Source organism: Serratia sp. YWN4, from assembly GCF_055790845.1.
In genome coordinates this window covers 2,932,895-2,989,687 of sequence record NZ_CM147696.1, presented here as the reverse complement: position 1 = coordinate 2,989,687, position 56,793 = coordinate 2,932,895, and the positions used below count along the sequence as shown (strand labels likewise).

The window sequence follows — 56,793 nt, the reverse complement described above, 5'->3', positions numbered from 1 at the left end:
GGATGATTATCTGCACGTGGTGGATACGGCGCTGTGGCTGAGCGGAGGTACAGGGAATCTGCTGAGCGGCAGCCTGCGCGCCAATGAAGCCGGTGCCATGCTTTATGCCGAGCATCATTTTGCCTGCGGGGAAACGCTGGTCACTACCAGTATGCACCGCCGTGCCGGTAGCCAACGCGAGAGCGTGCAGGCGGTGAGTGACGGGGCGGTTTATCAAGTGAATGATATGCGCCAGTGGCTGCGGGAGGATCTACAGGGCGTGGTTGAGCAACCGGCGGCGGGTTGGCAGACCACGTTGGCTCAGCGCGGTTTTACCGGCGCCGTGCAGCATTTTATTCAGTCGGTCAGCAATCAGACTACCCCGGAAACCGCGGGTGAGCAGGCGATCTACGCGCAGCGCCTGATCGAGCAGATGCTGCGTGATGTCGGATAACCCCATGTAACTTATGGCGGTAGCTATTATTTCTGTGGATCCGTAGACTATCTCTATTCAACTGACGCCTGCTGTTGCAGGCGTTGATATTTACACGTCGAACTCATCAGAAAAACCACATGAATCTACTAAAATCACTGGCAGCCGTTAGCTCGATGACCATGTTCTCGCGGGTGCTGGGCTTTGTGCGTGATGCCATCGTGGCACGCGTTTTTGGCGCCGGAATGGCTACGGACGCCTTCTTTGTGGCGTTCAAATTACCCAACCTGCTGCGGCGCATTTTCGCCGAAGGGGCTTTCTCTCAGGCGTTTGTGCCTATTTTGGCCGAGTACAAAAGCCAGCAGGGTGAAGAAGCGACGCGCACCTTTGTGGCTTATGTGTCCGGCTTGCTGACGCTGGTGTTGGCGGTGGTGACGGTGCTGGGGATGCTGGCCGCGCCGTGGGTGATTTATATTACCGCACCGGGTTTTACCGATACGCCGGATAAGTTCGCCCTGACTTCAGCGCTGCTGCGTATTACGTTCCCCTATATTCTGCTGATCTCGCTGGCATCGCTGGTGGGGGCGATCCTCAACACCTGGAACCGTTTCTCCATTCCGGCTTTTGCACCTACGCTGCTGAACGTCAGCATGATCGGTTTTGCGCTGTTTGCCGCACCCTATTTCCATCCGCCGGTGCTGGCGTTGGCCTGGGCGGTGGTGGTCGGCGGCGTGCTGCAACTGGGTTATCAGTTACCGCACCTCAAAAAGATTGGCATGCTGGTGCTGCCGCGCCTGAAGCTAGGTGATGCGGGCGTCTGGCGGGTGCTGCGCCAGATGGGCCCGGCGATCCTCGGGGTGTCGGTCAGCCAGATCTCGCTGATTATCAACACCATCTTTGCGTCATTCCTGGTGTCTGGCTCAGTGTCTTGGATGTATTACGCCGATCGGTTGATGGAGTTTCCTTCCGGCGTGCTGGGGGTGGCGTTGGGGACCATTCTGCTGCCTTCACTGGCGAAAAGTTTCTCCAGCGGTAATCAGGATGAATACAACCGCCTGATGGATTGGGGTCTGCGCCTTTGCTTTGTTTTGGCGCTGCCGAGCGCGATTGCGCTCGGGATCTTGGCCAAGCCATTGACCGTTTCTCTGTTCCAGTACGGTAAATTCACCGCCTTCGATGCGGCAATGACGCAGCGGGCGTTGGTGGCTTATTCTGTTGGTCTGATGGGGTTGATCGTGGTGAAAGTGTTGGCACCGGGCTTCTATTCCCGCCAAGACATCAAAACGCCGGTCAAGATTGCCATTATTACTCTGATCATGACGCAGGTCATGAACCTGATGTTTATTGGGCCGCTAAAGCACGCCGGGCTTTCACTGTCGATCGGCCTGGGTGCCTGCCTGAACGCCTCGCTGCTGTATTGGCAACTGCGCAAGCAGAAAATCTTCCAGCCGCAGCCGGGATGGGCGATGTTCCTGATCAAGCTGGTGGTGGCGGTGCTGGTGATGTCAGTGGTATTGCTGGGGATTATGTGGCTGATGCCCGCCTGGGATCAGGGCAATATGCTGGCTCGGTTGCTGCGGTTGGCGGTGGTGGTAGTGGCAGGTGTAGTAACCTATTTTGCGGTGCTGGGGATATTGGGTTTCCGGCCGCGAGATTTTGCCCGCCGGGTAGTGTAACTCCCTCACTCGGGTTGTAAATAAAAAAGGTCGCTAACGAAAAGCGACCTTTTTTGCATTCGCATCTGGCTTACATGCGTTCGACGGTTTCGATCCCCAAAGTTTCCAGGCCGGTTTTCAGCGTTTTAGCGGTCAGCAGCGCCAACTTCAGGCGGCTTTGACGGGCTTCTTCGCTCTCGGCGTTCAGGATCTGGCAATGCTCGTAGAAACCGGAGAACAACCCGGCCAGATCGTACAGGTAGGTACACATCACATGCGGTGTGCCTTCACGAGCCACCACGGTGAGGGTTTCTTCAAATTGCAGCAGGCGAGTCGCCAGCGCAATTTCACGCTCTTCGGTCATTACCAGCGGCAGAGTCAGGTCATTTTCATCGACGCCAGCGCGTTTGAACACCGAAGCCACGCGGGTATAGGCATACTGCATATAAGGGGCGGTGTTGCCTTCGAACGCCAGCATGCTGTCCCAATCGAAGATGTAATCGGTGGTGCGGCTTTTCGACAGGTCGGCATATTTCACCGCGCCGATGCCGACGATATTTGCCACGTTTTGCATTTCGTCTGCCGACATATCCGGGTTCTTGTCAGCAATCAGCTTACTGGCGCGCTCAATGGCTTCATCCAGCAGATCCGACAGCTTGATGGTGCCGCCAGCGCGGGTTTTGAACGGTTTACCGTCTTTACCCAGCATCATGCCGAACATGTGATGTTCCAGCGTTACCGCATCCGGCACGTAACCGGCTTTACGCACGATGGTCCAGGCTTGCATCAGGTGCTGATGCTGGCGCGAATCGATGTAATACAGCACGCGATCGGCACCCAGCGTTTCATAGCGGTATTTGGCACAGGCGATATCGGTGGTGGTATACAGGTAGCCGCCGTCTTTTTTCTGGATGATGACGCCCATCGGGTCGCCGTCTTTATTTTTGTATTCGTCGAGGAAGACCACGGTAGCGCCTTCGCTCTCTACCGCCAGCCCTTTAGCCTTGAGATCGGCGACGATGCCCGGCAGCATGGCGTTGTACAGGCTTTCTCCCATCACATCATCTTCGGTCAGAGTGACGTTCAGACGATCATAGGTGATCTGGTTTTGCGCCATGGTGATGTCCACCAGTTTGCGCCACATCTTCAGGCAGTAGTCATCCCCCCCTTGCAGTTTCACCACGTAGCTGCGGGCGCGCAGGGCGAAATCTTCATCTTCGTCGTAATTTTTCTTCGCTTCACGATAGAACTGTTCAAGGTCTGACAGGCCCATCTCGCTGGCGTGCTCGTTCTGCATTTTTTCCAGATAGGCGATCAGCATGCCGAACTGGGTGCCCCAATCGCCGACGTGGTTGGCGCGGATCACGTTATGGCCGAGGAATGCCTGGGTGCGGGCTGCGGCATCACCGATGATGGTGGAGCGCAAGTGGCCAACGTGCATCTCTTTCGCCACGTTTGGTGCAGAGTAATCGATAACAATGGTTTGCTGCTCAACCGGGGCAACGCCGAGTTTGGGCGCGCTCAGAACCCAATCGGTCTGACGAGCAACCCACGCACTGTTCAGGAAGATATTGATAAAACCGGGGCCAGCGATCTCGACTTTGTTGGCAATATCACCCAGTTCCAGCAGTTGCACCACTTTCTCTGCCAACTGTCGTGGTGGCATACCGAGTTTTTTCGCTACGGACATGACACCGTTAGCCTGATAATCACCAAACTGCGCTTTCGCTGACTGACGAACCTGAGCTTCGCAATCGGCAGGTGCGCCTGCGGCAATCAGCGCCTGGCTGACTTTATCTGATAGAAGAGCCTGAATATTCACCGGGTTACCTTAATACAAACGAGGGCCGTGCAACACGTCCCTGCGGATTCAAAGGTGGTTCTTAAGCCAACCGGCGAGCGGATGGCTAACCACAAAACAGCCTGTAATTGTATCTGATTAGAGGCGCCGCGTCAGTAGTTGACGCGGGCAGGGGGAACGAAAAGCGATGAAAAACGAAGCTGTGAATACTCTAAAAGTGGTTAATGTCTTTTATTGTGACGACCCGGGCGCAGCATGCCGCTTCGACGTGTTTTGTAATGACGATAGATGGCATAACCTGCAATAATTATCAGAACAATAGAGATGCCTAGAAGAATCATATTTACTTACCCGCAGTTAAATACGAGTTCACGTTATCGCAATAAATTAGTACAGGCAATTAAACCTATAATGATTAAGATAAACCCTACAATAACTTCAGTTTTTTCATGATGAAATCATCGCGATAATTTTATGTTATCAAAATCAGAGGGATAATATTCAATCATCTTGTTATGTAAGATAAGCCTGTTTTCTATTAAATAAACTTAACAATTTGGTTATTTATACCCGATTAACTTGAAGACGCTTGCTTTAGCACCTGAAAATTGTCATTCAGCCGGGACGATAATGAACCCGCCATCTCAGGGAGCGTTGTCGTAAAAAAGTTAAATATAGCCGTTCGGAAATCAGGCTTACTGGCAAAGTAACGGTTGTTCCTTGCACATTCGTGCATCAGCTTCCATAACCGTTCTATGGGATTCAAGTTGGGGCTGTAAGGTGGCAGGGAATGCAATTTTATATTGCAGACAAATGCCCAATCTTTGACCAGGTTTGTTTTGTTATACCCCGCGCCATCCAGAATAATATGAATTGGCTGCTTATAGTCGGGATAACATGTTCTTATCTCATTGAAAAATTGACAGATAGTGTATTCATTAATCGTTTCGTAATCATGAATGACTGGATGGGCAGCATCATTCAGATCCAGCGCGCCCAGAATGTTCATCCGAGTACGGCTTCCTGTTGTTTCAACAGTCTTTTTTTCCCCTTTTTTTATCCAGCCGAAGCTCAGTTTTGTCGCCTGAGTCGGATGCACTGCATCCAGAAAAAGGATCGGTTCACCTCTCGTGGCAACTTTTAATTCTTCATAATATTCAATGAACTGTTGCTGTTTCTCTTCACTGAATTTATGGGGTACGCCTGAGGGTTTCTTATAGCTGAAGCCATGCCGGTGCAGCCATTTGTTCATTCCTGGGACGCTGTATATGACACCCCATTTTTGTGCCACGTAGGCCACAATCTGGACAGTATGATGGAATAAATGTTGAGTTAAGTGGCTGATAAGCTGTTCGGTTTTTTCTGTGCTGAGCATGCCATCAGAGCCACCATTTTCGGGTTTCAACTTCCCTTTATTCAGATATTCGCTGATATGGTGGTCAACAGTGGTCTGATGCAGGCGCAGAGCCTGAGCAATCATGACCGAACTCCAACCTTCGGAGGCGAGAAGTACGGCTTTAATACGATCGCAAACGTGTTTGTCCCGGCTGGAATCATGCCGGCGTTCGAGTTCGATTTTTTGCTCAGCGGTGATAAATATCTTCATGGGATGAAAGCATGATCCTCTTCATCAACAAAATCAAGCATCTTCAATGATCACGGGTATATAAACGAAAGTTAAACAAGAAAAGCCGATTTTTTATTACCGGGGAATAATGCGTGTTTTTAATAAAATAAAACTCTGTGTCAAAAAAGATCATAGATCATCGATTTCCGCGGATTTTTTACTGCGCAAGCCATAGCCTGCATTGCATCCTAGGTGTAAATTATCGCCCCAGTTACCCGTATTTGGAGAAGTTGAGCAACCTATGGTCCCTTTGTCATCGATTACCGAACTTAACGATCTGGCGCAGGATTTACCGCGCTTTGAGCAGGCGCTGAACCAGTTGGCGGAAAAGCTGCATCTCGATCTGTCACAATTTAGCGCCGACCATATTTCGGTGCGTTGCCATCAGAACAGTACGGCCGATCGCTGGCGCCTGGGATTATTGCAATGCGGTGCTTTACTGTCGGAGTCGGTGATCAACGGTCGGCCTATTTGCCTGTTCGATCTGGCAGTGCCATTAAAGGTCGGCCCGTGGCTCATCGACTGTGTTGAACTGCCTTATCCAGGCGACAAGCGTTATCCGCATGAAGGCTGGGAGCATGTTGAACTGGTGCTGGATGGCGATCCGGCCACTCTGTATGCGCGGGCGTTAAGCTGCTTGGCGGATGAGGCACTGCTGCTGCCGGGGATCAAACTGAAGCAGAGTGCGCCAAAAGGCGAGGGCGAACGCCTGCCGAACCCGACGCTGGCCCTGACGGATGGCAATATCACCATCAAGTTCCACCCTTATCATATCCGCGATATTGTAGCCAGCGAGCGGGGTTAACCCGCCCTGACCGCCTGCGCCATACGATCCAGCGCCTCAGTCAGCAGTTCGCGTCGGCAGCCAAAGTTAAGGCGCACAAAACGGCGGTCGCCAAAGTCTAATCCAGGGCTCAGGCCAACGCCGGCCTGCTCGAAGAAAGCGTGCGGATTTTCTACCGCCAAACCGCTGCAATCGATCCAGGCCAGGTAGCTGGCTTCCACCGGATGCAACTGTAAGCCGGGCATCTGGTTAATACGCCCGATCACCAAATCACGATTGGCGCGTAAATAGTCCAGTTGTTCATCCAACCACTGTTGCCCGCCGCTGTAGGCCGCTTGCGCGGCAACCAGCGCCAATATATCCACTTCTGGCACAATGCCACTGCGCGCCCGGCATAGCTGCAAGCGTAATACGTTGTCAGGGATGATGGCCAGTGAAGCCCCTAATCCGGCGATGTTGAAGGTCTTGGAAGGTGACATCAGAGTGATGCTGCGCTGCGCAGCATCGTCATTCAGGCTGGCAAACGGAATATGCTGCAAGCCGGGCTCCAACAGCAGATCGCAATGGATCTCGTCCGAACAGACGATCAGATCGTGACGGCGGGCGAACTCGTGCTGCGCCAGCAGTTCCTCACGCCGATACACGGTGCCGCCTGGATTCTGCGGATTGCACAGCATCAGTAATCGCTCATTGCCTTCCAGCAACGGCTCTGCGCTATTAAGATCCAGCACCCAACGCTGATTATCGAGCCGTAGCGGGATTTGCCGTTGCGCACGGCCAGCGAATTTCGCGGCTTTACGAAAAGGGGGATAAATCGGTGAAGGAGCGAGGGTGCCTTGGCCTTCGGCGGTAAAAGCACGCACGCATAAGTTCAGCCCGCAGATCAAACCCGGCAGGAAAACCAGCCATTCTGGCCGAATGTGCCAGCCATAGCGTTCTGCCATGCGCTGGGTAAAAATCTTGCCAAACTCAGGGGACGGATGGCCGTAGCCGAAAACGCCATGGGCAACGCGCTGCTGTAGCGCGTCGATCACCGAGGGCGGAGAAAGAAAGTCGGTATCGGCCACCCAGAGTGGAATAACGTCGCGATCGCGATATTTGCCCCACTTAACGCTGTCACTGTGACTGCGGTCTATCCATTGATCAAAATTGAATGCCATAGTTAGCCCCTTGAGCCTACTCGATAAATCCTGTAACTATAGCGACTTGTATAACAACTGCTGTAGCATTTTTAGCCGTTCTCTGGGGGTAACAATGATAAAACTGGAAGTTTGTTGCTATAGCGTCGATTGTGCAATGACGGCTGAACAGGCAGGTGCCGATCGTATCGAACTGTGCGCCAGCCAGAGTGAAGGGGGATTGACCCCCAGTTCTGGCTCACTGCTGCTGGCGCGGGAGCGGGTGAATATTCCCGTTCACCCGATCGTTCGCCCGCGCGGTGGGGATTTCTGTTACAGCGCGGTCGATTTCGAGATCATGAAAAACGACATTGCTCATATTCGCGATCTGGGATTTGCTGGCGTGGTGGTGGGGATGTTGGATGACGAGGGGCATATTGATCTGCCGCGCATGCGCGAAGTGATGCAATTGAGCGGTGAGATGGCGGTGACTTTCCACCGTGCGTTCGATATGTGTCAAAACCCGCTGGTGGCACTGGATCAATTGACGCAATTAGGGGTGGCGCGCATTTTGACTTCTGGGCAACAGCAAAACGCTGAATTGGGGTTACCGCTGCTGCGTAATCTGCTGCAAGCCAGCCAAGGGCCGGTGATCATGGCCGGGGCCGGGGTGCGGTTAAGCAATCTGCACAAGTTTGTTGATATCGGTATTCAGGAATTGCATAGCTCTTCGGGGCATACGGTGCCGTCGACCATGCGTTACCGCAAGGCGGGGGTAACTATGTGTGCCGATAGTGAGTTTGATGAATTCAGCCATTACTGTGTGGATGGCGAAATGGTAGAGGCAATGAAGAATGCGCTGGCGTTGGTGGATCCCATGACCAAGAGTGCCTGAGCACGCTGCGCGATATCTCGGTTTTCCATTGTCAGGCCCCGATTAGTCGGGGCTTTTTAATTTCAACCACCGAAAAATAACAGCCTATAACGAACAGACAAAAAAAAGCCCTGTTCAGGGATGATCGTACAGGGCGAGGCGTATTAAAGTAGTCAATTATTATTTTGTTGGGCGTTACCAACACACAGAGCTTAGTTTAGAAACGTGCATCTTGTTGGCGCTGTGGGATGGGAATTATCTGAAAATAAATACGCAGGCTAATGGTAACATCTGGCCGTTTGCTACAGGTTATAGTCTGCTGCTGATGTGCAGCAGGTTGGCGGTAAGCGAACGGTGACTTTTATTTCATAACAATGGCTTGGCGAGTTTGCTAACAGATCAAAAAAAGCCCTGAGCAGGGTAGAGGTGCTCAGGGCGAAGTTATCAAGTATTCACTGGTGTTGGCGCGATACCAACACTTTTATTTTAGTTAATAATCCGCGAATGCTTATGTTTTTTAATGCTGCATTAATGTAAAAATTGGTTGCATGCCGATAGTTTAAAGTGACCGCGTCACTGATTAAGCCCCCTAAACTCTGCTCTTGATAACGTCATCAGTAAGACACTCCGCGTTGATTCGTTAGCCACTAAGCCTAATCATTAATAAAATGTTAATTGAGTCACATAAGCTCAATGCCTATTTTCACATCTTAAATTCATAATTAAATGATTTTAAATAAAATAGTCAATTCCCTAACATACTTCCGTTCGGTGTTCGCACAGTAATTTATTTAACAATATTGAAACTTTTCAGTGCCGGTGTTTTTCTTGAAAGGCGATTGACGCACTTTTGTCCGATTATCGCACATCAAAGAAGGGATTCTCAGGTTTTTGCCTCGCGTTCCCTTATGGTCACAGTAGCTCAGCCAACCAAGGAAGCGCTCTATGCCACATGAAAACACGATTGATGTTCAAGCAGTGATTAATAACAGCCGATTCTCACCTTATCAGTGGTGGATACTGGCGATGTGCTTTTTAACGGTTGCTCTGGACGGTTTTGACACGGCGATCGTCGGTTATATTGCGGCTTCGCTGGTGCAGGAATGGGGGATTGAAAAAACCTCGCTGGGCCCGGTGATGAGCGCGGCGCTAGTTGGCCTGGCCGTCGGGGCATTAACTGCCGGGCCATTGGCGGATCGGATTGGCCGCCGAAAAGTATTGATCCTCTCGCTGCTGGTCTTTGGCGGGTTCAGCCTGCTGACCGCTTTTGCCACCAATTTATCGATGCTGACCTTACTCCGTTTCCTCACCGGATTGGGGTTGGGTGCTGCCATGCCTAATGCCGCAACGCTGATGTCGGAATATGCTCCCGAACGCCGCCGTGCCCTGCTGGTAAATCTGATGTTCTGCGGCTTCCCGCTGGGTTCTTCGCTAGGCGGCTTCGTTTCTGCCTGGTTGATCCCGCATTTTGGCTGGCAAAGCGTGTTTATTCTGGGCGGTGTGGCCCCATTGCTGTTGGCGCTGGTGCTAATGGCCGCATTGCCCGAGTCGGTGCGCTTTATGGTGCTGCACGGTTATGCTGCTGAACGCATTACGGCCGTGCTGCGCCGCATCTCACCGCAACAGTGGGTGGCACCGCTGCGTTTTACGCTGAATGAACAGGGCGAAAAAACGGAGAAATCCGCGCTGCGAGTGATCTTTTCCCCGCATTACCTGCGCGGCACTCTGATGCTGTGCCTGACCTACTTTATGGGGCTGATGATTTTCTATCTGTTGACCAGTTGGTTGCCGCTGCTGATCCGTGAAACGGGCGCTTCTCTGCGTCAGGCTTCGGTGATTACGGCGTTATTCCCCTTGGGTGGCGGTATTGGGGTGTTGGCCATGGGCTGGTTGATGGACCGGATCAATCCGCACAAGGTGGTGGCCGTTGGTTATCTGTTCACCGCGCTGTTCGTCTTTGCCATTGGCTTTGTGAATACCAATCCGTTGCTGATGGCGTTAGTGGTGTTTATTGCTGGCGTCTGCATGAACGGTGCACAGTCATCGATGCCCGCACTGGCCGCTGGTTTTTATCCGACCCATGGCCGTGCCACCGGGGTGGCCTGGATGCTGGGCATTGGGCGCTTTGGCGGCATTCTTGGCGCGATGAGCGGGGGCTTGCTGATGCAACTGCAACTGTCGTTCAGCGTGATTTTTACCCTGCTGGCGATCCCGGCGTTGGTCGCTGCGCTGGCGTTGATGATTAAACATTTTTCCCTTAGAGAACCTGCATTACTGGGCTCTCTGAACAAGGCTCAATAAGGAGAACGCTGTGCATAGACAAACACAAGTGGGGATTGTGGGTGCCGGGCCTGCTGGCCTGATGCTTTCTCATCTGCTGCACCTGCAAGGGATCGAATCTGTAGTGATAGAAACACGCAGCCAGCAAGCGGTTGAATCCACCATTCGCGCCGGTGTGTTGGAACAGGGAACGGTCGACTTGCTCAACCAGACGGGTTTAGGCGCACGTTTGGCGCGTGAAGGGGCCAAACATCAAGGGATTCGGCTGGCGTTTGACGGGGAACAACACCGTATTGATTTAACCGAACTGACCGACAGAGAAATTACCGTTTACGCTCAGCATGAAGTGTTGAAAGACCTGATCGCTGCGCGTCAGGCGGCACAGGGGCAACTGTTGTTTGAGGTGGAACAGGTATCACTGCAACAACTGGAGAGTGCGCGGCCACAGATCCACTATCGCCATCTTGACGAAGACCACGTCATCAGCTGCGATTTTGTCATCGGCTGTGACGGTTTTCACGGCATCTGCCGGGCCGCAATGCCAGGAGGATTACGTAAGGATTACACCCGCGTCTATCCCTTTGGCTGGTTTGGCATTTTGGTGGAAGCGCCACCCTCCTGTGAAGAACTGATCTATGCCCGCCATGCGCGCGGTTTTGCTCTGATCAGCACGCGTTCTGCGCAGGTGCAACGCATGTATTTTCAGTGTGATCCGCAGGAGAAGGTAGAAGATTGGTCTGATGACCGGATCTGGAGCGAACTGGAAGCCCGGTTGGAAAATCGTGATGGCTGGTCGTTACAGCAGGGCAAGATCTTCCAGAAGAACGTGGTAGGCATGCGCAGTTTTGTGACCGAACCGATGCGCTATAAGCGCCTGTTGCTGGCCGGGGATGCCGCGCACATTGTACCGCCTACCGGAGCGAAAGGGTTAAACCTGGCCATGGCCGATGTACGCCTGCTGGCTCAGGCGCTAGAAAGCCTGTATCGCCAGCGCAACTGGTCGCGGCTGGATGCGTACAGCGAGCAGGCATTGCAACGGGTATGGCGCGCTGAGCATTTTTCCTGGTGGATGACCAATATGCTGCATACCCAAGGGGAAAGCAGCTCGTTCCAGCAGCGTCTGCAACTGTCTGAACTGCAATATATGGTTAAATCACGCAGCGCCATGACCATGCTGGCAGAAAACTATGTTGGCTTGCCCTTTTAATCAACCACCGCAGCCTGCAAGGGCTGCGATATTTGAAGCTAGGATAGCAGCAGCGACAGCTCCTGTGCGCCGTCGCGCAACGCTGGCAGAATGCGCGCGGTCAATTCGCTGACCGGCACCAACCCAGCCTGCACCCCGACGTTCAATGCGGCACCTACGCTGCCGTCTGCTGCCAGGATCGGTACGGCAATCGAACGCAGGCCAATCTCCAACTCCTGATCGTTGATGGCGTAACCTTGCGCCCGTACTTTTTTCAGCTCTTCTTTCAGGCTGCTGATGTTGGCAACGGTGTACTGCGTGTAACGCACCAGGCTGACGCGTTTGAGATAATTATTCAGCGCCTCCGGCGGCAAATGGGCGATCAGCACGCGCCCCATCGAGGTGGCAAAGGCGGGTAACCGGCTGCCGATATCCAGATCGATGCTCATAATGCGTGAGCTGGAGGCGCGGGCAATATACAGAATGTCGTCGCCGTCCAGCGTGGCGATTGAGCAAGACTCATTGAGCATCTGGCTGATATGTTTCAGCACCGGCTGAGTGGCCTTGGCCAGCGGAGTCGAGGCCAGATAAGGGTGGCCGAGCGTCAGAATGCGCGGGCGCAGTTCGAAGTTCTTGCCGTCCTGCGCGTAGACAAACCCCAATTTAGTCAGCGTATACAGGCAACGGCGCACCGCGGCGCGCGGGATGCCGGTTTTCTGGCTGATTTGCGAGATCGACATCAACCGCCGCTGCGGCGTAAACGCCTGGATCACCTCCAGGCCGCGCGCCAGCGAAGTCATAAAATTTGGGTCGCCCTTGAACGGATCGTTGCTGCTGCCAGCGACAAAACTGTGCTCTTCGGTGGAGGTGTCGGGGGAGGCGTTGCGCGTCATGGTCAGTTCCCTGTTGGCATCTGCAAATTTCGCACAGTGTATCCGATAATCGCCCATTACGCGCAGCAGGCAGCAAGTTAACGCGTGAAAACCGTGTTTTGATCACAAAATCTGATGGCAAATCAAGTGAGTGCCCATTTTGTGCGATATACGCACACTATAACGATTATCGCCCTTGACGCTGTTTGGTTAGCAAGGCTAACGTTGGCTGGTTGCCTGGAGTGAATAGAGGACAGGAGAGATGATGGAATTATTGACACCGTTGCTACGGCCTTCCGCGATCAATAGCTGCTTTAGCGATGCGGCGGTTTTACAAGGGATGCTGGATTTCGAGGCGGCATTGGCGCAGGCGCAGGGCGAAGCCGGTGTGATCCCGCCTTCAGCAGCAGCAGCCATCGCTCGCTGTTGCCATAGCGAACTGTTGGATGCTGGCTCACTGGCGGTTGCGGCGGCACTGGCGGGCAATCTGGCAATCCCTTTGGTGCGCCAACTGACCGCGCGGGTGGCTGAACAGGATCCGCAGGCGGCGCGCTTTGTGCATTGGGGGGCAACCAGTCAGGATGCGATTGATACCGGGCTGGTGCTGCAACTGCGTAGCGCGTTAGCGCAGACCGACAGCCAGTTAATGCAGTTGATTACAGTTCTGGTGCGCCAGATTGAAATTCACCACGAAACGCTAATGGTGGGGCGAACCTGGATGCAGCAGGCACTGCCGACCACTCTGGGGTTAAAGCTGGCAGGCACGTTGGATGCATTGCTGCGTTATCGCCAGCGGCTGGCACAGATGCTGCCACGCGTGCTGGTGCTGCAATTTGGCGGCGCTGCCGGTACGCTCAACTCGCTGGGGGCAAAGGGTAAAGCGGTGTCGGTTCTGCTGGCGCAGCGTTTGCAGTTGACGGAGGCCGACACCCCTTGGCACAGCCAGCGCGATCGCTTATTAGAAGTGGCAGGCTGGTATGCCGGGTTGGCCGGTACGTTGGGCAAGTTGGCGCGTGATATCTCACTGCTGTGCCAGACAGAAATTGCTGAGGTTGCCGAACCGCAGGCCGAAGGGCGCGGGGGTTCTTCAACCATGCCGCATAAACGCAATCCGGTGTCCTGTGCGGTGATTTTGGCGGCGGCCATGCGCGCGCCCGCGCTGGTGAGCGGCCTGTATCAGGCGATGCTGCAAGAGCACGAACGCGGCCTGGGTGGCTGGCACGCCGAATGGGAAAGCCTGCCGGAACTGATGATGCTCAGCGCCGGAGCGCTGGCGGCCAGCGTGCCGCTGATTGATGGGTTGCAGGTTTTCCCGGCCCGCATGGCGGATAATCTGGCGCTGACCGGCGGGCTGATTCTGGCTGAAGCGGTCACCATGGCGCTGGGCGAACCCATGGGCCGTCTGAATGCTCACCGGCATATTGAGCAAGCCTGCCAACGCGCGCAGGCAGAGAATCTGTCGCTGCTGGCGGTGCTGGAACAGGATGAGCAAGTGCTGAAGTGGCTCGATCGCTCACAGCTGGCCGAACTGCTCGATCCGGCCAACGCGCTGGGCAGCGCATCGGTGTTTATCCAACAGGTTTTGGATCGCGCCAAAGCCACAACATCAATAACCGCTTATAACTGAGGAGCAAACATGGATGATAAACAACGTTACCAGCAAGGGATCGCGGTGCGCCGCGAAGTGCTAGGGGATGCCCACGTTGATCGCACGCTGAGCAATCTGACGCCGCTCAACCAGGAGTTTCAGGATTTCATCAGCCGTTACGCCTGGGGGGAGATCTGGACTCGCCCCGGTTTAGCGCGCCATACCCGCAGCTTGATCACCATCGCGATGCTGATCGCCCTCAACCGTGAAGCGGAATTGCGCATGCACCTGAAGGCCGCGTTCAACAACGGCGTCACCCGCGAAGAACTTAAAGAGGTGTTGATGCAAAGTGCGCTGTATTGCGGTTTACCCGCCGCCAACGCGGCGTTTCATTTGGCCGAAGCGGTGTTCGCCGAAATGGATGCGGCAGCAGGCTGAACGGCTAGGGGCGTATTGCCAATGCTTCGCGGCGCACCGCAGCGATAAAGTCTTGCAACGCGCCGCCGGAGTGCTCCTGATTACGCACGATGATCCCCACCGGTTCTGAGGTTCCTGGCCCACTGAACGGCAGCGGTAGCAATCTGCCAGCGGTGAGATCGTCCTGCACCGCGCCGGAAGGCACGAACCACAGATAGTCGTATTGCAGCGTCAGCCGCCGAGCCAGCGAAGGTGACAGCGTTTCCACCCGTTGGGCGGGCAGGGAAAGGCCGCTGGCGGCCAGCAGCGCTTCGGCGTTCTGGCGCGGCACGGTGCCTTTGGGTGCGACAACCAACGGGTAGCGCAAGGCATTTTCCAGCGTCAGGGTTTCACGCAGCAACGGGTGGGCGGGTTGCGCCACCACCTGCAACTCTTCTAGAAACAGCAGTTCAAACAGCAGGCCGCTCATCATTTGTGGATCGGCCATGCGGCCAATCGCCAGATCCAGTTCGCCATTTTGTAACTGTGCCAGCAGCGCCGTATTGTGCGTGGTGGTGACCTGGATGCGCAAATGGGGGTGAAGCTGCTGAAAATGGGCAATTACCGGCGGCAATACGCCCAGCGCGGCAGTGGGTAGAGCACCCACGCGCAGCGGCGGTGGCAGAGCCTGGGCCTGCTGCGCCAGCACATCTCCGGCGTCGGCCAGCGCCGCCATAATGCGCTGCGCATGGGCCAGAAACACCTCGCCCTGCGCGGTCAGCCGTGCGCCGTGGCGGCCGCGATCGAACAGGGTGACGCCGGTCAGGGCTTCCAACTCGCTGAGGGTTTTCGACAGTGCCGGTTGGCTCAGATTCAGGCGTTCCGCCGCCCGGTGCAGGAAACCTTCTCGGGCGACGGCGACAAAGCAGTGGATATGACGCAGACGAATACGTTGGGTAAAAACGCTGTTGTTATCTATCACGCGGCCACTCCGTCATCAAGGTTACGGCAGAGTAACCGATCTCTCTGCCGTTATGAACGGGATTGGCCGATCTCTGGATTACAAATCGAAGAATACCGTTTCATTCTCCCCTTGCAGCACAATATCAAACTGGTAGAGGGTGCCGTCAGCGGTGGTTTTTTTGTGACCAATCAGCGTATTGCGCCGTACTTCCTGTTCGACCAGATTGAGCACCGGATCGGCCTGGTTAGCACTTTCCTCATCGGAAAAATACATGCGGGTATGCAGACCCAGGTTGATGCCACGCGCCACGATCCACAGGTTGACATGCGGTGCCATCAGCCTGCCATCGCGCCCAATAACCGCACCGGGTTTGATGGTGTCAAAGGCATAAACACCGCTGGTGAAATCGGAGCAGGCTCGCCCCCAACCGCGAAAGTGGTCGTCCCGGCTCTTGTCATGCTGGTGATCCTGCGGGTGTTGATAACGCCCAGCCGCATTGGCCTGCCAAATTTCCAGCAGCACGTCACGCAGCGGCGTACCGCTGCCGTCGAACACCCGGCCTTCAATGCGGATACGTTCACCGCGGGTTTCGGCGTTGGTCAGCACCGGGCCGAAATTGTTTTCGAAAATGTCAAAACCGGCGGCATGGGGAGCCAGGCCGATATGCACGTAGGGGCCAGCGGTTTGTGAAGCCGTTTCCAGCAGATAGGTATCTTTCAACATTAGGCTTTCCCCTGTAAGCGGTTTTCAAACAGCGTGGCGCGATGCCCGCGCAGCACCAGATCAAAGCGATAAGCCAGGCTGTCGAGCTGCACGGAGGCGGATTTATCGAGGACCGAGATCAGTGAACGTACTGCATCATCGTTATTGATTGAACGCACGATCGGGCACTGGGCAATCAGCGGATCCCCTTCGAAATACATCTGGGTGATCAAACGTTGTGCAAAGGCATCGCCGGAGAGGGAAAAGTGGATATGCGCCGGGCGCCAGTCGTTGACACGGTTGCGCCAAGGGTAGGGGCCGGGCTTGATGGTGCGGAAAACGTAATAGCCTTTATCGTCGGTGAGCATGCGCCCGCAGCCGCCAAAGTTGGGGTCGATCGGCGCCAGATACTGATCTTTCTTGTGACGATAACGCCCACCGGCGTTGGCTTGCCACACTTCAACCAGCGTATTGCGCATCGGTTGGCCGTTTTCGTCGCGCACGTAGCCATGCACGATAATCCGCTCGCCAATCGGCATACCTTGCTTGGCGTAATTCAGGATCAGATCGTTATCTAACGCTCCGAGTTCACTGCTGGAAAATACCGGGCCGGTGATCTCGGAAAGCGAATTCTGTAATGAGATCGGCGCATTACGCGGCGAGCGCAACACACTGCTTTTGTATTCCGGTGAGTAGGCCGGTGGATGGCGATCGCGATTACGTTGATACAGCTCGCTGCTGCTCATAATGCACTCCTTATCGATAAGGTGAGGTGAATAAGCAGTGTATGAGCGGCGAGTTGTTACAATAAAGTGAAATTTACATCTGGCTTACATAATAAAAAGTAATGTAACTCTGAAGTGATAGGGTAAGCAATCGTGCTGCTTACCTTGCCAGATAGCGGGTTGTGGCGACGACCGCCATTTTCCGGTGATGGACAATCTGCTCTTCCGGCGATTGATTACTTTCAAAAAGCGTATTGAAAGTGTACTGGTTGGAGACGTGGTGGAAACACAGGCTGCTGATCAGACGGTGAACATCATGGGCGCTCACTTCGTCATTAAACAGTTGCTTGGCTTTGCCGCGCGCCAGGATATCTTCCAGCAACGTCAGGGCACTCTGGTTGAGCGCTCGGATATGCGGAGACTGGCTGATGTATTTGCCACGCATCATGTTTTCCATGCAGATCAGCCGGATAAAGTCAGGGTGCGTGACGTGGTAATTAAAGCTCTCTTCCACCAGCCTGACGATGGCTTCCGCAGGCGGCAGAGTATCCAAGGCCAACCCGGATTCATGATCGCGAATGTGCTGGTAGACATGTTCCAGCACCGCCAGATACAGCGTTTCCTTGTTCTTGAAGTGGTAGACCACCATGCGTTTGGTGGTTTCCGCCTGTTGGGCAATATTTTCCAGGCGCGCGCCTTTGAGGCCGTATTCGGCAAACTCCAGCAGTGCACTGGTAAAAATGCGCAGTTTCAAACCCTGAGGATCGTTTTTACGTTTACCGCTTGGGGGATCGATTGGATTTAACATCAAGAGGTTGGCAGTTGAGGGAACACCCGACAAGAGTAACTGCCGTGCTTCCCCAATACAACCTTCGCTTGCCGGTTGTTTTGTGATCGCTGTTAAAGAGTTGTTACTGCCGCTTTGAACCTGTTTGACAATATGAACCTTTTGGTACAAAAAAGAGCGGTGCCGTGTTTTGCCCGGTGCAGGAGAGTGTCTGGGTTATCAATAGGGGAGTCTCATGCTGCGTTCAATTGCGACGGTATCCATTGCGGGTACCTTACCGGAAAAGCTGGCAGCTATTGCTGCCGCTGGCTTTGATGGTGTAGAAATTTTCGAAAATGATCTGCTCTACTTTCCGGGTAAACCGGCAGAAATACGCCAGCGAGCACAGGATTTGGGCTTAGCCATTACTTTGTACCAGCCGTTTCGCGATTTTGAAGGCGCACCACGTTCACTGATGGCGGGCAATCTGGAACGCGCGCGGCGCAAATTTGCGCTGATGCAGGAGTTAGGGTGCGATCGCATGCTGTTGTGCAGCAATGTCTCGCCAGACAGCTGTGGCCAATTCGAGCAGCAGGTCGAGGATCTGGCGCAGTTGGCTGCTTTGGCGCAGCAACAGCAGATTGTGGTGGCCTATGAAGCACTAGCCTGGGGCCAGCATGTTAATCGTTATCGGCAGGCTTGGGAGCGAGTGCGGGCGGTCGACAGCCCGGCGCTGGGGCTGGCATTGGACAGTTTTCATATTCTGGCGTTGGGCGACAGTCTTGATCGGTTAGATGATATTCCACTGGAAAAGATCGCCTTTCTGCAACTGGCAGATGCTCCGTGGTTGAACATGGAGGTGATTGAATGGAGCCGCCATTTCCGCTGCTTCCCTGGCCAGGGGGCGTTACCGCTGGTGGAGTTTGCCGCCGCGCTGTTACGTAAAGGATATTGTGGCCCGTGGTCGCTGGAAGTGTTCAACGATGGTTTCCGTGCGGCACCCAGTGCCGCAACGGCACAGGATGGCCTGCGTTCGCTATTGTTGCTGGAAGAGCAGGCGCAGGCCGCGCTGGGGCAAGTCGAGCGCGGATTGTTCAGCAGTGCCCTGTTGCCACAGCATCAGGCGATCGAATTCTTGGAATTTGCCGTTAATGCCGCAGAAGCTGATGAACTGGCGCGCTGGCTTGGGCAATTGGGGTTCAGCCACTGCGGCGATCATCGTTCCAAGCGCGTGGCGCTTTACCAGAATGGTGGGGTCAGAGTCGTGCTTAACCAGCAGCCAGACTCTTTTGCCGCTGGTTACCGTGAGCAACACGGCGCTTCGTTGTGCGCTCTGGCCTGCCGCAGCGATCGCCCGCAGGCATTGTTACAGCGTGCCAAAGATTTTGCCTATCCGTCTTATCAGGGGCAGGTTGGCCCTAATGAACATGAGATCCCGGCGCTTTGCGCGCCTGATGGCAGCCTGATTTACCTGTTTGGCGAGCAGACCAGCGACGTGTATCAGGATGATTTTCACCTGCAACCACCGCTTGATATTTCAGGGCCGCAGTTGCAGGGGATTGATCATCTGGCCTTGGCGATGCCTGCCGGTGCGCTGGAGAACTGGGTGATGTTCCTGCGCAGCGTTTTGGGGATGCAGGCGGATGGCGAGCAGTTGCTGCCCGATCCTTACGGGCTGGTACGCAGCAAGGCGCTGCATTCCCATTGCAACGGCATTCGCTTACCGCTGAACGTTTCGCAAAGCCTGGGAACGCTCAGTGCGCGTACCGTGGAGGCTTATCACGGCAGTGGGTTGCAGCACGTGGCCTTTTCTACGCGCGATATCTTTCAGGCGGTGGCTGCCGCCAGGCAAAATGGCGTGGCGCTGTTGTCCATCTCCGATAACTACTACGACGATCTGGCAACCCGGTTTAGCTTGGATGCGGAATTTGTTGCTCGCCTGCGGCAGCACCATATTCTTTACGATCGCGATCCGGCGGGGGGAGAATTGCTGCATGTTTACACCCAACCGTTTACCGGCGGGTGTTTCTTCTTTGAACTGTTGGAAAGGCGCGGTGGCTATAGCCAGTACGGTGCGGCTAACGGTGCGGCACGCTTGGCGGCGATGCGCCAGGGTTAGCCCTGGCTCACGCAGACCTGCTGAAAAATCTCTAGCATATGTTCGCGGTCTGGTTGCAGGCCGGTGTAAATCTCAAACGCCTGGGCGGCCTGGAATACCACCATGCCGTCGCCGCCAATCGCCTGGCAGCCTTTGGCGCGCGCGCGCAGGACCAGCTCGGTTTCTCGTGGAACGTAAATCACATCAGCCACCCAGTGGCGCGGTGTTAACCAGTCAATGTCGATTGGCATGCCGGGGTGGCCGCTCATGCCGATCGGCGTTGCCTGCACCAGGCCGTTACTGCTGGCCAATGCCTGCTGCGGGTTGTCGGTGATGCTGACGCGATCGGAACCGAAATGCAGCAGCAACTGTTGGTAGAGCGCTTCACTGCGTGCCGTATCACGATCGTACAAAGCCAGATGTTTGACGCCATATTCCAGCAGGCCATAGGCGCTGGCGCTGCCTGCACCGCCAGCGCCGACCTGTAGCACGCGCTCAATATTCACGTCCGGCAGATTACGGCGAAAATGGCTAATAAAGCCGGGGCAGTCGGTATTGTGGCCGATGCGCTGGCCGTGGCGAAACAGGACGGTATTGACCGCGCCAATTGCGCTAGCCTGCGGTGAGAGCTGGTCCAGATATGGGATAACTTGTTGTTTGAACGGGTGAGTGACGTTACAGCCGGTAAAACCGAGGGTTTCCAGGCTGCGTAACACATCCGGAAGTGCTTCTGCGCCCCAACCGCGCTGGGCAAAGTCCAGTAGCTGATAGCTGCAACGCAAACCCTGGCGACGGGCTTCGTGCTCGTACAGTTGGGGGGAAAGAGAACCCTGGATGTCTTTACCTAATAGGGCCAGCAGATAAAGCGGTGGGCGCGAGGCTGCAAAAGCGGTGTTCGCATTCATGGTGAGCTCCGATTGTCTCAAGGTGTGGTTAGGTTGCCAGTGCCATCATAAAATGAACCATATGGTTCTTTGTGTAAACGTTTGGTATGAGATTTGTGACGGTTGTCAAAGGTAGTACAGAGATGCAGGCTGATCTGTAAGCCACTGGGTATGATGAACTTCACATATTTGCAACAATATTTTTACTCTTTGTGTTTATGATAAATAGAGCAATCATGATATTATATTCCATTTAATTTCAATGTATTAGATAGAATTTTAGTTGTTAAATACACTGAGTTAGCCGGAAATAAACGTACCAAACAGTTCGATAACCGCCCAGATTATCGCATTACCCCATTGCTGGCACCCGTACGAATTCTTACATTCTAGGTACGATATACGAATTATCGGGCGATAATCGCCCATTTTATCGTGGTTGTTGCCATCGTTCGCAGGTGTATGACTCGATGAAGCGGAGGCAGACTTTACCGTGTTTATGGTCAGCAACATTTGCGGCATAGCCGAATGTACGGAGGGAAATATTGTGGCTGCAAACGAGATAGATGTGAGGGAATTGATTAACCAGCGTCCCTTGGGGAGTTTTCAAAAACTGATTATCTGCCTGGGGTTTATTGTGATTGCCCTGGATGGCTTCGATATTACCCTGATGGGGTTTATTGCGCCGGAACTGAAAACACAATGGGGCGTGGCTAACCACCAATTGGGTTGGGTAATCAGCGCCGCGCTGGTCGGGTTAACGCTCGGGGCGCTGCTTTCTGGCCCGCTGGCGGATCGCTTAGGCCGCCGGGTAATTATCATCAACAGCGTATTCTTCTTCGGGTTTTGGACCATCGTCACTGCCTTCTCGCAGAATATCGACCAGATGATATTCTTCCGCTTTATGACCGGGCTGGGCATGGGCGCGGCGATGCCCAATGTCGGCACGCTGATCTCCGAATACGCACCGGAGAAAAAACGTTCGTTCCTGATTACCGTAGTGTTCTGCGGTTTTACCTTTGGTGCTGCGATTGGTGGGTTTGCCGCTTCCTGGCTGATCCCGCGCTTCGGTTGGCATTCTCTGCTGCTGTTAGGAGGGGTTTTGCCGCTGTTGAGCGTGCCATTGTTGCTGCTGAAATTGCCGGAGTCGGTGCGCTTTCTGGTCACCAAACGTGCCAGCGCACAGCGCATTCGCAAGATTGTCGAAAAACTGGCACCGGGCAGTACCCATTCGGAAACCCGCTTTACGCTACCGCCGCTGGTGGGTGAGGGCAAAGGGGCGGTGCGGATTGTTATCTCGCGTGATTACCGCTTCGGCAGCGTCATGCTGTGGATCGGTTATTTTATGGCGCTGTTTCTGGTCTATCTGTTGGGCAGTTGGTTGCCGACGCTGGTGAAAGAGGTCGGCCTTAGCGTTGCACAGGCTGCGGTGATCACAGCGCTGTATCAGGCGGGTGGCACTTTTGGTTCCCTGTTTGCCGGTTGGATGATGGATCGGGTTAACCCGCATCGGGCGCTGGGGTGCATTTATCTGGTGGGGGCGGCCTTTACTTTGTCGATTGGCCTGGCGGCACACAGCGAGATTTTGCTGGGGCTGCTGGCTCTTGGTTGCGGTTTTTGCCTCAACGGTGCCAATACCGGCATGAACGCACTTTCCGCCGGGTATTACCCCACCGAAGCACGTGCCACCGGTTCCAGTTGGATGCACGGCATTGGCCGTACCGGTGCCATTCTGAGCGCCTTTGCCGGTGCCCAAATGTTGGCACTGGAGTGGGACTTTTCCCAGGTGTTTGCCATCATTGCGATCCCGGCGTTGATCACCGCCTGCGCCATTTTCGCCAAAGGGATATGGGGCTATAACCGACAGCCGGTTATGCCCCAAGAAGAGAGGGTGCAGCAGTCAACGGTAGCCTAAGGCAGGCAGCACAGGCGTTGCGTCTGTGCTGCCTTTGGTTTGAGTCAACTATAAACAGCATTTAAAGCATTAGTTAAAGACTTTCTTTAACAATAATTTTTTCATCGTATAGACATCTGTAGACATGCCAGGTGAACCTGGTGCCACGTACAGTAATATTTCGTCTTTTGGGTTTAGAGAAACACTCTGGGTTATTGTTACAATATTCGGATTAGTATGGGTTAGGGTTAAATAATACTTTTTACCTTGGTAAAACTCTCCTAGGTACTGCCCATTTTTAGTAAACATTACTCGGCGATCGCTATAAAACAGGTCGGACGGTAGCGAAACTGTAAAGCCAGTGGCAGTCCAATCGAAAGAGATGTCATCCAAAGGAATATCGTCAAACTTTTCTGGCGTAGCCGGTGCTGTTAGCTCTTGCGAAGCCAACAGTACTCCCTCTGATATATTAGTTCGCTCTCCAGGCTGCCCTGGTACTTTATACACCTCTATTTTATCGCCATAAGATAATGGATTGCGATTAGCAATGATGATCTTTTGGTTAGTCTTGCTATTGGAAAGATAGTAACTAACCCCATTGTATGTTTCACCCAAGTACTTGTCGTTATAAAGGAAGAGAACTCTTGTTTTGCTATTGAATAAACCAATATCCATCATGCTTTCAAACCCAGTGTCATTGACACTTAAGCTTATATCACCGGTGAAAACTTTGGTTATTAAATGAGTGCCTGTAGATACATCAATAGAAGAACCCGGTGTTCCGGGAACCAGGTAGACATCTATTTTGTCACCGTAAGAAGGTTTGTTTTTTACATATACGACAGTTGTTACATAAGGGTTGGTCGTCTCTTTCTGAGAGTAATACTGTTTGCCCGCATATGTCTCAAAAGCATATTGGCCGTTATGGTAAACAACAAATCGTTGGTTACTGGAGAAAACTTCATTACTCATGGTTAAACTGATTTTATCAGCTTGTATGCGTAACAAAGGGACAACGACAGGATCAGAGTCTGTACTTTTCCAAATTTCTTGTGTCAATCGATCCAGATTCAGTTTTTTAATTTCAGTTTTCGTATCACTAGAGGGTAACAGCCCCCACATTTCAAAGAAGGGAGTCAAGTCGTAGCCCGATACTTTTGATGCCATATAGATAAAGATTTGTTCTTTGCCATAGATGTTGATATCAGAACGGGTTTTTTCTCGATATTCACGCTGCAAACGTGGATAAAACTGATCCCCGAAGCTTAATGTCAATTGATGTAACATCCCTAATTTTACAAATAAGTCTTTACTCTGGATATAGTCTTTATCTTGCTGAGGGCGGTCTAAATATTCGAATATTTTAGAGTAAATATCTTCGCTTTCTAATCTTGATGTCTGACCAAGTGCTTTTTCTGCGGCTAAGCTATAAATATTGACTGTAACTTCCGTCATTTGGTCAAAATTCATAGCAAAACTTTGCTGCTGATGCCCATTTTCATGCATTGGGCCCCAGGCTTTTGAGATAAATCCATCCAAAACGGCATTTATACTATCATTTACGTAGGCTGTACGGTATGTCGTTGCGTACATATATAAACTACTTTTTGTATCTTGAATCAGATGCCGGTAATGGTGATCTTGTTTGTTTGGGCCATTCAGCTCATCATAGCCAGCGGTATGATCTTGGGCAGCTAAAACAATATCAAGATTTTCCAGTAAAGTTACCGGGTCGGTTGCATTTTTTTGTATATAGTATTGGGCTACAGTAGCGTAGGTTGCGGTAATTAATCCGCGTTCGCTAATGAATTCGACATAAGGAGCATTTTTGTATTTATCTAACATCGCCATCAGGTCATTCATTGAATGGTGATATTTCTCGAAGACGGGAATATGAGAACCACCCTGTACAGAGATAGAAACACCTCCTGTACTCTCTTCGTTAGAGAGATATAAAACTCCACCTTTTGGTGATGATATTATGTTCTTGCCGGGTTGTAGTTTAAATATTTTTTCATCCCATGATTTCGCCGTGCCATATAATGCATAGGATTGAATATAAGCAAATACATTGGCTTTTGATGAAACATTAATGGTTAATTTTTCGTTTTCCTTGGCATAGATACCCGTTGGTTCATATCGGCTCCACGTGGCCCACCATTCACGCAGTTGAGAGCTTGCGAGTTCAGAGGCTATCCCTTTGCCTTTGATTGTAAAGTCTCTTTGCTCATAGATATGTGGAACAGGCCAAATCGCCTCATTGGGATCTAAAGTATTTGCATTTGCATTCAGAGGTAATAAGATATTTAAAATTATTCCTAATGCTAAAAAAACGAGCTGCCTTAAACTTTCCATAACACGCATTATTTCAATTCCTTTTTATTGCTTTTGATAAAAGTATCACTTACACATGTCACGCTGTAGAGGTATGTATTCTTTATTTGTATGTTTGTGATCTCCTTATATCATTTGCTTGTGGTCTAATTCAGTCATTGAGAGTGTGTTGCATTTCCTGACACTAAAAGATAAGACTTTGCTATAGCTTGAATAAGCCTCTGAGGATTAGCTATGTCAGCGCCTTTCTACAACTCGATTTATTCAGGGTATGAATGGCTTTTAATTTCAGCATGAAAATCATTACATTTACATACAGCATGAAGCATATTTAGTATAAATAATTTGATAAGAACAATCCAAGTAAAAATAACCACTATGTGAGAAATACATCAATAAATGTTCTGTATGTAAAGTGCTACTTCTATATCTTAGATAATTTGAATTGCAGAAAGGTGCGGCATCGTGCAGCGATTTGAACAGCCTACAGAGCGAACCTCAATAATGAGGCTCGCAGTCGACAGGAGTTTACGGGGGTATATTGAAGTATGACGAGTCGAGTCTTAACTGGCCGGAATTATGCCCTTATTCAGGGCTTTCTCGCGGTTAATACCGCACGCAGTGGTGCTGGGTAACCTTCGATGGTCTTGCTGCGATCGTTCGGATCAAGGAATTCAGCCAAGGATTCGCTGGTCATCCAACCGGTACGGCGCTGTTCTTCGGTGCTGGTGATACACATATCAGCAATCTTGACGTCGACAAAGCCGCATTTTTCCAGCCAACATTTCAGCGCTTCTGCTGAAGGGATAAAGTAAACGTTACGCATCTGCGCATAGCGATCGCCCGGCACCAGTACCTGATGGCGATCGCCTTCTAGCACCAGCGTTTCCAGCACCAGTTCCCCTTCGGCGACCAGTTGGTTTTTCAACTGATACAGATGATCCAGCGGCGAGCGACGATGGTACAGCACGCCCATAGAGAACACGGTGTCAAAGGCCGCCAGTTCCGGCAGTTGTTCAATACCCAGCGGCAGCACATGAGCGCGTTGATCGCCCCCCAACAGTTTGCGCACGGCCTCAAACTGGCAGAGGAATAACTGCATCGGGTCGATACCCACCGCCAGTTGGGCACCTTCGCCGATCATCCGCCACAGGTGATAACCACTGCCGCAGCCGACATCGAGAATGGTGCGACCGGCCAGCGGCGAAATGTGCGGCAGGACGCGATCCCATTTCCAGTCGGAATGCCATTCGGTATCGATATCAATACCGTACAGAGAAAACGGCCCCTTGCGCCACGGCATCAGGGTACGCAGCATCTTCTCGATGCCTTCGAGCTGGCCAGGTGACAGCGGTTGATCCATGTCGGCGCGCACGCCGTGCAGCAAGTCGAGGTGCGTCGGAGTCAATTCCGGCAAGTGTTCGACCGAGTTGAACCACTGTTTGAACTTGCCATGCAGCGATTCACGCTGCCAGGCGCTGATTTGCGCGGGCAGGGTATCCAGCCAATGGCTGAGTGGCCCTTTGGCAATGCGCTGATAAAAATCGCCAAACTCAATCATGCGGTTTCTCCCGATTTCAGGGCGATCAGCGAGCCAAAGTTAAAGCATTGGAACCAGACTTCGGCGTGTTCAAAACCGGCCTGTTGCAGCCGTGCTTTGTGGGCTTCTACCGAATCTGTCAGCATCACGTTTTCCAACATGCTGCGCTTTTGGCTGATTTCCAGCTCGCTGTAGCCGTTAGCGCGCTTGAAATCATGATGCATATTGAACAGCAGTTCGCCCACGTCGCTATCTTCAAAACTGAATTTCTCCGACAGCACCAGCGCGCCACCGGGCCGCAGGCCACGGTACACTTGCTGTAGCAGGCGCAGGCGATCGGCTGGCTCAAGGAATTGCAGGGTAAAGTTCAGTACCACCATCGAAGCATTTTCGATGCTGATATCCAGAATATCCGCTTCGACCACCTCGACGGGGGTATCGGCGCGGAAAGCGTCGATGTGTCGGCGGCAACGTTCGACCATCGCGGGGGAATTATCGACGGCGATAATCTTGCAGCCAGCCACGTTGATGTTCCGCCGCATCGACAGCGTTGCTGCACCGAGTGAACAGCCAAGGTCATACACCTGGCTACCTGGTTGGACGAAGCGCTCGGCCAGCATGCCAATCATCGAGATGATATTGGAATAGCCGGGAACGGAGCGCTGGATCATGTCAGGAAAGACTTCGGCGACGCGTTCGTCGAAGGTCCAGTCGCCCAGTTTGGCGATCGGTGCGGAGAAAAGAGTATCGCGGTTTGGCATAGCGGCAAATCAGGTCAGAATTCGAAGGCGCGTATACTACCAGAAAAAGACGGGAAATAATGCATACCCGTCGTCTTTCAAGCTGTAGCGGTACAGCGGGGGAATCAATGCAGGCTGAAAACCAGATCCCAGGGCAGATAGACGATATTGGCGATGACCATCAGGATTAACGAGATATAAGTGGCCGCCATTCCTGAACGGCGCCAACTGACCTCGCGGTTACGCAAGCCATAATAGTGCACCAGCCTACCGGCCATCAGCAGCAGACCACAAAGATGAATCATCCAGACTTCAGCACCGTTCATCTCCATAATCACCAGCAGGACGGTGGCGATGGGGATGTATTCCACGGCATTGCCATGTACACGGATCGCGGTTTGCAGCTCGTAGAAGCCCCCGTCGCCGTAGGCGACACGATACTGCATTCTTAATCTAACGACGTCATAAGAGAGTTTGATCAACAACAATGCGCCGAGCACCACATAGAGCGCGCTTACCATTTTTAACTCCGTTCCCTAACTAAATCAGGCCACAAGCATGATAGCCGCCATTGTGGTTACTGTCGCGAGGAAAAAACTGATGCTATTGGCTAAAACAAGGCATTCTGTTCTGGCCAGTCAGGTGGTGCTGGTAAATTCGGAATAGTCTGGTGCAACTGTTGCCAGATTTTTTGGGCTTGCTGCGGTGAATCACCGTTATCTGGCGTATGAATGAACAGATAAGGTTGATGCTGTTGCTGCCAGAGCGGGAGTTTCTGCTGCCAGGGTGCAAACCAGCGCAAATTGTCATCCAGCACATCCCCACCGATAAAGCGCACCAGCGGATGGTTGGCGGTGACGATCGCATGTACCGGCAATTTGGGCTTCTTTTGCTGTGCATCACGTACGGCAGCCGTGTTTGGCTTGGCATTATGCACCGGGCGGCTATCAAGGATCACTCGGTTGATACTGCGCTGATGCAACCCTTGGTTAAGCGCTAACTCGTCCTCGCCTTTGGCGAAAAATGCCGGATGGCGCACTTCCACGCCGTAGGTAAAGGCTTGCGGCAGAGCGTCGAAAAACTGCCACAGGATGGGCAAGTGCTCAGGGCTGAAAGCGGCGGGTAGTTGCAGCCAAAGCTGCCCAATACGTGAATGGATCGGGCTCAGGCAATCATAAAACGCCTGGATTTCGGCGGCGCAGTTGCGCAGCGCGGCTTTATGACTGATATCAGAAGGGAATTTAAAACAAAAGCGGAAATCATCGCTGGTCATATCGCGCCAGCGATGGACTATTTCCAGCTTCGGCAATGCGTAGAAGGTGGTATTGCCTTCCACGCAGTTAAAATAACGGCTGTAATCTGCCAGATCGCGCAGCCCGATGCGATTCCAGGCTGGGTGTTGCCACTGTGGTAATCCGATATACATCAATCTGTTGTCTTCCTGGTATATCTGTCGTTTTCCAAGCCACAACCTAGCAGGTTTTCAGATTGCGTTACAGTGCTGCCAGGATCTCGCTGGTGCTGCGCACGCGGGCAATGCGTGGGAAGATATGGTCGAAGGCAAACTGGTGCATCTCGGTGCTATAGGTGCTGCACATGTCTTCGGCGATCATCAGTTCATAGCCGTGTCGATCAATAAGTGCCAAGGTGGTGGAGTGGGTAGCACACTGTTTCAACAAGTGTAAATCATCAATCTTTTGCTTTTTTTATAGTAGTGTTTGTACATTACTCCTGAGTTTTCCACGGCCATTAGAGGGATTTATGCCGCAATTCACCAATGATCTGACACCAGAGTTGTTAGCCACCTTCATTACTCCTATTTTCTCAGAGGCAGAAGTGGCGGAGTTAGATAGCCAAACTCGTCAGCAACTGCTCGAACGTAATTCATCGCCAGTCACGCAGATATTCAGAACTGCCACGGTAGGGAGCCGTACCCGTCAGGGTGGAGAGATCCTCGCAGTATGCAGTGAGAGTGTAACAGTGGGTGGATATTTTATGGCGCAAGTCGGGGATAAAGTGGTGTACTCGGACGGTTCTGAAGCCATGATTATTTCCGGTGCTGGTGTTGCTAATATGATAGATGGTGTCCCTGCAGCTATTGTTGGTAGCGAGTTGGATAACGGTGATGAAATTGTCAGTACACCACAAGGTTCACGATTGTTTTGTCTCCGTGAGGGCGATGAGCGCCCAGAAGGATTTTTGGTACCGCGTTGGGGAATGATGTCATGACTAAAGGTTATTATCTGGTTATACAGGATAAAACCACCTGTGGCGGAATCATTACCGAGGGTGACATCACCCACAATGTAATGGGTAGAGCATCGGCGCGTGAAGGTGATCGTGTGACCTGCGGTGTACATCCTGGGATGTACATCATCGTCGGTCATGTTGGCATTGATCATCTTCATGGGCGCAAATTTGCGGGGTCGTTGAACAGCTTCAGTAGTTGCCCATGCAAGGCTAGGTTTATCCCTTCGATGCTGACTCACTGGTATGAGTTTAGCAGCGCGGGAGCGGTGAAATCAGTTACACCGGCACCGGAAACTGAGCCAGCGCAACATGCTCAGGCTGCGAAGAAAACGGAAAAAACGCCTCCAGATGAATCACCTCGTGAACCCGTTGATGCCGGGTTTTGTGTACTCCCTTATGGGGCAGTGACAGAGTCTTACGAACCGTGGTTGTTTGGCAAAGAACCACCGGCTGGAACGCGAGAGCTTTACCGCACATTGAACGGAAGCGGAAAGGAATTCAAAGCGGGGTCTATCATGTTGCTGGTTGACCCTGACAGGCAGGACAGCGAGCAAATCGCTCATCTGCAAGCAGCAAAAGCGCGCGTTGATGCCGCATTGGCACCGTTAACACACCAGGAAGCGAATTTTTTGCATGAGCATTATGCTACCATTGCCAATTTCTCTAACTTTGCCGACAAAGGCATTGGTCTTGCTGCTGATCCGATTGGAAAGTATTTCGAGAATATCGAAAAAATACTTAGAGAGATTCAAGAAACTTATAAAAATACCTATTTAACACGCGGCGCACTTATTGGTGAGCAGTTTTATGTTAGGCGTAGCCAACTATTCAAAGAGCTTGATACGGTACTAAAGGTTGGTTTCTTGAATAAAGGAATGAAGCTTGGTGAGTATACGAAAATCAAAAATGCGCTGGGTCTATCAACAAGCTCCATTACACACAAATGGAATGAAACAGGGGTAAATGATATTGACGGTTACGCCACTCATATCGAGCGCGCAGCTAAATATGTTAAACTGATGAAATATACTGGCTATGTGGGCATTGGATTCAGTGCGTTTCATTCTATCAATGAAGTAAACGAAGCTTGCACCGTAGGACGTGAGAGTGAATGTACAAAGAAAAAATATACTGAAACGGGAAGCTTTACTGGTGGTTTGATCGGCGGTATAGCTGGCGGTTCATTAGGTATGGGAGCTTGTACGGTCATTTTAGGTGGTGTGACAATAGAAGCTGGCGGGGTTGGTGCTCTTGCGTGCGGTGTAGTCTTAGGAGCGGGAGGTGGTTATTTGGGGGGAGAGGCAACCTCTTCATTAGGAGAATATATCGGTGAAGTTATATATGATGCTGTAGGTGAATAATATGAAGTTATTATTTGTTTTTTTCACAGTATTTAGCATAATGATTGTTGTAGGTGCTATTATTTACTCTGAGTTAAAAAATAAAGATCATAAAAGTCTATGCAATGATTTTTATGAAGCATACCATTACATACCTAAGGATATATTGTATTATCGTGAAGGCGGTATTTTTTTTACTTTTCAAAAAGATATCTATTTTTTAATTTCAATTATCTTTAATAAAGATAGTTTTTTTTTGAGAAATCTAGATGAGAATATATTTATCTTTATTAAAGAACAGCCAAAAGATAAAATACTTTGGATTGTAATTAAATTTTCTACTTTGGGTATAGGTATAGGTTTAATTATTATAAATTATATAATATATGAGTTTTTCTTAAAAAATCTTTAATCCTTCAACATAATCAACGAACCTAAGGATTGCAACAGATATAGGTTTATGTAGCCAGGAGTAAATATAATGAATATCATATTGGTAACATTAACTATATTATTCATAATCAGCGGGGTAATTTCTTTTTGTTATTCAATAATTAAAAACAATAGCCATAAATTATTGTGTGATGCATTCTATGAAAGGTTTGGGTTTTTACCAAGAGGAATAGTATTAGCTCAAGCTGGTGGGGTTTTCTTAACATTCCAAAAGGACTTTTATTTTTTATTTCCTCTGATTGTTAGTAAGGATAATTTCATTGTCAGAGGCATGGATTCAGAACACTATGACTTCATTAGAACACTACCCAGAGAGGTGACTTTGTGGATAAAAATAAAATTTACTTTGCTTGCTATTAGTATCATATTAATGTTAGCTACATCCGTTATTTACTACATTTTTATAAAGTATAATTGCCCTATGATTGTTGGCGCAAGTTTAGACTCTGTTGGTGGTAGTGCCGGAAGTGCATTAGGGGAATGGGGCGGAGAACAATTGTATGAAACATTCGGTAATTGACTTCATCATTATGTATCGGAATGCAATTGGTGTGGTTTTAGTTATTTTACTTATGCTGATTTTTGCTCTTTCTGTTATACATGACTTTATGACAAAACAAAAATTCACGGTTTTATGTTCTTTGTTTGTTGATAAATTCGGTGTAAAACCAACGGAGGTTTTAATTTATCAACACAGTGGCGTTTTTTTTTCGTTTATGAGAGACTCATTTTTTATAAAGGCACTCTACTTTAAAGAAAACACATTTCATACAAGAGGTATGGATATTGAGCAGGTTCGTTTTATTAAAAGTCTTCCGCCGAATTATACTAATTGGTTGAGAATAAAATTGCGATTTTCTGTTATTGGAGGTGTGTTATTTTTTATGATAATCGCTAATTTCTATTTATCACCATTACTTATAAAATAGGAAGCAATATGAATGGCTAATTAACTATTCCATTTGGCTATTTTTTGCTAATATAACAGGAATGTATGGTTGGATTAACTTAGAGCTATAATGCATTTTGAATATTTTGGTGATGAATTTTACCACCTTTTACGAACGATATTGGTGATGGTATTTATAAGGCTATAGGTAAATAAAATGAACCTTGTTTTTATGATATTAACACCTTTATGTATAATGACTATTTTTGTAGCATTTGGTTATTCTATCATAAATAATAGTAAGCATAAGTTACTGTGCGATGAGTTCTACAGGAAATTCGGTTATTTGCCTGGGGAAATAAAAATATCTCAAGCTGGCGGGGTGTTTTTTACTTTCCAAAAAGATATTTATTTCTTAAGGCCACTCATTTTCAATAAAAAAAACATTTTTGTTAGGAAAATGAATTCAGAACATTATGATTTTATAAAAAGTCAACCTAAAAATAAAATTCTTTGGGTCAAGGTGGAGTTTTCACTTTTATTAGCTGGATTTATATTGTTTCTTATGAACGCCTTTATTTACTACGGATTTATTAAGGGGTAGTCATTCATAGGTGAATAAGATGAGTGTTGTTTTTATAATATTAGGTTTGTTATGGATGTCATCAGAACTAGCCGCTATCATTTACTCAATGGTCAAGAAAAAATTATTATGCGATGCATTTTTTGAAAGGTTTTTTACCAGGAGGGATAATATTAGCTCAAGCTGGTGGGCTTTTTTTTACATTTCAAAAGGACTTTTATTTTTTTGTTTCCGTTGATTGTTAGTAAGGACAATTTCATTATCAGAGACATGGATTCAGAATACTATGACTTCATTAGAACACTCCCCAGAGAGATGATTTTGTGGATAAAAGTAAAATTTACTTTGCTCGCTATTAGTATCATATTAATGTTAGCTACATCCGTTATTTACTACATTTTTATAAAAATATAATTTCCTGTGACTGCTGACGCAAGTTTAGGTTACGTTTCTGGCAGTACTGGCGGCTCATTAGGTATGGCGTTTGTACGGTCATTTTAGGTGGTGTGACAATAGAAGTTGGCGGAGTTGGTGCTCTTACGTGCTGTGTAGTCTTAGGAGCAGGAGGTGGTTATTTGGGTGGAGAGGTAACCTCCTCATTAGGAGAATACATCGGTGAAGTTATATATGATGTTGTAGGTGATTAACATGGAGCTATTGTTTTTACATTACTAAACATAATGGTTGTTGCAGTTGTTATTATCCTGAATTAACAATAACTTTCAGGTGCTGAAGACTGCATCTTGAGGTTTCTTGAGAATATCGCGCCAGCGATGGACTATTTCCTGCTTTGGCAACGCGTAGAAGGTGGTGTTGCCTTCCACGCAGTTAAAATAACGGCTGTAATCTGCCAGATCGCGCAACCCGCCCGATGCAGCAGATTTTCATCACCTCGCGTTACAGTGCCGCCAGGATCTCGCTGGTGCTGCGCACGCGGGCAATGCGCGGGAAGATATTGTCGAAGGCAAACTGGTGCATCTCGGTGCTGTAGGTGCTGCACATGTCTTCGGCGATCACCAGTTCATAACCCAGTTCCCAGGCGTTGCGGGCGGTGGATTCCACGCCGATGTTGGTGGCAATGCCACCCAGCACGATTGACTTGATACCGCGGCGGCGCAGTTGCAGATCGAGATCGGTGCCGTAGAACGCGCCCCATTGGCGCTTGGTGATCAGGATATCGCTGTCACTCACGGCCAATTCTTCTGGGAATTGCCACCAGGAATCTGGCAGGCCGCCGACCGGTGCCGGAGAAGGTTGGTCCACCGGCTGTTTCAGCGCTTCGGCAAAAGAGTCTGACCAGCCGACGCGCACCAGGAACACCGGCGCACCCAAGGCACGGAAGCGGCCCGCTAAATGGGCGGCATGGGTGACCACCTGGTTGGCGCTGTGCGGGCCAACGGCGTAGGGCAGAATGCCATCTTGCAGATCGATAAGTACCAAGGCGGTGGATTGGGGGTCAAGTTTCAACATTGGGATCCGTCTCATAGTGGATAAAATTCATGCTGGCAGGCGCAGGGTCAATGACCGGGCAGCAAGCCGTGGCGTGAGGCTACGTGAAAAAACGGTGCTGAGTTAATGGAAAATTTGTTAACTAATGTGTTATCCCAAGCAAGGATGCCCGATTTAGCGTTGCAACAATGCGGTGTTCGCTCTTATCTGGCGCATGAATTTCCTTTATAATGACCGCCTTTTTTCACCAATCTTTAATCCAACGACCTATACCAACGGATTTCACGTTTCAGCCAAGTGGCAAGTGCTGGCTGAACGCGGGCGATCTCGCTGTGGCAGGTATAGATAACCGCCGTGCGGACAAGAGCAATAATGCAACACTCCGGCGGAGTCGGCTTAAGTCAAAAGGATAGCGTATGCGTACTGAATATTGCGGGCAGTTGAATCTGGCCCATGTTGGCCAGGAAGTCACTTTATGCGGTTGGGTCAACCGTCGTCGCGATCTGGGCGGCCTAATCTTCATTGATATGCGTGATCGCGCAGGCATTGTGCAGGTGTTTTTCGATCCGGACCAGAAAACGGCGTTCGACAAAGCGTTCGAACTGCGTAACGAGTTCTGTATCCAGATCGTCGGCACCGTCCGCGCCCGCCCGGATACTCAGATCAATAAAGATATGGTTACCGGTGAAGTTGAAGTGTTTGCTCATGGCCTGGAGATCATCAACCGCTCCGAGCCGTTGCCGCTGGATTCCAACCAGACCAACACCGAAGAAGCCCGCCTGAAATACCGTTATCTGGATCTGCGTCGCCCGGAAATGGCCGATCGTCTGAAAACCCGCGCCAAAATTACCAGCTTCGTGCGCCGTTTTATGGATAGCCACGGTTTCCTTGATATCGAAACCCCGATGCTGACCAAAGCCACGCCAGAAGGTGCGCGTGACTACTTGGTGCCGAGCCGGGTGCATAAAGGCAAGTTTTATGCGCTGCCGCAGTCCCCGCAGCTGTTCAAACAGTTGCTGATGATGTCCGGTTTCGATCGTTATTATCAGATCGTTAAATGTTTCCGCGACGAAGACCTGCGCGCCGATCGCCAGCCTGAATTCACCCAGATCGACGTAGAAACCTCCTTCATGACCGCCGATCAGGTGCGTGAGGTGATGGAGCAATTGGTGCATGAACTGTGGCTGGATGTGAAGGGTGTGGATCTGGGCAAATTCCCGATCATGACCTTCGCCGAAGCGATGCGCCGTTACGGTTCTGATAAACCCGATCTGCGTAACCCGCTGGAGCTGGTGGACGTGGCCGATCTGGTGAAAGACGTCGAGTTTAAAGTGTTCTCCGGCCCGGCGAACGATGCCAAAGGCCGCGTAGCAGCGATTTGTGTGCCGGGTGGCGCGCAGTTGACCCGCAAGCAGATCGATGAATATGGCGCTTTCGTTAACATCTACGGTGCTAAAGGTTTGGCATGGCTGAAGGTCAACGACCGTGCTGCGGGCATGGAAGGCGTACAAAGCCCGATCGCCAAATTCCTCAGTGCCGAAGTCTTGGAAGCGGTGCTGGCGCGTACCAATGCGCAAACCGGTGACATCCTGTTCTTCGGCGCAGACAGCGTCAAGATCGTCACCGATGCAATGGGCGCACTGCGCTTGAAGCTGGGCCGCGATCTGGGGCTGACCAAGCTCGACAGTTGGGCACCGCTGTGGGTGGTGGATTTCCCGATGTTCGAAGAAGATGGCGAAGGTGGCTTGGCGGCCATGCACCATCCGTTCACCGCGCCACGCGATATGAGCCCGGAAGAACTGGCTAAAGATCCGACTTCTGCCATCGCTAACGCCTACGACATGGTGTTGAACGGCTACGAAGTGGGTGGCGGTTCGGTGCGTATTCACCGCGGTGAAATGCAGCAGACGGTATTTGGCATTCTCGGCATCAACGAGCACGAACAGCGCGAGAAGTTCGGCTTCCTGCTGGATGCGTTGAAATACGGTACGCCACCGCACGCCGGTCTGGCTTTCGGCCTGGATCGTTTGGTGATGCTGCTGACCGGCACGGAAAACATCCGTGACGTGATCGCCTTCCCGAAAACCACCGCTGCGGCGTGCCTGATGACCGATGCCCCGAGCTTTGCCAACCCAGCCTCTTTGCAGGAACTGGCGATCAGCGTAGTGAAGAAAGCCTCGGCCGAGCAAGAGAGCGAGTGATGAATTACAAGCGGCCCGAGTCGATTCTGGTGGTGATTTATGCGCAATCCAGCGGACGGGTGCTGATGTTACAGCGGCGCGATGATAGCGAATTCTGGCAGTCGGTGACCGGCAGCCTGGAAGAGGGGGAGTTGCCGCCGCATGCCGCACAGCGTGAAGTCAGAGAAGAAATTGGCATTGACATCGGCGCAGAGGATTTGCCGCTGCTCGATTGCCAGCGCTGTGTGGAGTTTGAACTCTTCGTCCATTTGCGGCATCGCTATGCGCCAGGAACCACGCGTAATAAAGAGCACTGGTTTTGCCTGGCGCTGCCCGAAGAGCGTGATCCGGTATTGACCGAACATCACGCCTACCAATGGCTTGAGGCGGCAGACGCCGTTAAACTGACCAAGTCGTGGAGCAATCAGCAGGCGATTGAAGAGTTTGTGATCCATTCTATCCAGTAGTTATTTTTGGAGATATTTGTATGGCAGGTCATAGTAAATGGGCCAACACCAAACACCGCAAAGCAGCTCAAGATTCCAAACGCGGTAAGATTTTCACCAAGATTATTCGTGAGCTGGTCACCGCAGCCAAACTGGGCGGTGGCGATCCGGGGGCTAACCCGCGTCTGCGTGCGGCCGTCGATAAAGCGCTGTCCAACAACATGACGCGCGACACGCTGAACCGTGCAATTGCGCGCGGTGTGGGCGGTGATGATGATACCAATATGGAAACCATCATTTACGAAGGCTATGGCCCTGGCGGCACGGCGGTAATGATTGAATGCCTGAGTGATAACCGTAACCGTACCGTGGCAGAAGTGCGCCATGCTTTCACCAAGTGCGGTGGCAACCTCGGTACTGATGGTTCCGTTGCTTACCTGTTTACCAAAAAAGGCGTGATCACTTTCGCACCGGGTCTGGATGAAGATACGGTGATGGAAGCGGCGCTGGAAGCGGGCGCAGAAGATATTGTCACCTATGACGACGGCGTGATTGACGTTTACACCGCCTGGGAAAACCTGGGCGAAGTGAAAGATGCCTTAACCGCTGCTGGTTTTACAGCAGAAGCGGCTGAAGTTGCTATGATCCCATCGACCAAGGCCGATATGGATGCAGAAACCGCACCTAAACTGCTGCGCCTGATCGACATGCTGGAAGATTGCGACGACGTGCAGGAGGTCTACCACAACGGTGAGATCTCCGACGAGATCGCCGCTACGCTGTAATGCAAGTGAATGATGGCGTTGCCTGCCGGCAGCGCCAGGCAAGATTAAATGCAGGGTGGTGGTAGCAATGGCGATCATACTGGGCATCGATCCCGGTTCGCGCGTTACCGGTTATGGCCTGATCCGCCAACAAGGCCGCCAACTGACCTACGTTGCCAGCGGCTGTATCCGTACCGTGGTTGACGATATGCCGACGCGGTTAAAGCTGATTTATGCCGGTGTCAGCGAAATTATCACCCAGTTTCGCCCGGACTTCTTCGCCATCGAGCAGGTGTTTATGGCCAAGAACCCGGATTCCGCGCTCAAGCTGGGGCAAGCGCGCGGCGTGGCGATTGTTGCCGCTGTGAACCAGAACCTGGAAGTGTTTGAGTACGCGGCGCGTCAGGTGAAGCAGACGGTGGTGGGCACCGGCGCGGCAGAAAAATCACAGGTGCAGCACATGGTGCGTGCATTGCTGAAGCTGCCAGCCAACCCGCAGGCTGATGCCGCCGATGCGCTGGCCATCGCCATAACCCACTGCCATCTCAGCCAGAACGTGCTGCGGATGAACGAAGGGCGGTTGGATCTGGCGCGTGGTCGGTTGAAGTAAGGGTGTTAAATGTGAGACTCGGGCTGGATATTCATCCAGCCTTTTTTATGGTATAAGTTTTACAGCATTGTGTGGCAGCAAGCCACCATCAAAGGATCCATTCAGGAGGGGTAATGATAGGTCGTCTCAGAGGAATTATTCTGGAAAAGCAGCCACCGCTGGTGTTACTGGAAGCCAACGGCGTCGGTTACGAAGTGCATATGCCGATGACCTGCTTTTATGAGCTGCCGGAACTGGGGCAACAGGCGATCGTGTTTACCCAGTTTGTGGTGCGTGAAGACGCGCAATTGCTGTATGGGTTCAATGATAAACAAGAGCGTGCGCTGTTCCGCGAATTGATCAAAGTAAACGGCGTAGGGCCGAAACTGGCATTGGCGATCCTCTCTGGGATGTCTGCGCAGCAGTTTGTCAGCGCGGTGGAGCGTGAAGAGGTCACTACATTGATCAAGCTGCCGGGCGTGGGCAAGAAAACTGCCGAGCGCCTGGTGGTCGAAATGAAAGACCGCTTTAAAGGGTTGAATGGCGATCTGTTCAACAACAGCAGCGAAGTCAGCCTGCCAGCCACGGCGGCCAAAGCCGCTGAAATGGATGTTGAAGCCGAAGCGGCTTCTGCGCTGGTGGCTCTGGGCTACAAACCGCAGGAAGCCAGCCGTATGATCGGCAAAATCGCCAAGCCGGGTGCAGATTGCGAAACCTTGATCCGCGACGCGCTGCGTGCCGCACTTTAAGGCCAAAGGGGTAGAAAATGATTGAAGCAGACCGCCTGATTTCTGCCGAGCCGTTCAATGAAGAAGAAGTGCTGGATCGTGCGATCCGCCCCAAGCTGCTGACAGAGTACGTCGGCCAACCGCATGTGCGTGAGCAGATGGAAATCTTTATTCAGGCGGCAAAACAGCGCGGTGATGCCTTGGATCATTTGCTGATCTTCGGCCCGCCGGGGCTAGGTAAAACTACGCTGGCCAATATCGTCGCCAATGAGATGGGCGTTAACCTGCGCACCACCTCTGGTCCGGTGCTGGAAAAAGCTGGCGATCTGGCGGCGATGCTGACTAATCTTGAGCCGCACGATGTGCTGTTTATCGATGAAATCCACCGCCTGTCACCGGTGGTGGAAGAAGTGCTGTATCCAGCAATGGAAGATTACCAACTGGATATCATGATTGGCGAAGGCCCGGCCGCGCGTTCGATCAAGCTCGATCTGCCCCCCTTCACCTTGGTAGGTGCCACCACCCGGGCGGGCTCGCTGACGGCGCCATTGCGCGATCGTTTCGGTATCGTGCAGCGCCTGGAGTTCTATCAGGTGGCCGATCTGGAATATATTGTATCGCGTAGTGCCAACTGCCTTGGGCTGAATCTGTCTGTGGATGGTGCGCATGAGATTGCACGCCGGGCGCGCGGGACGCCGCGTATTGCCAACCGCCTGTTACGCCGGGTGCGTGACTTTGCCGAGGTGCGGGCCAACGGCGTGATTAACGGTGAAGTGGCGATGCAGGCGCTGGATATGCTCAACGTTGATGCCGAAGGTTTTGACTATATGGACCGTAAGCTGTTGCTGGCGATTATCGACAAGTTCAACGGTGGCCCGGTAGGGTTGGATAACCTGGCGGCGGCGATTGGTGAAGAGCGTGAAACGATCGAAGATGTGATCGAACCCTTCCTGATCCAGCAGGGCTTTATTCAGCGCACGCCGCGTGGCCGCATGGCGACCAATCATGCGTATAAACACTTTGGCATCGCGCGGGAAGAGAGCTAAGGGCGCAGCAATGCGCCCAGATATCGATCTTATGCCTGCTGTTTTTTCGACAGACTCAGCACAAACAGCACCGCAGCACTGAGAACCACCGAAGGCCCGGCCGGTGTATCGTAAAATGCCGAGAACGCCAGGCCGCCGGTGACCGCAATAATCCCCACCAACACGGCGTAACCGGCCATCTGCTCTGGCGTGCGGGCAAAACGGCGCGCGGTGGCCGCCGGGATGATCAGCAGCGAAGTAATGATCAGTGCGCCGACAAACTTCATCGCCAAGCCAATGGTCAAGGCGGTTACTAGCATCAGAATGGTGCGCGCCCGCGCCAGATTAACGCCGTCAACATGGGCCATTTCTGGGCTAATGGTCATCGACAACAGATCGCGCCATTGCCACCACAGCACCAGCAGCACAATCACCACGCCAGTACCAATCAGCCAGATATCACTTAGGGTGACCGACAGCAGATCTCCAAACAGGTAAGCCATCAGATCAACGCGCACGTTTGACATCAACGCCACCACCACCAGGCCGAGCGAAAGCGCGCTGTGCGCCATAATCCCGAGCAGGGTATCGATTGAAAGCTGCGGGCGGCGCTCCAGCCAGACCAACACCAGTGCCAGCAGCAGCGTGACGGCGATGACCGCATAGAACGGGTTGATATCCAGCAACAGACCAAAAGCCACGCCAAGTAACGAGGCATGCGCCAAGGTATCGCCGAAGTAAGACATCCTGCGCCAGACGACAAAAGATCCTAACGGGCCCGCCGCTGCGGCCAACAGCACCCCGGCCAGCCAGCCGGGCAATAACAGTTCAATCATGCCTCACGGCCCCCGGATTTTTTCAGCACAATTCTGCCTTGCAGGTCGTGACGGTGATTATGGTGATGGCGGTAAATCGCCAGCTGCTCGGCACCGCGGTTGCCAAACATGGCAATAAATTCCGGGTGCGTGGTGACTACTTCTGGCGTACCGGAACAACAGATGTGCTGATTCAGGCAAAGCACTTCGTCGGTTTTTGCCATTACCAGATGAAGATCATGAGACACCATCAGCACGGCGCAACCCAATTCTTGGCGCAGTTGGTCGATCAGATCGTACAGCGCCAGTTGACCGTTGACGTCAACCCCCTGAGTCGGTTCATCCAACACCAGCAGTTGTGGCTTGTTCAATAGCGCACGCGCCAGCAATACGCGCTGGTTCTCACCACCGGACAGCTTTTGCATCGGCTGATCCAGCAGATGAGCAGCATGGACGCGTTTCAGCGCTGGCAGAATATCGGCCTTCTTCACGCCGGGCTTGAGGCGCATAAAGCGGCTGACGGTCAAGGGCAGCGTGGTATCAAGGTGCAGCTTCTGTGGCACATAGCCGATACGCAGGTTGGGCTGGCACTCAAGGGTGCCCTCTGTGGGTGCGATCAGACCAAGAACCACGCGCACCAACGTAGATTTGCCCGCGCCATTGGGGCCAAGCAGCGTCAGAATACGGCCCGGTTGCAGGCTGAGCGAGATATTCGTCAGAACCCGTCGGGTACCGAATGTAACAGAAATGTTCTTTAGCGTTGTCAGTGTAGACATGTTGTGATTACATTTTGCAGAACTAACCGAATGTTATAATATCACGTTCCTTGGTTGAAAACGACGGGATTACTCATGATGATTCAGAAAAATAAATGGTTACAGCGCGCACTGCTTGCCAGCGCACTGATGATGGCAGGTCAGGCAACGGCGGCGGTAGTGACTTCGATTCGCCCATTGGGCTTTATTGCCTCGGCCATCGCTGACGGGGTAACGCCAACGGAGGTTTTATTACCCGATGGTGCATCACCCCATGATTTCGCCCTGCGCCCGTCGGATATTCAACGCCTGCGCGATGCTGAACTGGTGGTGTGGGTCGGCCCGGATATGGAAGCCTTTCTGACCAAATCGCTGACGCAGGTTGCTGCCAATAAGCAGCTATCGATCGGTGAGCTGGCCAGCGTGCAACCGCTATTGATGAAAGGCGACGACGACGATCACGACCATCAGCATGAAGCGAATGAAAGTGGCCATGACCATCATCATGGCGAATATAACATGCATCTCTGGCTGTCGCCGGAAGTGGCGAAAGTGACTGCGATCGCGATTCACGACAGATTATTGGAACTTATGCCGCAAAAGAAGGACAAATTAGACGCAAACCTGCGCCAGTTCGAGGATCAGCTAGCGCAAACCGACAAAAATCTTGTTAAGATGCTTACGCCTGTGCAAGGTAGGGGATATTTTGTTTTTCATGATGCTTATGGCTACTTTGAAAAACACTTTGGCTTGAGCCCACTGGGCCATTTTACCGTCAACCCCGAGATTCAGCCCGGAGCGCAGCGCTTACATCAAATTCGAACACAGTTGGTTGAGCAGAAAGCAGTCTGTGTTTTTGCTGAACCACAATTCAGGCCGGCCGTAATCAATGCCGTCGCCAAGGGTACCAAGGTGCGTTCTGGAACGCTGGACCCGTTAGGCAGCGGCATCGCACTGGGGAAAGACAGCTACGGGAACTTCCTGACAGCGCTGTCCAACCAGTACGTGAGCTGCCTGAAGTAAAGATCATGAGGATATTATTGAGTGCAGAAGATAGTCCGAACTATCGCTCTGGCGTATAACAACCTGCCTCGACCCCATCGCGTCATGCTGGGGTCGTTGACCGTTGTCACCTTGGCCGTCGCCGTTTGGCGGCCTTCGGTTTATCACCCAGAACATACCCCAATCGTTAAAAATGTTGAGTTAGAGTCCAATCAGGTACGCTCTCTGGCACCAGAGGCCAGCGAACCGATAGATGTTGAACAGCCAACCCCCGATGATGACATCCCGCAGGATGAGCTGGACCAGAAGGTCGCCGGTGAGGAAGGTGTGCACGAGTATGTGGTTTCTACCGGCGATACGCTGGGCAGCATTCTGACCCAGTACGGCGTCGAAATGTCGGACGTGTCGCTGCTCTCTTCGCAAAACCGCGATCTGCGTAACCTGAAGATTGGTCAGCAATTGTCATGGACGTTGAATGACGCAGGCGATCTGCAACGCTTGACCTGGGAAGTCTCGCGCCGTGAGACGCGCACCTACGAACGCGTGGGCAATAACTTCAAAGAATCTCAAGAAACCCAGAAGGGTGAATGGCGCAACAGCGTGCTGAGCGGCGAGTTGAACGGCAGCTTTGTCAGCAGCGCTTCTGGCGCTGGCCTGAACCGGGCGGAAATCAATGCGGTGACCAAAGCACTGCAATGGCAACTCGATTTCCGCAAGCTGCGCAAGGGCGATCAATTCGCCGTCTTGATGTCGCGCGAAGAGTTTGACGGCAAGAGCGAACAAAGCCAACTGCTGGGTGTGCGTATGCGCAGCGGCGGCAAAGATTATTATGCGATCCGCGCTGACGACGGCAAGTTCTACGATCGTCAGGGATCCGGTCTGGCACGTGGCTTTATGCGTTTCCCGACCATGAAACAGTTCCGCATCTCTTCCAACTTCAATCCGCGTCGCTTGAATCCGGTCACCGGGCGTGTGGCACCGCACAGAGGGGTCGATTTCTCGATGCCGGTCGGCACTCCGGTGCTGGCCGTGGGCGACGGTGAAGTGGTGGCTGCCAAATACGGCAGCGATACCGGTAACTATGTGGCCATCCGCCATGGTCGCCAATACACCACGCGCTATATGCACCTGAAGAAATCGCTGGTTAAACCGGGGCAGAAGGTCAAACGTGGCGATCGCATTGGGCTTTCTGGTAACACTGGCCGCTCTACCGGCCCACACTTGCATTATGAACTGTGGACCAACCAGCAGGCGGTGAATCCGGTGACGGCCAAGTTGCCGCGTTCCGAAGGGCTGAGTGGTAAAGACCGCAGTGATTATCTGGCGCAGGTGAAAGAAGTGGTTCCACAGCTGCAACTGGATTAACACTTTCTGCCACGTTTGATCCTACATCGGCCTGATTTCGGGCCGATGTTTTTATATTGGCGCCTGTTCGGTGTAAATTGCCTTCTGTAATGAGGGTTATGCCTGACGCGCTGAGCGAAGAGTTGTTACATGCAAAACGAAAAAAAATCGAACGTAGAGTTCATACCACAGTTCCAGAAAGCCTTCTTCCACCCGCGTTACTGGGGAGTGTGGTTGGGAACCGGGCTGATGGCCGGTGTTTCTTTGATCCCGGCGCGCATGCGCGATCCGGTATTGGGCGCTATCGGTAAACTGGCGGGGAAAGTGGCCAAAGGGGCTCGCCGCCGTGCGCGCATCAACCTGCTTTATTGCCTGCCGGAGGTGCCGGAAAATCAGCGTGAACACATTATTGATGAGATGTTCGCCACCGCACCGCAGTCAATGATCCTGATGGCTGAACTGGCCTGTACCAAACCAGAAAAAGTACTTAAGCGCGTGCGTTGGCACGGTGAAGAAGTGCTGGATAAAATTCGTCAGGAAGGCCGTAACGTGATCTTCCTGGTGCCGCACGGTTGGGCGGTGGATGTGCCAGCCATGCTGATGGCTGCGCGTGGTCAGCCGATGGCCGCCATGTTCCATAATCAGAGCAATCCGTTGGTGGATTACTTGTGGAATACCGTGCGCCGCAAATTTGGTGGCCGCATGCATGCGCGCAATGACGGCATCAAACCCTTTATCAGCTCGGTGCGGCAAGGCTATTGGGGGTACTATCTGCCGGATCAGGATCACGGTGCTGAGCACAGTGAGTTTGTCGATTTCTTTGCCACCTATAAAGCCACGCTGCCAGCCGTGGGGCGTTTGATGAAGGTGTGTCGTGCGGCGATTGTGCCGCTGTTCCCGGTGTATGACGGTAAAACCAGCATGCTGGATATCTATATTCGGGAACCGATGGACGACTTGGCAGAAGCGAACGATAACCGCATTGCCCGCCGGATGAATGAAGAGGTTGAGAATCTGGTTGGCCCGAATCCAGAACAATACACCTGGATCCTGAAACTGCTGAAAACGCGTAAAGCAGGGGAGATCGAACCTTACTCACGCGACGATTTATATCGTTAAGTGTCAGCCTGGTTTTATTTGCTGAAAGTCGAATGGGAGTTACCGTTCGGCTTTTTTGTTACTGCAATTACAAATGAACCATACAGCCTTGCTGAATCAGGCGATCGATCACCTGCGGGTAGCGGCTAAAGTCATTCCAGCGTAAATCCAGCCGACGCAGATTTTTCATTTGCGCCATGCTCGGTGGCAACTCGCTCAAGTGATTCGCGCGCAGATCCAATGATACCAGTGAGTCCAAAGTACCGAAGTCATCAGGCAGTTGGGTCAGCTTGTTGAAGCGCAGATTCAGCGTGGTCAGGCTAGGCAACTGGCAAAAGGCATCCGGCAAGCGCGAAACGGCATTGTTTTCCAGATCGAGCACCATAAGTTTGCTGAGTTGAGCGATTTCGTCGGGTAATGTTTCGATACGGTTCTTCATCAGATGTAATTCACGCAACTGGCGCAACATGCCGATCTCGGCCGGAATCGCAGAAATTTGATTGTTGTAAAGGCGAAGTTCCTGCAACGCACTCAGCGAGAATACGGCGGCCGGTATCATCGCCAGTTGATTATCGGTCAGATTCAGATAGCGCAGCGCTTGCAACTGCCGCACCGAATCAGGCAAATCGCTGAACTTATTGTCGCTCAGATACAGATAGTGTAATCCGCACAATGCTCCTATCTCTGCTGGAATGAACCGTGCCTGGTTATGGCCGAAATCAAACATCTCCAATTGCGTTAACAGCCCAATCTCCGCTGGCAGATGGGTAATGTTATTACAGGAAATGTTCAGCACTTTCAGATGGCGATGGTGGAAGATCTGCTCGGGAAAAGTGGTCAGGTAATTATTGTACAGGCTTATTTTTTGCAGAGCGGTTCCTGAGAGGTTTGCATTGTCGAGGTTTTCTAACCGCTGACCATCCAGGTCCAGCACTTCAGGGTTTTCGGGCAGTGGTTGTAGATGATGCTGATGCAGCATGAAAGAACTCCGAAGGCCGTAGAGTATTTGGCGAGCAAGAAAACAAAAGGCCAGTCAGGGTTAATCGACTGGCCTTGAAACATCTGGCGTAATTACTCTACGCGCAGGATGCGGGTGGTATTGGTGGTGCCGACGGTGCTCATGACGTCACCTTGAGTAACAAGCACCAGATCGCCGGACACCAGGAAGCCTTTGTCGCGTAAGCGAGTGATGGCGTCATTGGCAGCGGCTACGCCATCGCTGTGGCTACCAAAGTACACTGGCGTAACGCCACGGTACAGAGCGGTCAGGTTCAGCGTGTGCTCATGGCGCGACATGGCGAAGATCGGCAGGCCGGAGCTGATACGTGACATCATCAGCGCGGTACGGCCAGACTCGGTCATAGCGATAATGGCGGTAACCCCCTTCAGGTGGTTAGCCGCATACATGGTCGACATGGCAATCGCTTCTTCGACGTTGTCGAACTGCACATCCAGGCGGTGTTTGGAAACGTTGATGCTTGGGATTTTTTCAGCACCCAGGCAGACACGCGCCATCGCAGCGACGGTTTCGGCAGGATACTGGCCAGCCGCAGTTTCGGCAGACAGCATCACCGCATCGGTACCATCCAGCACGGCGTTTGCCACGTCCATCACTTCGGCACGGGTTGGCATCGGGTTGGTGATCATCGACTCCATCATCTGGGTCGCGGTGATCACCGCGCGATTCAGCGTACGGGCACGGCGGATCAGTTTCTTCTGGATACCGACCAGTTCCGGATCGCCGATTTCCACCCCTAAATCACCACGGGCAACCATCACCACGTCAGAAGCCAGGATGATATCGTCCATGGCTTCGTCGCTGGCCACCGCTTCGGCACGTTCGACTTTCGAAACGATTTTGGCGTTACAGCCTGCATCGCGCGCCAAGCGGCGAGCATAGTTCAGGTCTTCGCCGGTACGCGGGAAGGAGACGGCCAGGTAGTCGACGCCAATTTTGGCGGCGGTAATAATATCGGCCTTATCTTTCTCGGTCAGGGCTTCAGCCGACAGGCCACCGCCCAGTTTGTTGATGCCTTTATTGTTCGACAGTGGGCCGCCGACGGTCACTTCGGTGAACACTTTCATGCCCTGAACTTCAATAATCTTCAGCTGTACGCGGCCATCATCCAGCAGCAGGACATCGCCCGGCACCACGTCGGCAGGCAGGCCTTTATAGTCGATACCGACTTTTTCTTTATCGCCTTCGCCTATCGACAGGTTGGCATCAAGCAGGAATTTATCCCCGACGTTAAGGAAAATTTTGCCTTCCTTAAAGGTGGAAACACGAATTTTTGGCCCTTGAAGATCGCCTAAGATAGCGACATGACGCCCCAATTTGGCAGCAATCTCGCGCACTTTATTTGCACGAGCCTGATGGTCTTCTGCGCTGCCATGGGAAAAGTTAAGCCGAACTACGTTCGCACCGGCGGCAATGATCTTTTCCAGATTATTGTCGCGGTCGGTAGCCGGACCCAGTGTGGTAACGATTTTGGTTCTTCTGAGCCGTCTGGACATGTATTACTCCGTTGACTGGTAAAGCAAGTATTGGTGTTGCTAAACGTTAGGATAACGAAACCGGATGAGAACAGCTACTTTAGTGGGTAGACGTTTCACTCAGGCTATCCTTATGAGTGTAAAAACACGGTACAACTTTAAATTCCGCCGTTTAAATCATTACCCTGAACAGCGGTTTTCAAATCCGTTATGAATCAAAACTGTTAGGAATGACAACGTCCTTATCAAAGCGCGATTCTTTCAATGCTTCCTTGACCCGCTTCAAGTTATCTCTGAATTTAGCCCCGCGGCGCAAGGTAAATCCGGTTGCCAGCACGTCGATGAGCGTTAACTGAGCAATCCGTGACACCATCGGCATGTAGACATCGGTATCTTCCGGCACATCGAGCAGCAGGGCGAGTGTGGCTTCTTTGGCCAACGGAGTATCGTGTGAGGTGATAGCAATAACCGTTGCGTCGTTTTCACGTGCCAAGTGGGCCATTTCCACCAAGTTTTTGGTGCGCCCGGTGTGTGAGATCAATACCACCACGTCGCCTTCCGTCGAGTTCATGCAACTCATGCGCTGCATCACGATATCGTCGAAATACACCACCGGAATATTAAAGCGGAAAAACTTGTTCATCGCGTCATGCGCGACAGCAGCTGAAGCGCCTAAACCGAAGAAAGAGATTTTTTTTGCCTGGGTCAACAGGTCAACCGCACGATTAATCGCGGCAATGTCGAGATTTGCCTTTACTGTATCCAGGCTGGCCATAACGGATTCAAAGATTTTACTGGTGTAGGCATCAACGCTGTCGTTTTCTTCTACGTTACGGTTTACGTAGGGCGTGCCATTGGCCAGACTTTGTGCCAGATGCAATTTGAAATCTGGGAACCCCTTGGTATCAAGGCGGCGACAAAAACGGTTGACGGTAGGCTCACTGACATCGGCCATTTTAGCCAATGTGGCGATGCTTGAGTGAATGGCGGTTTGCGGGGAGGCGAGGATCACCTCGGCGACTTTCCTTTCAGATTTGCTCAGGATCTCCAGATGGCTCTGGATTTTTTCCAGCGTATTCATATAGCGAGAGTCACTCATAGGGTATGTCGATTTCATTCAAAGGAGAAATCAATGCCAGTTTGGTGAAAATATACTACGTGCTGGTAACCGTTGGCAGTCTCGACCAGGGATAAACTGGCTTTTTTCACCAGAACATGACCTGTGTCTAACTTTCATAATGGTAAAAGAGCGTCAAAAAAGACAGAAAATTACAGTTTTTCCTTCTGCCAGCGGTGTTAGCGCTGTGCCGGGGTTAACACGCAGTTTCTGAGGTTTTTTTCTGCTTTTTATCTGGGTTTACTGGCTGTAGTCAAAAAGAGTACATTAGTAATGTAAGAAAATTACAGATATCCTGCAACGAGGAGATGAACATGGCGGTAACCTCTACAGCCCAGGCATGCGACCTGGTTATTTTCGGCGCGAAAGGCGATTTGGCGCGTCGTAAACTGCTGCCTTCCCTGTACCAATTAGAGAAAGCCGGTCACATCCACCCGGATACCCGTATTATCGGTGTCGGTCGTGCCGAGTGGGATAAAGAAGCCTATACCAAGGTGGTCAAGGAAGCGCTTGGCACCTTTATGAAAGAAGAGCTGAACGATGAGCTGTGGGCCACGCTGAGTGCCCGTCTGGATTTCTGCAACCTGGACGTGAATGACAGCAAACACTTTGCCAATCTAGGCAAGATGCTGGACCAAAAAAATCGTACCACCATTAACTATTTTGCCATGCCGCCAAGCACTTTCGGTGCTATCTGCAAAGGGTTGGGCGAAGCCAAATTGAATAAAGAACCCGCGCGCGTGGTGATGGAAAAACCGCTGGGTACCGATCTGGCCTCTTCCCGCGTGATCAACGATCAGGTGGCGGAATATTTTAACGAATGCCAGGTCTACCGCATCGACCATTATCTGGGCAAAGAAACGGTACTGAACCTGTTGGCACTGCGTTTTGCCAACTCCTTGTTCGCCTCTAACTGGGATAACCGCACCATCGATCACGTGCAGATTACGGTGGCAGAAGAGGTGGGGATTGAAGGGCGCTGGGGTTATTTCGATCAGGCCGGCCAGATGCGCGACATGATCCAGAATCACTTGCTGCAGATCCTGACCATGATTGCCATGTCACCACCGGCGGATTTGACCACCGATCGCATTCGTGACGAGAAAGTGAAAGTGCTGCGCTCGCTGCGCCGTATCAATCAGACCAATGTGCGGGAAACCACCGTGCGTGGTCAGTACACCGCGGGCTTTGTGCAGGGCAGAAAAGTGCCGGGTTATCTGGAAGAGGAAGGTGCCAACAAGAGCAGTAATACCGAAACCTTCGTTTCCATCCGGGTGGATATCGACAATTGGCAATGGGCCGGTGTGCCGTTCTATCTGCGTACCGGTAAGCGTTTGCCAACCAAATGCTCGGAAGTGGTGGTGTACTTCAAGAACCCACCGCTGAACCTGTTCCGTGATTCGTACCAACAGTTGCCGCAGAACAAGTTGACGATCCGTTTGCAGCCGGATGAAGGAATCGAAATCCAGGTGCTGAATAAGGTGCCGGGTCTGGATCACAAACACCGCCTGCAAACCACCAAATTGGATCTGAGCTTCTCGGAAACCTTTAACCAGGAGCACGTAGCGGACGCCTACGAGCGCCTGCTGCTGGAAACTATGCGCGGTATCCAGGCGCTGTTCGTGCGCCGTGATGAGGTGGAAGAAGCCTGGAAGTGGGTTGACTCCATCATGGACGCGTGGAAAGCGGATAACGAAGCACCCAAACCTTACCAGTCCGGTACTTGGGGCCCAGTGGCCTCCGTGGCGATGATCACCCGTGATGGCCGTTCCTGGAATGAGTTCGAGTAAAGACTCTGCCGGCAGTTGCTCTGCCGGTTTTTTTACCCGCTTCAGGCGGGCTAGCGGTACGGTCGGAATCCGCAGTGATGCGGAGCCCTGTGGCAGGGGCGTGCCATACACAAACCGAAAGTAGTGGAGATAACGACGATGAAAAACTGGAAAACCAGCGCAGAACAGATCCTGACGGCAGGCCCAGTCGTTCCGGTTATTGTGATCAACAAACTGGAACATGCGGTGCCGCTGGCTAAAGCGCTGGTTGCGGGTGGCGTGCGCGTACTGGAAGTGACGTTGCGCACGGCCTGCGCGATGGATGCAATCCGTGCGATCGCCAAAGAAGTCCCGGACGCCATTATCGGTGCGGGAACGGTGATTAACACTCAGCAATTGCATGAAGTGACCGAAGCCGGTGCGCAATTTGCTATCAGCCCAGGCCTGACCGACAGCCTGCTGAAAGCAGCAACCGCAGGCAGTATTCCGTTGATCCCAGGTATCAGCACGGTTTCTGAACTGATGCTGGGTATGGATCACGGCCTGCGCGAGTTCAAGTTCTTCCCGGCTGAAGCTAATGGCGGTGTTAAAGCGCTGCAAGCGATCGGCGGCCCGTTCCCGCAGATTCGTTTCTGCCCAACCGGCGGGATCACACCAAATAACTATCGTGATTACCTGGCACTGAAAAGCGTGCTGTGTATCGGTGGTTCCTGGTTGGTACCAGCCGACGCACTGGAAACAGGCGACTACGCCCGCATCACCGAATTGGCGCGTGAAGCCGTTAAAGGCGCTAGCGCCTAAGCACCTTTTTCAGGCCGCTAACCTCTGCAAAGCTCGGTGTCATACCGGGCTTTTTTAATTTTTAAAAACATTAACATTCTTATTTTTAAACCGTTTTTAACTGCATTTTGTGAAAACGGCGGTTTGCTTTATCATTTTTGCTGTGGTAAAACTAAAGCAGTTGAAAATATTATATTCATGAGGATATTGGGCAAATCGCACGGTGTGCGGCTGAAGATATAGAATAATTATGATGATACTTAATGGAATTACCCTCAGAACTTCTACTTGCCAACTTTTCCTTTCTGCTATCCTTGCCAGTGAGCATCACTGGTGCAGCGAGCTATAGCGTCTTTCTCCTTTAACCGGTGCTAATGACAGGTTTTATTCCTGCTCATTTGGCGTAACCGGGCCAATGTTCTTACAGCATTCGGGTAGGTTTATCCCCAGGGATCTCTGCGTCTCAAGCGCCGCCGTGCGCCGGTTTGACGAGATTAATCGGGATAAATACGCCTTAGCGTGCGTTATTCGCCGTTTGGGAGAAAAATGATGATTTATTGGATATTTTTAGGCTTTGCCATCGTTGCTGAAATTATCGGTACCCTGTCCATGAAATACGCCAGCGTTAGCGGGGGCATGACCGGGCATATTGTGATGTATGTGATGATTACCGGTTCCTATGTGATGCTGTCGTTAGCGGTAAAACGCGTGGCGCTGGGCGTGGCTTATGCGTTGTGGGAAGGGATCGGCATTCTGTTTATTACCCTGTTCAGCGTGATGCTGTTTGATGAACCGATTTCTGCGCTGAAAGTGCTGGGGTTAGTGACATTGATCGCCGGGATCCTGCTGGTGAAATCTGGCACCCGCAAAGCACGAAAACAGGTCAGCCCTCGAGGTGATAACCATGCAACAGCTTGAGTGGTATCACATAGGGTTCCTGGCATTGGCCATCGTGCTTGAGATTATCGCTAACATCTTTCTGAAAATGTCAGACGGTTTCAGTAAAGTTTGGCTGGGGCTGTTATCACTATTGACAGTACTAGGGGCGTTCAGTGCGCTGGCGCAGGCAGTTAAGGGAATCGACCTGTCGGTGGCCTATGCGCTGTGGGGTGGTTTCGGTATCGCCGCCACGATCGCCGCAGGCTGGATCTTGTTCGGGCAGCGCTTAAATACTAAAGGCTGGATTGGCCTGGTGTTGCTGCTGGTAGGTATGGTGATGATCAAACTGGCCTGAAACAGAAAACCGCAGGTTTGTCGCCTGCGGTGAGGTTGATGACAACGTGGTTTTTAAGCCCGAGATACTCGGGCCTAGAGCACCGAGGGGCGCTCCGGCGGCTTACGCCGCTACGACCCCTTCGGCACGCTCTCCCTAATATCTGGCTTTGTCAGCTGTCTGACCGCAGGTTTGTCGCCTGCGGTTTTCTTTTACAGTGCCGCGATAATCTTGATTTCGACTTTGAATTTCGGATTCATCAGCTTGGCCTGCACGGTGCAGCGCACCGGCGCGCTGCCAGCCACCACCCAGGCATCCCAGGCGGCATTCATGGCGGCAAAGTCATCGCCGTCAGCCAGGAAGATGGTCGCATCTAATACCCGGCTCTTGTCCGACCCCACGCGAGTCAGCAAGATATCAATAGCGGCCAGTGCGTTGGCGGTTTGTGCCGTGGCGTCCTCATCGAGGTTTTCCGGCACGCTGGTGTAATAAATGGTGTCATTGTGGATCACGGCTTCAGACCAGCGATGTGCTGGATCAATACGTTCGATATTCATTCAATTATCTCCCTATCATCAACCGCATAAGGGTAACATAGCCATCGCAGGATGTGTGCTGCAATAAAGTCGACGGTAGCAGCTTAGCAGGCTTGGCAAGTACCCAAAGTACTTGGAGTTGTAGCTAGGCGGCAAGGGCGTGAGTCCCCAGGAGCATAGATAACTATGTGACTGGGGTGAACACCCGCAGCCAACAACGCTGCAACTTCAAGTAATAAGGGTATAATCACCGCTGAATAATACCGACAGAGAGATAGCGTGGCAGACGATTTCGCACCAGAAGGCGCCTTGGCGCAGGCAATTAAAGGTTTCAAACCCCGTGAACCGCAGCGCTTGATGGCCGAAGCGGTGACAGAAGCGATCAATTTCAAACAGGAACTGGTGGTTGAAGCGGGCACCGGTACCGGCAAAACCTATGCCTATCTGGCTCCGGCGCTGCGCTCCAAGCGCAAGGTGATTATTTCCACCGGCTCCAAAGCGTTGCAGGATCAGCTCTATGCGCGCGATCTTCCTACCGTCGCCAAGGCATTAAAATACAAAGGCAAGTTGGCGCTGCTGAAAGGGCGTTCCAACTACCTGTGCCTGGAGCGCCTCGAACAGCAGTCGATGGCCGGTGGTGAACTGGCGGGGCAAACGCTGGTGGATCTGGTGCGCTTGCGCAGTTGGTCGTCACAAACGGAAGAAGGGGACATCAGCTCCTGTAGCGACGTGGCGGAAGACAGTTTCGTCTGGCCGTTGGTGACCAGCACCAACGATAACTGCCTGGGCAGCGATTGCCCGTTGTATAAAGAGTGCTTTGTGGTCAAGGCGCGCCGCCGCGCGATGGATGCCGATGTGGTGGTGGTGAACCACCATCTGTTCTTGGCGGATATGGTGGTCAAAGAGGGCGGGTTTGCCGAACTGATCCCGGAAGCGGACGTGATGATTTTCGACGAAGCGCATCAGATCCCGGATATCGCCAGCCAGTATTTTGGCAAGCAACTCACCAGCCGCCAACTGCTGGATCTGGCGAAAGATATCACCATCGCTTACCGCACCGAAGTGCGTGATACGGCGCAGTTGCAAAAAAGTGCCGATCGCCTCAGCCAAAGCACTCAGGATTTTCGCCTGGCGCTAGGGGAACCGGGTTTTCGCGGTAATCTGCGCGAAGTGCTGGCACAACCGAACGTTCAGCGGGCGCTGGTGTTGCTCGATGACGCATTGGAACTCTGTTACGACGTGGTCAAACTTTCCCTAGGTCGTTCGGCGTTGCTGGATGCCGCGTTTGAGCGCGCGACGCAGTATCGTACCCGGCTCAAACGGCTGAAAGAGGTCAACGAACCAGGATTCAGCTACTGGTATGAATGCAATTCGCGCCATTTTGTGCTGGCGCTGACCCCGTTGACGGTGGCCGAACGTTTTCGTGAAATGCTCGACGAGAAGCCGGGCAGCTGGATCTTTACCTCGGCAACGCTGTCGGTTAACGAGCAGATGGGCCATTTCACCGAGCGTCTGGGGTTGAATAAAGCCAAAACGCTGCTGCTAGCCAGCCCGTTTGATTATGCTAATCAGGCGTTGCTGTGCGTGCCGCGTTTCCTGCCTTCACCCAATCAGCCCGGCGGTGCCCGCCAATTGGCGCGTATGCTGCGGCCTTTGATCGAAGCCAATCAGGGGCGCTGTTTCTTCCTTTGCACCTCGCACCAGATGATGCGCGAACTGGCAGAGGAGTTCCGTGCCACGCTGACGTTGCCGGTGCTGTTGCAAGGGGAAACCAGTAAGGGCCAACTGTTGGCGCAGTTTGTCGAAGCGGGCAATGCGCTATTGGTGGCCACCAGCAGCTTCTGGGAAGGGGTGGACGTACGGGGTGATGCGCTTTCCTGTGTGATTATCGATAAACTGCCGTTTACCTCGCCTGACGATCCGCTGCTGAAAGCGCGCCTTGAGGATTGCCGCCTGCGCGGTGGCGATCCGTTTAACGATGTGCAACTACCGGATGCGGTGATTACCCTGAAACAGGGCGTTGGCCGCTTGATTCGCGATACTGACGATCGGGGCGTGCTGGTGATTTGTGACAACCGTTTGGTGATGCGCCCCTATGGCGAGGTGTTCCTCAACAGCTTGCCGCCGACACCGCGTACCCGCGATCTGGCACAGGCAATCGCCTTTCTCAAGGCGAAATGCTAGCGGATAGGCGCGACTTCAGGGCTGTGCTACAATGCGCGCCCTGTATGAAACCACTGACTTTTCCCGCCTGAGGTTTGGCATGTCCACGCGAATTTTAGCGATCGATACGGCGACGGAAGCATGTTCTGTCGCTATCTGGAATCAAGGCGAAATCCACGCCCTGTTCGAACTGTGTCCACGCGAACACACTCAGCGTATTTTACCCTTAGTGCAACAAGTGCTGGCCGAAGCCGGATTAACCTTGGCTCAGCTTGATGCGCTGGCCTTTGGCCGTGGGCCGGGCAGCTTTACCGGTGTGCGTATTGGCATTGGTATCGCCCAAGGGTTGGCGCTGGGTGCCGATCTCCCCATGCTCGGGATCTCTACCTTGCAAACCATGGCGCAAGGCGCTTGGCGTATGACCGGTGCACAGCGCGTGCTGGCGGCGATCGACGCACGCATGGGCGAAGTTTACTGGGGCCAGTTCGAGCGCCAGCATGATGGTCGCTGGTTGGAGAGCGAAGGTGAAGCGGTGCTGTCGCCGCCGCAGGTGCTGGAGCGTGCCCAACGCTTGCAGGGCAACTGGGCCTATGCGGGCACCGGTTGGCAAACCTACCCGGACCTGGTTGCTGGCACTTCTCTCAAGCTGACTGATGGGCAAATGCTGTTGCCGCAGGCCGAAGACATGTTGCCATTGGCGTTGCAAGTCTGGCAGCAGGGGCTGGCGGTGAGCGTCGAAAACGCTGAACCCACCTATCTGCGCAATGAAGTCACCTGGAAGAAACTGCCGGGCCGCGAATAATTACACTATTATTATTATGTTGTCATTGATGTCGGAAATACGCCCGCCTGCAACTTGCGCTAAGGAATGCGGTCGAAGTTACAGCCAATTCAGGAGATTGCGACGATGCTGACCCGCACTTTGAGTAAAAAACGATTAACTCTGGCGATTGCCAGCAGTGTGTTGGCGCTCTCCGGTTGCGTCACTATTCCGGATGCTCTTCAGGGAACCAGTGCTACGCCAGTGGATCAACTGTCTACGGTGCAAAATGCACCGCATTTGTTTACCGGTGTCGAGGCGCGTTTTGGCGGCACGGTAGTTGCCATGACCAACGAACAGGGTCGTACGGTGTTGGAGATCGCTGCGGTGCCGTTGGATGCCGGTGCTCGCCCTATTTTGGGGGAACCTTCGCAGGGGCGGTTGCTGGCTTCGGTTAACGGCTTCCTTGATCCGGTCGATTTCAATCGGCAGTTGATCACGGTAGTGGGGCCGATTACCGGTGTCCGCGAAGGCAAAATCGGTATGACGCCATACCGGTTTGTCACCATGAATGCCACCGGTTTCAAGCGCTGGCGCATTGCTCAGCAGATTGTGATGCCCCCGCAACCGATGGGGCCATGGGGACCTTGGGGGCCGCGTCATGACCCTTGGGGGCCAGGTTGGGGAGGCGGACCAGGATGGTACAATCCTGGCCCAGCCCGGATACAGACCTTGGTTGTCCCGTAAGTTTGTTCATTCTGATAGGCGGCTTAATAGCCGCCTTATTCTTTTTTGCGCAAGAGCGCGTTAGCAATTAGTGACCTACATCGCAACCTGAGTATTGTTTAAAACTCAAACTGGTACGCTGAGTTAAAATATTGTTAAAGCTTGGCCGTAAGTTGGGGGGCTGCGATGATAATTAGCAAAAATTTCAGGAGTAATAGCTTGGATAAGGTCTGGTTAAAACGTTACCCGGCAGATGTTCCGGCAGAGATTGACGCCGATCACTACA

Annotated in this window: 53 protein-coding genes and 2 pseudogenes (2 of these 55 only partly in view); 32 read left to right on the top strand and 23 right to left on the bottom strand. The window is 52.2% G+C overall.

All coding sequences use genetic code 11. From position 1 onward, the window contains the following. Both ACX9GT_RS14210 and murJ read left to right on the top strand, forming a co-directional pair. On the top strand, positions 1-433 hold the 3' end of the coding sequence (locus ACX9GT_RS14210) for a Gfo/Idh/MocA family protein (protein ID WP_473187392.1). It extends 485 nt beyond the left edge of the window; the window shows 433 of its 918 coding nt (coding positions 486-918); the start codon falls outside the window, past its left edge; the stop codon is at positions 431-433. Between the two features lie 119 nt (positions 434-552). Then, positions 553-2,088, top strand: coding sequence for a murein biosynthesis integral membrane protein MurJ (murJ, locus tag ACX9GT_RS14205; RefSeq protein WP_473187391.1), 1,536 nt, complete (start codon positions 553-555; stop codon positions 2,086-2,088). 70 nt (positions 2,089-2,158) lie between these two features. On the opposite strand, the gene argS is transcribed toward murJ, so the two are convergent. After that, a complete protein-coding gene (gene argS, locus ACX9GT_RS14200) occupies positions 2,159-3,889 on the bottom strand; it encodes an arginine--tRNA ligase (RefSeq protein WP_473187390.1) in 1,731 nt (576 codons plus the stop codon). Between the two features lie 553 nt (positions 3,890-4,442). Then, entirely contained in the window at positions 4,443-5,474 is a 1,032-nt protein-coding gene (locus ACX9GT_RS14195; RefSeq protein WP_473187389.1) for an IS630 family transposase, read from the bottom strand. 262 nt (positions 5,475-5,736) lie between these two features. On the opposite strand from ACX9GT_RS14195, the gene ACX9GT_RS14190 reads away from it, so the two are divergent. Continuing rightward, on the top strand, positions 5,737-6,300 hold the full coding sequence (locus ACX9GT_RS14190; protein ID WP_473187388.1) for a VOC family protein: 564 nt from the start codon (positions 5,737-5,739) through the stop codon (positions 6,298-6,300). On the opposite strand, the gene ACX9GT_RS14185 is transcribed toward ACX9GT_RS14190, so the two are convergent. Further along, positions 6,297-7,439 (bottom strand): MalY/PatB family protein, encoded by a 1,143-nt coding sequence (locus ACX9GT_RS14185; protein WP_473187387.1) that lies wholly within the window; start codon positions 7,437-7,439, stop codon positions 6,297-6,299. The two genes, ACX9GT_RS14190 and ACX9GT_RS14185, sit on opposite strands and share 4 nt — an antisense overlap. 94 nt (positions 7,440-7,533) lie before the next feature. Between ACX9GT_RS14185 and cutC the strand changes: the two genes are divergently transcribed. The 3 genes from cutC (at position 7,534) to ACX9GT_RS14170 (ending at position 11,758) form a co-directional block, all read left to right on the top strand. Then, positions 7,534-8,292, top strand: a complete 759-nt coding sequence (cutC, locus tag ACX9GT_RS14180) for a copper homeostasis protein CutC (RefSeq protein ID WP_473187386.1) — start codon at positions 7,534-7,536, stop codon at positions 8,290-8,292. A gap of 924 nt (positions 8,293-9,216) precedes the next feature. Further along, positions 9,217-10,572 carry an MFS transporter gene (locus ACX9GT_RS14175; RefSeq protein WP_473187385.1) on the top strand — a complete coding sequence of 452 codons (1,356 nt, stop codon included), beginning with the start codon at positions 9,217-9,219 and terminating at the stop codon, positions 10,570-10,572. A gap of 61 nt (positions 10,573-10,633) precedes the next feature. Further along, positions 10,634-11,758: a 4-hydroxybenzoate 3-monooxygenase gene (locus tag ACX9GT_RS14170; protein WP_473191594.1), complete on the top strand. Its 1,125-nt coding sequence runs from the start codon at positions 10,634-10,636 to the stop codon at positions 11,756-11,758. 38 nt (positions 11,759-11,796) lie between these two features. On the opposite strand, the gene ACX9GT_RS14165 is transcribed toward ACX9GT_RS14170, so the two are convergent. Next, positions 11,797-12,630: an IclR family transcriptional regulator domain-containing protein gene (locus ACX9GT_RS14165; protein WP_473187384.1), complete on the bottom strand. Its 834-nt coding sequence runs from the start codon at positions 12,628-12,630 to the stop codon at positions 11,797-11,799. Between the two features lie 244 nt (positions 12,631-12,874). Between ACX9GT_RS14165 and ACX9GT_RS14160 the strand changes: the two genes are divergently transcribed. Both ACX9GT_RS14160 and pcaC read left to right on the top strand, forming a co-directional pair. Then, positions 12,875-14,236: a 3-carboxy-cis,cis-muconate cycloisomerase gene (locus tag ACX9GT_RS14160; protein WP_473191593.1), complete on the top strand. Its 1,362-nt coding sequence runs from the start codon at positions 12,875-12,877 to the stop codon at positions 14,234-14,236. Between the two features lie 9 nt (positions 14,237-14,245). After that, positions 14,246-14,635 (top strand): 4-carboxymuconolactone decarboxylase, encoded by a 390-nt coding sequence (gene pcaC / locus ACX9GT_RS14155; protein WP_459402490.1) that lies wholly within the window; start codon positions 14,246-14,248, stop codon positions 14,633-14,635. Between the two features lie 4 nt (positions 14,636-14,639). Here pcaC and pcaQ read toward each other — a convergent pair whose 3' ends face one another. The 4 genes from pcaQ to ACX9GT_RS14135 all read right to left on the bottom strand — a co-directional run bounded on the left by pcaQ (position 14,640) and on the right by ACX9GT_RS14135 (position 17,792). After that, a complete protein-coding gene (gene pcaQ, locus ACX9GT_RS14150) occupies positions 14,640-15,572 on the bottom strand; it encodes a pca operon transcription factor PcaQ (RefSeq protein ID WP_473191592.1) in 933 nt (310 codons plus the stop codon). An 81-nt stretch (positions 15,573-15,653) separates the two neighbouring features. After that, positions 15,654-16,280, bottom strand: a complete 627-nt coding sequence (gene pcaG / locus ACX9GT_RS14145) for a protocatechuate 3,4-dioxygenase subunit alpha (protein WP_473187383.1) — start codon at positions 16,278-16,280, stop codon at positions 15,654-15,656. After that, positions 16,280-17,005, bottom strand: a complete 726-nt coding sequence (pcaH, locus tag ACX9GT_RS14140) for a protocatechuate 3,4-dioxygenase subunit beta (RefSeq protein ID WP_473187382.1) — start codon at positions 17,003-17,005, stop codon at positions 16,280-16,282. The genes pcaG and pcaH overlap by 1 nt, the downstream gene beginning before the upstream one ends. Positions 17,006-17,144: 139 nt before the next feature. Beyond that, complete coding sequence (locus tag ACX9GT_RS14135; RefSeq protein WP_473187381.1) at positions 17,145-17,792, bottom strand: TetR/AcrR family transcriptional regulator; 648 nt, start codon at positions 17,790-17,792, stop codon at positions 17,145-17,147. Between the two features lie 214 nt (positions 17,793-18,006). On the opposite strand from ACX9GT_RS14135, the gene ACX9GT_RS14130 reads away from it, so the two are divergent. Continuing rightward, positions 18,007-19,869, top strand: a complete 1,863-nt coding sequence (locus tag ACX9GT_RS14130; RefSeq protein WP_473187380.1) for a bifunctional sugar phosphate isomerase/epimerase/4-hydroxyphenylpyruvate dioxygenase family protein — start codon at positions 18,007-18,009, stop codon at positions 19,867-19,869. On the opposite strand, the gene ACX9GT_RS14125 is transcribed toward ACX9GT_RS14130, so the two are convergent. Next, entirely contained in the window at positions 19,866-20,753 is an 888-nt protein-coding gene (locus ACX9GT_RS14125) for a shikimate dehydrogenase (protein WP_473187379.1), read from the bottom strand. The genes ACX9GT_RS14130 and ACX9GT_RS14125 overlap by 4 nt on opposite strands. Before the next feature lie 526 nt (positions 20,754-21,279). On the opposite strand from ACX9GT_RS14125, the gene ACX9GT_RS14120 reads away from it, so the two are divergent. Continuing rightward, positions 21,280-22,647 carry an MFS transporter gene (locus ACX9GT_RS14120; RefSeq protein WP_473187378.1) on the top strand — a complete coding sequence of 456 codons (1,368 nt, stop codon included), beginning with the start codon at positions 21,280-21,282 and terminating at the stop codon, positions 22,645-22,647. Between the two features lie 69 nt (positions 22,648-22,716). On the opposite strand, the gene ACX9GT_RS14115 is transcribed toward ACX9GT_RS14120, so the two are convergent. The 6 genes and pseudogenes from ACX9GT_RS14115 to ACX9GT_RS14090 all read right to left on the bottom strand — a co-directional run. Further along, the gene (locus ACX9GT_RS14115) at positions 22,717-24,990 is read right to left on the bottom strand and encodes a M60 family metallopeptidase (RefSeq protein ID WP_473187377.1); all 2,274 of its coding nucleotides are present in this window, start codon (positions 24,988-24,990) and stop codon (positions 22,717-22,719) included. A 559-nt stretch (positions 24,991-25,549) separates the two neighbouring features. Further along, on the bottom strand, positions 25,550-26,521 hold the full coding sequence (gene cmoB, locus ACX9GT_RS14110; protein WP_473187376.1) for a tRNA 5-methoxyuridine(34)/uridine 5-oxyacetic acid(34) synthase CmoB: 972 nt from the start codon (positions 26,519-26,521) through the stop codon (positions 25,550-25,552). Next, entirely contained in the window at positions 26,518-27,261 is a 744-nt protein-coding gene (gene cmoA, locus ACX9GT_RS14105) for a carboxy-S-adenosyl-L-methionine synthase CmoA (RefSeq protein WP_473187375.1), read from the bottom strand. The genes cmoB and cmoA overlap by 4 nt, the downstream gene beginning before the upstream one ends. Positions 27,262-27,365: 104 nt before the next feature. Next, positions 27,366-27,761, bottom strand: a complete 396-nt coding sequence (locus ACX9GT_RS14100; protein ID WP_337262301.1) for an MAPEG family protein — start codon at positions 27,759-27,761, stop codon at positions 27,366-27,368. A gap of 89 nt (positions 27,762-27,850) precedes the next feature. Beyond that, positions 27,851-28,666: a DUF72 domain-containing protein gene (locus tag ACX9GT_RS14095; RefSeq protein ID WP_473187374.1), complete on the bottom strand. Its 816-nt coding sequence runs from the start codon at positions 28,664-28,666 to the stop codon at positions 27,851-27,853. A 67-nt stretch (positions 28,667-28,733) separates the two neighbouring features. Beyond that, positions 28,734-28,868, bottom strand: a pseudogene (locus tag ACX9GT_RS14090) (hydrolase); the annotation flags it as partial. A gap of 133 nt (positions 28,869-29,001) precedes the next feature. Between ACX9GT_RS14090 and ACX9GT_RS14085 the strand changes: the two are divergent. From ACX9GT_RS14085 to ACX9GT_RS14065, 5 genes are all read left to right on the top strand, one after another. Beyond that, on the top strand, positions 29,002-29,469 hold the full coding sequence (locus ACX9GT_RS14085; RefSeq protein ID WP_473187373.1) for a PAAR domain-containing protein: 468 nt from the start codon (positions 29,002-29,004) through the stop codon (positions 29,467-29,469). Next, positions 29,466-30,851, top strand: a complete 1,386-nt coding sequence (locus tag ACX9GT_RS14080) for a PAAR domain-containing protein (protein WP_473187372.1) — start codon at positions 29,466-29,468, stop codon at positions 30,849-30,851. The genes ACX9GT_RS14085 and ACX9GT_RS14080 overlap by 4 nt, the downstream gene beginning before the upstream one ends. Position 30,852: 1 nt before the next feature. Continuing rightward, on the top strand, positions 30,853-31,242 hold the full coding sequence (locus ACX9GT_RS14075) for a hypothetical protein (protein WP_473187371.1): 390 nt from the start codon (positions 30,853-30,855) through the stop codon (positions 31,240-31,242). Between the two features lie 69 nt (positions 31,243-31,311). After that, positions 31,312-31,803 (top strand): hypothetical protein, encoded by a 492-nt coding sequence (locus ACX9GT_RS14070; RefSeq protein WP_473187370.1) that lies wholly within the window; start codon positions 31,312-31,314, stop codon positions 31,801-31,803. Beyond that, the gene (locus ACX9GT_RS14065; protein ID WP_473187369.1) at positions 31,784-32,212 is read left to right on the top strand and encodes a hypothetical protein; all 429 of its coding nucleotides are present in this window, start codon (positions 31,784-31,786) and stop codon (positions 32,210-32,212) included. Before ACX9GT_RS14070 ends, ACX9GT_RS14065 begins: the two co-directional genes overlap by 20 nt. A 1,301-nt stretch (positions 32,213-33,513) precedes the next feature. On the opposite strand, the pseudogene ACX9GT_RS14060 reads toward ACX9GT_RS14065, so the two are convergent. Further along, positions 33,514-33,618, bottom strand: a pseudogene (locus ACX9GT_RS14060) (DUF72 domain-containing protein); the annotation flags it as partial. A 34-nt stretch (positions 33,619-33,652) separates the two neighbouring features. Next, on the bottom strand, positions 33,653-34,225 hold the full coding sequence (locus tag ACX9GT_RS14055; protein WP_473187368.1) for a hydrolase: 573 nt from the start codon (positions 34,223-34,225) through the stop codon (positions 33,653-33,655). A 395-nt stretch (positions 34,226-34,620) separates the two neighbouring features. Between ACX9GT_RS14055 and aspS the strand changes: the two genes are divergently transcribed. The 6 genes from aspS (at position 34,621) to ruvB (ending at position 39,957) form a co-directional block, all read left to right on the top strand. Beyond that, positions 34,621-36,405, top strand: a complete 1,785-nt coding sequence (aspS, locus tag ACX9GT_RS14050; protein ID WP_473187367.1) for an aspartate--tRNA ligase — start codon at positions 34,621-34,623, stop codon at positions 36,403-36,405. Continuing rightward, on the top strand, positions 36,405-36,851 hold the full coding sequence (nudB, locus tag ACX9GT_RS14045) for a dihydroneopterin triphosphate diphosphatase (protein WP_473187366.1): 447 nt from the start codon (positions 36,405-36,407) through the stop codon (positions 36,849-36,851). The genes aspS and nudB overlap by 1 nt, the downstream gene beginning before the upstream one ends. Before the next feature lie 20 nt (positions 36,852-36,871). After that, complete coding sequence (locus tag ACX9GT_RS14040) at positions 36,872-37,615, top strand: YebC/PmpR family DNA-binding transcriptional regulator (RefSeq protein WP_473187365.1); 744 nt, start codon at positions 36,872-36,874, stop codon at positions 37,613-37,615. Between the two features lie 67 nt (positions 37,616-37,682). Continuing rightward, positions 37,683-38,204 (top strand): crossover junction endodeoxyribonuclease RuvC, encoded by a 522-nt coding sequence (gene ruvC, locus ACX9GT_RS14035; protein ID WP_473187364.1) that lies wholly within the window; start codon positions 37,683-37,685, stop codon positions 38,202-38,204. Positions 38,205-38,317: 113 nt separating this feature from the next. Beyond that, positions 38,318-38,932, top strand: a complete 615-nt coding sequence (ruvA, locus tag ACX9GT_RS14030) for a Holliday junction branch migration protein RuvA (protein ID WP_473187363.1) — start codon at positions 38,318-38,320, stop codon at positions 38,930-38,932. A gap of 17 nt (positions 38,933-38,949) precedes the next feature. Then, entirely contained in the window at positions 38,950-39,957 is a 1,008-nt protein-coding gene (ruvB, locus tag ACX9GT_RS14025; RefSeq protein ID WP_473187362.1) for a Holliday junction branch migration DNA helicase RuvB, read from the top strand. 29 nt (positions 39,958-39,986) lie between these two features. Here ruvB and znuB read toward each other — a convergent pair whose 3' ends face one another. Both znuB and znuC read right to left on the bottom strand, forming a co-directional pair. After that, the gene (znuB, locus tag ACX9GT_RS14020; RefSeq protein WP_473187361.1) at positions 39,987-40,772 is read right to left on the bottom strand and encodes a zinc ABC transporter permease subunit ZnuB; all 786 of its coding nucleotides are present in this window, start codon (positions 40,770-40,772) and stop codon (positions 39,987-39,989) included. Beyond that, positions 40,769-41,527 (bottom strand): zinc ABC transporter ATP-binding protein ZnuC, encoded by a 759-nt coding sequence (znuC, locus tag ACX9GT_RS14015; RefSeq protein ID WP_473187360.1) that lies wholly within the window; start codon positions 41,525-41,527, stop codon positions 40,769-40,771. Before znuC ends, znuB begins: the two co-directional genes overlap by 4 nt. Before the next feature lie 78 nt (positions 41,528-41,605). Here znuC and znuA point away from each other — a divergent pair, with 78 nt between their 5' ends. The 3 genes from znuA (at position 41,606) to lpxM (ending at position 44,971) form a co-directional block, all read left to right on the top strand. Beyond that, a complete protein-coding gene (gene znuA, locus ACX9GT_RS14010; protein WP_473191591.1) occupies positions 41,606-42,529 on the top strand; it encodes a zinc ABC transporter substrate-binding protein ZnuA in 924 nt (307 codons plus the stop codon). Between the two features lie 21 nt (positions 42,530-42,550). Continuing rightward, a complete protein-coding gene (mepM, locus tag ACX9GT_RS14005) occupies positions 42,551-43,873 on the top strand; it encodes a murein DD-endopeptidase MepM (protein ID WP_473187359.1) in 1,323 nt (440 codons plus the stop codon). Positions 43,874-44,002: 129 nt separating this feature from the next. Then, the gene (gene lpxM, locus ACX9GT_RS14000) at positions 44,003-44,971 is read left to right on the top strand and encodes a lauroyl-Kdo(2)-lipid IV(A) myristoyltransferase (protein ID WP_473187358.1); all 969 of its coding nucleotides are present in this window, start codon (positions 44,003-44,005) and stop codon (positions 44,969-44,971) included. A gap of 67 nt (positions 44,972-45,038) precedes the next feature. Here the strand turns inward: lpxM and ACX9GT_RS13995 are convergent, their stop codons facing one another. From ACX9GT_RS13995 to ACX9GT_RS13985, 3 genes are all read right to left on the bottom strand, one after another. Next, the gene (locus ACX9GT_RS13995; protein WP_473187357.1) at positions 45,039-45,929 is read right to left on the bottom strand and encodes a leucine-rich repeat domain-containing protein; all 891 of its coding nucleotides are present in this window, start codon (positions 45,927-45,929) and stop codon (positions 45,039-45,041) included. Between the two features lie 92 nt (positions 45,930-46,021). Beyond that, positions 46,022-47,464, bottom strand: a complete 1,443-nt coding sequence (gene pyk / locus ACX9GT_RS13990) for a pyruvate kinase (RefSeq protein ID WP_473187356.1) — start codon at positions 47,462-47,464, stop codon at positions 46,022-46,024. A gap of 187 nt (positions 47,465-47,651) precedes the next feature. After that, positions 47,652-48,560 (bottom strand): MurR/RpiR family transcriptional regulator, encoded by a 909-nt coding sequence (locus tag ACX9GT_RS13985; protein WP_473187355.1) that lies wholly within the window; start codon positions 48,558-48,560, stop codon positions 47,652-47,654. A 314-nt stretch (positions 48,561-48,874) separates the two neighbouring features. On the opposite strand from ACX9GT_RS13985, the gene zwf reads away from it, so the two are divergent. The 4 genes from zwf to mdtI all read left to right on the top strand — a co-directional run bounded on the left by zwf (position 48,875) and on the right by mdtI (position 52,343). Further along, positions 48,875-50,350, top strand: a complete 1,476-nt coding sequence (gene zwf, locus ACX9GT_RS13980) for a glucose-6-phosphate dehydrogenase (protein WP_473187354.1) — start codon at positions 48,875-48,877, stop codon at positions 50,348-50,350. 138 nt (positions 50,351-50,488) lie between these two features. After that, the gene (locus ACX9GT_RS13975) at positions 50,489-51,130 is read left to right on the top strand and encodes a bifunctional 4-hydroxy-2-oxoglutarate aldolase/2-dehydro-3-deoxy-phosphogluconate aldolase (RefSeq protein ID WP_473187353.1); all 642 of its coding nucleotides are present in this window, start codon (positions 50,489-50,491) and stop codon (positions 51,128-51,130) included. Between the two features lie 528 nt (positions 51,131-51,658). Continuing rightward, entirely contained in the window at positions 51,659-52,027 is a 369-nt protein-coding gene (gene mdtJ, locus ACX9GT_RS13970) for a multidrug/spermidine efflux SMR transporter subunit MdtJ (protein ID WP_459402780.1), read from the top strand. Continuing rightward, positions 52,014-52,343 carry a multidrug/spermidine efflux SMR transporter subunit MdtI gene (gene mdtI, locus ACX9GT_RS13965; RefSeq protein WP_473187352.1) on the top strand — a complete coding sequence of 110 codons (330 nt, stop codon included), beginning with the start codon at positions 52,014-52,016 and terminating at the stop codon, positions 52,341-52,343. The genes mdtJ and mdtI overlap by 14 nt, the downstream gene beginning before the upstream one ends. Before the next feature lie 191 nt (positions 52,344-52,534). Here mdtI and ACX9GT_RS13960 read toward each other — a convergent pair whose 3' ends face one another. Continuing rightward, on the bottom strand, positions 52,535-52,879 hold the full coding sequence (locus ACX9GT_RS13960) for a RidA family protein (RefSeq protein ID WP_473187351.1): 345 nt from the start codon (positions 52,877-52,879) through the stop codon (positions 52,535-52,537). A 258-nt stretch (positions 52,880-53,137) separates the two neighbouring features. On the opposite strand from ACX9GT_RS13960, the gene ACX9GT_RS13955 reads away from it, so the two are divergent. The 4 genes from ACX9GT_RS13955 to fadD all read left to right on the top strand — a co-directional run. Continuing rightward, positions 53,138-55,042 (top strand): ATP-dependent DNA helicase, encoded by a 1,905-nt coding sequence (locus ACX9GT_RS13955; protein ID WP_473187350.1) that lies wholly within the window; start codon positions 53,138-53,140, stop codon positions 55,040-55,042. Positions 55,043-55,121: 79 nt separating this feature from the next. Continuing rightward, positions 55,122-55,823, top strand: coding sequence for a tRNA (adenosine(37)-N6)-threonylcarbamoyltransferase complex dimerization subunit type 1 TsaB (gene tsaB, locus ACX9GT_RS13950; RefSeq protein WP_473187349.1), 702 nt, complete (start codon positions 55,122-55,124; stop codon positions 55,821-55,823). A 105-nt stretch (positions 55,824-55,928) separates the two neighbouring features. Beyond that, positions 55,929-56,528: a Slp family lipoprotein gene (locus ACX9GT_RS13945; RefSeq protein WP_473187348.1), complete on the top strand. Its 600-nt coding sequence runs from the start codon at positions 55,929-55,931 to the stop codon at positions 56,526-56,528. A 198-nt stretch (positions 56,529-56,726) separates the two neighbouring features. Beyond that, positions 56,727-56,793, top strand: the beginning of a protein-coding gene (gene fadD / locus ACX9GT_RS13940; protein ID WP_473187347.1) for a long-chain-fatty-acid--CoA ligase FadD. Its footprint extends 1,622 nt past the window's final position; 67 of the gene's 1,689 nt are visible here — the first part of the coding sequence; it begins with the start codon at positions 56,727-56,729; its stop codon lies beyond the right edge, outside the window.

Coding starts and splice junctions, on each gene's coding strand:
- murJ (WP_473187391.1), top strand. CDS start 553: ATGAATCTACTAAAATCACTGGCAGCCGTTAGCTCGATGACCATGTTC.
- ACX9GT_RS14195 (WP_473187389.1), bottom strand. CDS start 5,474: ATGAAGATATTTATCACCGCTGAGCAAAAAATCGAACTCGAACGCCGG.
- ACX9GT_RS14190 (WP_473187388.1), top strand. CDS start 5,737: ATGGTCCCTTTGTCATCGATTACCGAACTTAACGATCTGGCGCAGGAT.
- ACX9GT_RS14185 (WP_473187387.1), bottom strand. CDS start 7,439: ATGGCATTCAATTTTGATCAATGGATAGACCGCAGTCACAGTGACAGC.
- cutC (WP_473187386.1), top strand. CDS start 7,534: ATGATAAAACTGGAAGTTTGTTGCTATAGCGTCGATTGTGCAATGACG.
- ACX9GT_RS14175 (WP_473187385.1), top strand. CDS start 9,217: ATGCCACATGAAAACACGATTGATGTTCAAGCAGTGATTAATAACAGC.
- ACX9GT_RS14170 (WP_473191594.1), top strand. CDS start 10,634: ATGCTTTCTCATCTGCTGCACCTGCAAGGGATCGAATCTGTAGTGATA.
- ACX9GT_RS14165 (WP_473187384.1), bottom strand. CDS start 12,630: ATGACGCGCAACGCCTCCCCCGACACCTCCACCGAAGAGCACAGTTTT.
- ACX9GT_RS14160 (WP_473191593.1), top strand. CDS start 12,875: ATGGAATTATTGACACCGTTGCTACGGCCTTCCGCGATCAATAGCTGC.
- pcaC (WP_459402490.1), top strand. CDS start 14,246: ATGGATGATAAACAACGTTACCAGCAAGGGATCGCGGTGCGCCGCGAA.
- pcaG (WP_473187383.1), bottom strand. CDS start 16,280: ATGTTGAAAGATACCTATCTGCTGGAAACGGCTTCACAAACCGCTGGC.
- pcaH (WP_473187382.1), bottom strand. CDS start 17,005: ATGAGCAGCAGCGAGCTGTATCAACGTAATCGCGATCGCCATCCACCG.
- ACX9GT_RS14135 (WP_473187381.1), bottom strand. CDS start 17,792: ATGTTAAATCCAATCGATCCCCCAAGCGGTAAACGTAAAAACGATCCT.
- ACX9GT_RS14130 (WP_473187380.1), top strand. CDS start 18,007: ATGCTGCGTTCAATTGCGACGGTATCCATTGCGGGTACCTTACCGGAA.
- ACX9GT_RS14125 (WP_473187379.1), bottom strand. CDS start 20,753: ATGAATGCGAACACCGCTTTTGCAGCCTCGCGCCCACCGCTTTATCTG.
- ACX9GT_RS14115 (WP_473187377.1), bottom strand. CDS start 24,990: ATGCGTGTTATGGAAAGTTTAAGGCAGCTCGTTTTTTTAGCATTAGGA.
- cmoB (WP_473187376.1), bottom strand. CDS start 26,521: ATGATTGAGTTTGGCGATTTTTATCAGCGCATTGCCAAAGGGCCACTC.
- cmoA (WP_473187375.1), bottom strand. CDS start 27,261: ATGCCAAACCGCGATACTCTTTTCTCCGCACCGATCGCCAAACTGGGC.
- ACX9GT_RS14100 (WP_337262301.1), bottom strand. CDS start 27,761: ATGGTAAGCGCGCTCTATGTGGTGCTCGGCGCATTGTTGTTGATCAAA.
- ACX9GT_RS14095 (WP_473187374.1), bottom strand. CDS start 28,666: ATGTATATCGGATTACCACAGTGGCAACACCCAGCCTGGAATCGCATC.
- ACX9GT_RS14085 (WP_473187373.1), top strand. CDS start 29,002: ATGCCGCAATTCACCAATGATCTGACACCAGAGTTGTTAGCCACCTTC.
- ACX9GT_RS14080 (WP_473187372.1), top strand. CDS start 29,466: ATGACTAAAGGTTATTATCTGGTTATACAGGATAAAACCACCTGTGGC.
- ACX9GT_RS14075 (WP_473187371.1), top strand. CDS start 30,853: ATGAAGTTATTATTTGTTTTTTTCACAGTATTTAGCATAATGATTGTT.
- ACX9GT_RS14070 (WP_473187370.1), top strand. CDS start 31,312: ATGAATATCATATTGGTAACATTAACTATATTATTCATAATCAGCGGG.
- ACX9GT_RS14065 (WP_473187369.1), top strand. CDS start 31,784: ATGAAACATTCGGTAATTGACTTCATCATTATGTATCGGAATGCAATT.
- ACX9GT_RS14055 (WP_473187368.1), bottom strand. CDS start 34,225: ATGTTGAAACTTGACCCCCAATCCACCGCCTTGGTACTTATCGATCTG.
- aspS (WP_473187367.1), top strand. CDS start 34,621: ATGCGTACTGAATATTGCGGGCAGTTGAATCTGGCCCATGTTGGCCAG.
- nudB (WP_473187366.1), top strand. CDS start 36,405: ATGAATTACAAGCGGCCCGAGTCGATTCTGGTGGTGATTTATGCGCAA.
- ACX9GT_RS14040 (WP_473187365.1), top strand. CDS start 36,872: ATGGCAGGTCATAGTAAATGGGCCAACACCAAACACCGCAAAGCAGCT.
- ruvC (WP_473187364.1), top strand. CDS start 37,683: ATGGCGATCATACTGGGCATCGATCCCGGTTCGCGCGTTACCGGTTAT.
- ruvA (WP_473187363.1), top strand. CDS start 38,318: ATGATAGGTCGTCTCAGAGGAATTATTCTGGAAAAGCAGCCACCGCTG.
- ruvB (WP_473187362.1), top strand. CDS start 38,950: ATGATTGAAGCAGACCGCCTGATTTCTGCCGAGCCGTTCAATGAAGAA.
- znuB (WP_473187361.1), bottom strand. CDS start 40,772: ATGATTGAACTGTTATTGCCCGGCTGGCTGGCCGGGGTGCTGTTGGCC.
- znuC (WP_473187360.1), bottom strand. CDS start 41,527: ATGTCTACACTGACAACGCTAAAGAACATTTCTGTTACATTCGGTACC.
- znuA (WP_473191591.1), top strand. CDS start 41,606: ATGATTCAGAAAAATAAATGGTTACAGCGCGCACTGCTTGCCAGCGCA.
- lpxM (WP_473187358.1), top strand. CDS start 44,003: ATGCAAAACGAAAAAAAATCGAACGTAGAGTTCATACCACAGTTCCAG.
- ACX9GT_RS13995 (WP_473187357.1), bottom strand. CDS start 45,929: ATGCTGCATCAGCATCATCTACAACCACTGCCCGAAAACCCTGAAGTG.
- pyk (WP_473187356.1), bottom strand. CDS start 47,464: ATGTCCAGACGGCTCAGAAGAACCAAAATCGTTACCACACTGGGTCCG.
- ACX9GT_RS13985 (WP_473187355.1), bottom strand. CDS start 48,560: ATGAAATCGACATACCCTATGAGTGACTCTCGCTATATGAATACGCTG.
- zwf (WP_473187354.1), top strand. CDS start 48,875: ATGGCGGTAACCTCTACAGCCCAGGCATGCGACCTGGTTATTTTCGGC.
- ACX9GT_RS13975 (WP_473187353.1), top strand. CDS start 50,489: ATGAAAAACTGGAAAACCAGCGCAGAACAGATCCTGACGGCAGGCCCA.
- mdtJ (WP_459402780.1), top strand. CDS start 51,659: ATGATTTATTGGATATTTTTAGGCTTTGCCATCGTTGCTGAAATTATC.
- mdtI (WP_473187352.1), top strand. CDS start 52,014: ATGCAACAGCTTGAGTGGTATCACATAGGGTTCCTGGCATTGGCCATC.
- ACX9GT_RS13960 (WP_473187351.1), bottom strand. CDS start 52,879: ATGAATATCGAACGTATTGATCCAGCACATCGCTGGTCTGAAGCCGTG.
- tsaB (WP_473187349.1), top strand. CDS start 55,122: ATGTCCACGCGAATTTTAGCGATCGATACGGCGACGGAAGCATGTTCT.
- ACX9GT_RS13945 (WP_473187348.1), top strand. CDS start 55,929: ATGCTGACCCGCACTTTGAGTAAAAAACGATTAACTCTGGCGATTGCC.